Source organism: Mesorhizobium sp. M1273 (assembly GCF_040318195.1).
GTDB lineage: Bacteria > Pseudomonadota > Alphaproteobacteria > Rhizobiales > Rhizobiaceae > Mesorhizobium.
Genome location: NZ_JAMYLV010000012.1, coordinates 112740 through 167505 on the forward strand (window position 1 = coordinate 112740; position 54766 = coordinate 167505).

The 54766-nt window shown below is 62.2% G+C and carries 58 protein-coding genes, 1 other RNA gene and 1 pseudogene (2 of these 60 only partly in view); 43 read left to right on the forward strand and 17 right to left on the reverse strand.

Translation table 11 applies throughout. The features are described 5' to 3' along the window. Positions 1–925: the 3' end of an AsmA family protein gene (locus NKH30_RS15345; protein ID WP_352996045.1), read on the forward strand. Its footprint begins 3197 nt before the window's first position; 925 of the gene's 4122 nt are visible here — the last part of the coding sequence; the start codon falls outside the window, past its left edge; its stop codon occupies positions 923–925. Between the two features lie 11 nt (positions 926–936). On the opposite strand, the pseudogene NKH30_RS15350 reads toward NKH30_RS15345, so the two are convergent. After that, positions 937–1241: pseudogene (locus NKH30_RS15350) on the reverse strand (MarR family winged helix-turn-helix transcriptional regulator); the annotation flags it as partial. An 86-nt stretch (positions 1242–1327) separates the two neighbouring features. Here NKH30_RS15350 and NKH30_RS33155 point away from each other — a divergent pair. After that, the gene (locus NKH30_RS33155; RefSeq protein WP_502895654.1) at positions 1328–1651 is read left to right on the forward strand and encodes a hypothetical protein; all 324 of its coding nucleotides are present in this window, start codon (positions 1328–1330) and stop codon (positions 1649–1651) included. Here the strand turns inward: NKH30_RS33155 and NKH30_RS15360 are convergent. From NKH30_RS15360 to NKH30_RS15375, 4 genes are all read right to left on the reverse strand, one after another. After that, positions 1615–1836 carry a ribbon-helix-helix domain-containing protein gene (locus NKH30_RS15360; RefSeq protein WP_352450079.1) on the reverse strand — a complete coding sequence of 74 codons (222 nt, stop codon included), beginning with the start codon at positions 1834–1836 and terminating at the stop codon, positions 1615–1617. The genes NKH30_RS33155 and NKH30_RS15360 overlap by 37 nt on opposite strands. A gap of 20 nt (positions 1837–1856) precedes the next feature. Then, complete coding sequence (locus tag NKH30_RS15365) at positions 1857–2060, reverse strand: DUF4169 family protein (protein ID WP_023676708.1); 204 nt, start codon at positions 2058–2060, stop codon at positions 1857–1859. Between the two features lie 18 nt (positions 2061–2078). After that, positions 2079–2615 carry an SspB family protein gene (locus NKH30_RS15370; protein ID WP_352450077.1) on the reverse strand — a complete coding sequence of 179 codons (537 nt, stop codon included), beginning with the start codon at positions 2613–2615 and terminating at the stop codon, positions 2079–2081. 134 nt (positions 2616–2749) lie between these two features. Beyond that, the gene (locus tag NKH30_RS15375) at positions 2750–3439 is read right to left on the reverse strand and encodes a TetR/AcrR family transcriptional regulator (protein ID WP_352456524.1); all 690 of its coding nucleotides are present in this window, start codon (positions 3437–3439) and stop codon (positions 2750–2752) included. A 168-nt stretch (positions 3440–3607) separates the two neighbouring features. Between NKH30_RS15375 and NKH30_RS15380 the strand changes: the two genes are divergently transcribed. Together NKH30_RS15380 and NKH30_RS15385 are read left to right on the forward strand one after the other, a co-directional pair. Further along, on the forward strand, positions 3608–4813 hold the full coding sequence (locus tag NKH30_RS15380) for a multidrug effflux MFS transporter (protein WP_023676705.1): 1206 nt from the start codon (positions 3608–3610) through the stop codon (positions 4811–4813). A 101-nt stretch (positions 4814–4914) separates the two neighbouring features. Then, positions 4915–5850 carry a LysR family transcriptional regulator gene (locus NKH30_RS15385; RefSeq protein WP_352996047.1) on the forward strand — a complete coding sequence of 312 codons (936 nt, stop codon included), beginning with the start codon at positions 4915–4917 and terminating at the stop codon, positions 5848–5850. Here the strand turns inward: NKH30_RS15385 and NKH30_RS15390 are convergent. Next, positions 5804–6544 carry an SDR family oxidoreductase gene (locus NKH30_RS15390; RefSeq protein WP_352501027.1) on the reverse strand — a complete coding sequence of 247 codons (741 nt, stop codon included), beginning with the start codon at positions 6542–6544 and terminating at the stop codon, positions 5804–5806. The genes NKH30_RS15385 and NKH30_RS15390 overlap by 47 nt on opposite strands. 405 nt (positions 6545–6949) lie before the next feature. Here NKH30_RS15390 and NKH30_RS15395 point away from each other — a divergent pair, with 405 nt between their 5' ends. Next, positions 6950–8740, forward strand: coding sequence for an acetolactate synthase 3 large subunit (locus tag NKH30_RS15395; protein ID WP_352996049.1), 1791 nt, complete (start codon positions 6950–6952; stop codon positions 8738–8740). 98 nt (positions 8741–8838) lie between these two features. Here NKH30_RS15395 and ssrA read toward each other — a convergent pair. Then, positions 8839–9194, reverse strand: a transfer-messenger RNA (tmRNA) gene (gene ssrA, locus NKH30_RS15400). 161 nt (positions 9195–9355) lie between these two features. Here ssrA and NKH30_RS15405 point away from each other — a divergent pair. The 6 genes from NKH30_RS15405 to NKH30_RS15430 all read left to right on the forward strand — a co-directional run bounded on the left by NKH30_RS15405 (position 9356) and on the right by NKH30_RS15430 (position 13905). Next, positions 9356–9667, forward strand: a complete 312-nt coding sequence (locus NKH30_RS15405) for a DUF2853 family protein (protein ID WP_023676702.1) — start codon at positions 9356–9358, stop codon at positions 9665–9667. Positions 9668–9780: 113 nt separating this feature from the next. Then, a complete protein-coding gene (locus NKH30_RS15410; protein WP_352996051.1) occupies positions 9781–10575 on the forward strand; it encodes a thymidylate synthase in 795 nt (264 codons plus the stop codon). A 286-nt stretch (positions 10576–10861) separates the two neighbouring features. Beyond that, a complete protein-coding gene (gene modA / locus NKH30_RS15415) occupies positions 10862–11653 on the forward strand; it encodes a molybdate ABC transporter substrate-binding protein (RefSeq protein ID WP_352996053.1) in 792 nt (263 codons plus the stop codon). A gap of 15 nt (positions 11654–11668) precedes the next feature. Further along, a complete protein-coding gene (gene modB / locus NKH30_RS15420; RefSeq protein WP_352996055.1) occupies positions 11669–12373 on the forward strand; it encodes a molybdate ABC transporter permease subunit in 705 nt (234 codons plus the stop codon). Beyond that, positions 12370–13482, forward strand: a complete 1113-nt coding sequence (gene modC, locus NKH30_RS15425; protein WP_352996057.1) for a molybdenum ABC transporter ATP-binding protein — start codon at positions 12370–12372, stop codon at positions 13480–13482. Before modB ends, modC begins: the two co-directional genes overlap by 4 nt. Positions 13483–13563: 81 nt before the next feature. Then, a complete protein-coding gene (locus tag NKH30_RS15430; RefSeq protein WP_023676697.1) occupies positions 13564–13905 on the forward strand; it encodes a winged helix-turn-helix domain-containing protein in 342 nt (113 codons plus the stop codon). Between the two features lie 33 nt (positions 13906–13938). Here the strand turns inward: NKH30_RS15430 and cobF are convergent, their stop codons facing one another. After that, positions 13939–14712, reverse strand: a complete 774-nt coding sequence (cobF, locus tag NKH30_RS15435; RefSeq protein ID WP_352539563.1) for a precorrin-6A synthase (deacetylating) — start codon at positions 14710–14712, stop codon at positions 13939–13941. Positions 14713–14853: 141 nt separating this feature from the next. Between cobF and NKH30_RS15440 the strand changes: the two genes are divergently transcribed. The 5 genes from NKH30_RS15440 to NKH30_RS15460 all read left to right on the forward strand — a co-directional run bounded on the left by NKH30_RS15440 (position 14854) and on the right by NKH30_RS15460 (position 20263). Continuing rightward, positions 14854–15864 (forward strand): DUF4424 domain-containing protein, encoded by a 1011-nt coding sequence (locus NKH30_RS15440; RefSeq protein WP_352471617.1) that lies wholly within the window; start codon positions 14854–14856, stop codon positions 15862–15864. Then, on the forward strand, positions 15864–16382 hold the full coding sequence (locus NKH30_RS15445) for a dihydrofolate reductase (RefSeq protein ID WP_352471618.1): 519 nt from the start codon (positions 15864–15866) through the stop codon (positions 16380–16382). Before NKH30_RS15440 ends, NKH30_RS15445 begins: the two co-directional genes overlap by 1 nt. Positions 16383–16543: 161 nt before the next feature. Then, on the forward strand, positions 16544–17638 hold the full coding sequence (gene hflK / locus NKH30_RS15450; RefSeq protein WP_352471619.1) for an FtsH protease activity modulator HflK: 1095 nt from the start codon (positions 16544–16546) through the stop codon (positions 17636–17638). Beyond that, complete coding sequence (hflC, locus tag NKH30_RS15455; protein WP_352539565.1) at positions 17638–18600, forward strand: protease modulator HflC; 963 nt, start codon at positions 17638–17640, stop codon at positions 18598–18600. Before hflK ends, hflC begins: the two co-directional genes overlap by 1 nt. A 145-nt stretch (positions 18601–18745) precedes the next feature. Beyond that, on the forward strand, positions 18746–20263 hold the full coding sequence (locus tag NKH30_RS15460) for a DegQ family serine endoprotease (protein WP_352539566.1): 1518 nt from the start codon (positions 18746–18748) through the stop codon (positions 20261–20263). A 47-nt stretch (positions 20264–20310) separates the two neighbouring features. Here the strand turns inward: NKH30_RS15460 and NKH30_RS15465 are convergent, their stop codons facing one another. Both NKH30_RS15465 and serB read right to left on the reverse strand, forming a co-directional pair. Beyond that, on the reverse strand, positions 20311–20883 hold the full coding sequence (locus tag NKH30_RS15465) for a GNAT family N-acetyltransferase (protein WP_352614328.1): 573 nt from the start codon (positions 20881–20883) through the stop codon (positions 20311–20313). Then, on the reverse strand, positions 20880–21767 hold the full coding sequence (serB, locus tag NKH30_RS15470; protein WP_352996059.1) for a phosphoserine phosphatase SerB: 888 nt from the start codon (positions 21765–21767) through the stop codon (positions 20880–20882). Before serB ends, NKH30_RS15465 begins: the two co-directional genes overlap by 4 nt. Here serB and miaA point away from each other — a divergent pair. The 3 genes from miaA to NKH30_RS15485 all read left to right on the forward strand — a co-directional run bounded on the left by miaA (position 21757) and on the right by NKH30_RS15485 (position 24143). Next, on the forward strand, positions 21757–22725 hold the full coding sequence (miaA, locus tag NKH30_RS15475; protein WP_352539757.1) for a tRNA (adenosine(37)-N6)-dimethylallyltransferase MiaA: 969 nt from the start codon (positions 21757–21759) through the stop codon (positions 22723–22725). The genes serB and miaA overlap by 11 nt on opposite strands. Positions 22726–22829: 104 nt before the next feature. Further along, positions 22830–23624: a GGDEF domain-containing protein gene (locus NKH30_RS15480; protein WP_352501016.1), complete on the forward strand. Its 795-nt coding sequence runs from the start codon at positions 22830–22832 to the stop codon at positions 23622–23624. A gap of 132 nt (positions 23625–23756) precedes the next feature. Further along, complete coding sequence (locus tag NKH30_RS15485) at positions 23757–24143, forward strand: ester cyclase (protein ID WP_352767806.1); 387 nt, start codon at positions 23757–23759, stop codon at positions 24141–24143. A 36-nt stretch (positions 24144–24179) separates the two neighbouring features. Here the strand turns inward: NKH30_RS15485 and NKH30_RS15490 are convergent, their stop codons facing one another. Further along, on the reverse strand, positions 24180–26006 hold the full coding sequence (locus tag NKH30_RS15490) for an ATP-binding protein (protein WP_352820447.1): 1827 nt from the start codon (positions 26004–26006) through the stop codon (positions 24180–24182). 151 nt (positions 26007–26157) lie between these two features. On the opposite strand from NKH30_RS15490, the gene NKH30_RS15495 reads away from it, so the two are divergent. From NKH30_RS15495 to NKH30_RS15525, 7 genes are all read left to right on the forward strand, one after another. After that, positions 26158–26724 carry a helix-turn-helix domain-containing protein gene (locus NKH30_RS15495; RefSeq protein WP_352539571.1) on the forward strand — a complete coding sequence of 189 codons (567 nt, stop codon included), beginning with the start codon at positions 26158–26160 and terminating at the stop codon, positions 26722–26724. Between the two features lies 1 nt (position 26725). Further along, a complete protein-coding gene (locus NKH30_RS15500; RefSeq protein WP_352767809.1) occupies positions 26726–27037 on the forward strand; it encodes a hypothetical protein in 312 nt (103 codons plus the stop codon). Between the two features lie 22 nt (positions 27038–27059). Continuing rightward, positions 27060–27587 carry a GNAT family N-acetyltransferase gene (locus NKH30_RS15505; RefSeq protein WP_352926746.1) on the forward strand — a complete coding sequence of 176 codons (528 nt, stop codon included), beginning with the start codon at positions 27060–27062 and terminating at the stop codon, positions 27585–27587. A gap of 219 nt (positions 27588–27806) precedes the next feature. Further along, complete coding sequence (locus NKH30_RS15510; protein WP_352996061.1) at positions 27807–28967, forward strand: PcfJ domain-containing protein; 1161 nt, start codon at positions 27807–27809, stop codon at positions 28965–28967. A gap of 352 nt (positions 28968–29319) precedes the next feature. After that, positions 29320–31071, forward strand: coding sequence for an acetolactate synthase 3 large subunit (locus NKH30_RS15515; RefSeq protein WP_352471629.1), 1752 nt, complete (start codon positions 29320–29322; stop codon positions 31069–31071). Between the two features lie 66 nt (positions 31072–31137). Then, positions 31138–31710: an acetolactate synthase small subunit gene (gene ilvN, locus NKH30_RS15520; protein WP_023676680.1), complete on the forward strand. Its 573-nt coding sequence runs from the start codon at positions 31138–31140 to the stop codon at positions 31708–31710. Between the two features lie 91 nt (positions 31711–31801). Further along, positions 31802–32392: an SEL1-like repeat protein gene (locus NKH30_RS15525; RefSeq protein WP_352996063.1), complete on the forward strand. Its 591-nt coding sequence runs from the start codon at positions 31802–31804 to the stop codon at positions 32390–32392. Here NKH30_RS15525 and NKH30_RS15530 read toward each other — a convergent pair. After that, entirely contained in the window at positions 32389–32793 is a 405-nt protein-coding gene (locus NKH30_RS15530) for a metalloregulator ArsR/SmtB family transcription factor (protein WP_352996065.1), read from the reverse strand. The genes NKH30_RS15525 and NKH30_RS15530 overlap by 4 nt on opposite strands. Positions 32794–32979: 186 nt before the next feature. Here NKH30_RS15530 and NKH30_RS15535 point away from each other — a divergent pair, with 186 nt between their 5' ends. The 8 genes from NKH30_RS15535 to NKH30_RS15570 all read left to right on the forward strand — a co-directional run bounded on the left by NKH30_RS15535 (position 32980) and on the right by NKH30_RS15570 (position 42181). Beyond that, a complete protein-coding gene (locus NKH30_RS15535) occupies positions 32980–33936 on the forward strand; it encodes an acyl-CoA desaturase (protein ID WP_352996067.1) in 957 nt (318 codons plus the stop codon). Between the two features lie 131 nt (positions 33937–34067). Further along, the gene (locus NKH30_RS15540; protein ID WP_352996069.1) at positions 34068–34664 is read left to right on the forward strand and encodes a LysE family translocator; all 597 of its coding nucleotides are present in this window, start codon (positions 34068–34070) and stop codon (positions 34662–34664) included. Positions 34665–34832: 168 nt separating this feature from the next. Then, positions 34833–36080, forward strand: coding sequence for an efflux RND transporter periplasmic adaptor subunit (locus NKH30_RS15545; protein WP_352926752.1), 1248 nt, complete (start codon positions 34833–34835; stop codon positions 36078–36080). Continuing rightward, complete coding sequence (locus NKH30_RS15550; RefSeq protein ID WP_352996071.1) at positions 36077–39235, forward strand: efflux RND transporter permease subunit; 3159 nt, start codon at positions 36077–36079, stop codon at positions 39233–39235. Before NKH30_RS15545 ends, NKH30_RS15550 begins: the two co-directional genes overlap by 4 nt. A 56-nt stretch (positions 39236–39291) precedes the next feature. Beyond that, the gene (gene nthA, locus NKH30_RS15555; protein WP_352501008.1) at positions 39292–39897 is read left to right on the forward strand and encodes a nitrile hydratase subunit alpha; all 606 of its coding nucleotides are present in this window, start codon (positions 39292–39294) and stop codon (positions 39895–39897) included. Next, positions 39894–40553, forward strand: a complete 660-nt coding sequence (nthB, locus tag NKH30_RS15560) for a nitrile hydratase subunit beta (protein ID WP_352767821.1) — start codon at positions 39894–39896, stop codon at positions 40551–40553. Before nthA ends, nthB begins: the two co-directional genes overlap by 4 nt. A gap of 19 nt (positions 40554–40572) precedes the next feature. Next, the gene (locus NKH30_RS15565; protein ID WP_156937343.1) at positions 40573–40905 is read left to right on the forward strand and encodes a nitrile hydratase accessory protein; all 333 of its coding nucleotides are present in this window, start codon (positions 40573–40575) and stop codon (positions 40903–40905) included. Positions 40906–41053: 148 nt separating this feature from the next. Next, on the forward strand, positions 41054–42181 hold the full coding sequence (locus tag NKH30_RS15570; protein WP_352996073.1) for an ATP-dependent DNA helicase: 1128 nt from the start codon (positions 41054–41056) through the stop codon (positions 42179–42181). A gap of 19 nt (positions 42182–42200) precedes the next feature. Here NKH30_RS15570 and NKH30_RS15575 read toward each other — a convergent pair whose 3' ends face one another. Next, positions 42201–42605, reverse strand: a complete 405-nt coding sequence (locus NKH30_RS15575) for a SpoIIAA family protein (protein WP_352450052.1) — start codon at positions 42603–42605, stop codon at positions 42201–42203. Between the two features lie 115 nt (positions 42606–42720). Between NKH30_RS15575 and NKH30_RS15580 the strand changes: the two genes are divergently transcribed. From NKH30_RS15580 to NKH30_RS15590, 3 genes are all read left to right on the forward strand, one after another. After that, a complete protein-coding gene (locus NKH30_RS15580; RefSeq protein ID WP_352471639.1) occupies positions 42721–43461 on the forward strand; it encodes a pyridoxine 5'-phosphate synthase in 741 nt (246 codons plus the stop codon). Between the two features lie 96 nt (positions 43462–43557). Next, positions 43558–45471 (forward strand): potassium transporter Kup, encoded by a 1914-nt coding sequence (locus tag NKH30_RS15585; protein WP_352539580.1) that lies wholly within the window; start codon positions 43558–43560, stop codon positions 45469–45471. A 158-nt stretch (positions 45472–45629) separates the two neighbouring features. Then, on the forward strand, positions 45630–47549 hold the full coding sequence (locus NKH30_RS15590; protein ID WP_352450049.1) for a potassium transporter Kup: 1920 nt from the start codon (positions 45630–45632) through the stop codon (positions 47547–47549). 43 nt (positions 47550–47592) lie between these two features. Here NKH30_RS15590 and NKH30_RS15595 read toward each other — a convergent pair whose 3' ends face one another. Next, positions 47593–48483 carry an SDR family oxidoreductase gene (locus tag NKH30_RS15595; protein WP_352996075.1) on the reverse strand — a complete coding sequence of 297 codons (891 nt, stop codon included), beginning with the start codon at positions 48481–48483 and terminating at the stop codon, positions 47593–47595. Positions 48484–48619: 136 nt separating this feature from the next. Here NKH30_RS15595 and NKH30_RS15600 point away from each other — a divergent pair, with 136 nt between their 5' ends. Together NKH30_RS15600 and NKH30_RS15605 are read left to right on the forward strand one after the other, a co-directional pair. Beyond that, positions 48620–49030 (forward strand): winged helix-turn-helix transcriptional regulator, encoded by a 411-nt coding sequence (locus NKH30_RS15600; RefSeq protein WP_352466906.1) that lies wholly within the window; start codon positions 48620–48622, stop codon positions 49028–49030. A 74-nt stretch (positions 49031–49104) separates the two neighbouring features. Beyond that, positions 49105–50343, forward strand: a complete 1239-nt coding sequence (locus NKH30_RS15605) for an FAD-dependent oxidoreductase (RefSeq protein WP_352996077.1) — start codon at positions 49105–49107, stop codon at positions 50341–50343. Here the strand turns inward: NKH30_RS15605 and NKH30_RS15610 are convergent. Both NKH30_RS15610 and NKH30_RS15615 read right to left on the reverse strand, forming a co-directional pair. Next, on the reverse strand, positions 50291–51016 hold the full coding sequence (locus tag NKH30_RS15610) for a glutathione S-transferase family protein (RefSeq protein ID WP_352768912.1): 726 nt from the start codon (positions 51014–51016) through the stop codon (positions 50291–50293). The genes NKH30_RS15605 and NKH30_RS15610 overlap by 53 nt on opposite strands. Position 51017: 1 nt before the next feature. After that, positions 51018–51323, reverse strand: a complete 306-nt coding sequence (locus tag NKH30_RS15615) for a Rieske (2Fe-2S) protein (protein WP_352470198.1) — start codon at positions 51321–51323, stop codon at positions 51018–51020. A 100-nt stretch (positions 51324–51423) separates the two neighbouring features. Here NKH30_RS15615 and NKH30_RS15620 point away from each other — a divergent pair, with 100 nt between their 5' ends. After that, the gene (locus NKH30_RS15620; protein ID WP_352539585.1) at positions 51424–51876 is read left to right on the forward strand and encodes a MarR family winged helix-turn-helix transcriptional regulator; all 453 of its coding nucleotides are present in this window, start codon (positions 51424–51426) and stop codon (positions 51874–51876) included. A 38-nt stretch (positions 51877–51914) separates the two neighbouring features. On the opposite strand, the gene NKH30_RS15625 is transcribed toward NKH30_RS15620, so the two are convergent. Continuing rightward, a complete protein-coding gene (locus tag NKH30_RS15625; protein ID WP_352768909.1) occupies positions 51915–52343 on the reverse strand; it encodes an anthrone oxygenase family protein in 429 nt (142 codons plus the stop codon). Between the two features lie 155 nt (positions 52344–52498). Between NKH30_RS15625 and NKH30_RS15630 the strand changes: the two genes are divergently transcribed. The 3 genes from NKH30_RS15630 to NKH30_RS15640 form a co-directional block, all read left to right on the forward strand. Then, complete coding sequence (locus NKH30_RS15630) at positions 52499–53152, forward strand: TetR/AcrR family transcriptional regulator (protein WP_352539587.1); 654 nt, start codon at positions 52499–52501, stop codon at positions 53150–53152. Between the two features lie 23 nt (positions 53153–53175). Further along, the gene (ilvC, locus tag NKH30_RS15635) at positions 53176–54195 is read left to right on the forward strand and encodes a ketol-acid reductoisomerase (RefSeq protein ID WP_023676662.1); all 1020 of its coding nucleotides are present in this window, start codon (positions 53176–53178) and stop codon (positions 54193–54195) included. A gap of 159 nt (positions 54196–54354) precedes the next feature. Continuing rightward, positions 54355–54766, forward strand: the 5' portion of a protein-coding gene (locus NKH30_RS15640) for a DUF3592 domain-containing protein (protein ID WP_352996079.1). It continues 566 nt past the right edge of the window; 412 of the gene's 978 nt are visible here — the first part of the coding sequence; it begins with the start codon at positions 54355–54357; the stop codon falls past the right edge of the window.

The window sequence follows — 54766 nt, forward strand, 5'->3', positions numbered from 1 at the left end:
CGACATCACCGCCGATCTGAACACCAGCACCGTCGATGCCAAGGGCGAGATCGCCTACCGGCCCGGCGATGAGGCGCTGGTCGGCTCCGAACCGATTTTGAATTTCAGCGTCGACGGGCCGTTTGGCGCCACCAAACGGCAGTTCGACAGCGAGCCGCTGGCACAGTTCCTGACCCAGCGTGCGCTGGAAAAGGAGCAGCAGCGGGTCGAAGCCATGCAAGCCGCACTGCTCGAGAAACAAAGGCTGCGGCGTGAGGTGCGCTACTACGCTGCGCTGCAAACCGAGCGTGAAAGAGCGGCGGAGGAACTGCGCAGGCAACAGGAAGCAGCGCGGCTGAAGGCCGAGGCCGACGCCAAGGCAAAGGCCGAAGCCGAGGCTCAGGCCCAGGCCGAAGCCGAGGCGAGGGCGCAGGCTGAAGCCAAGGCGAAGGCTGAAGCGGACGCCAAGGCACAGGCGGATGCGGAGGCGAGGGCGCAGGCTGAGGCCAAAGCGAAAGCTGAAGCGGACGCCAAGGCAAAGGCCGAAGCTGAGGCGCAGGCCCAAGCCGAAGCGGAGGCCAGGGCGCAGGCTGAAGCCAAGGCAAAGGCGGATGCAGCGGCGAAAGCCGAAGCCGAGGCCAGGGCGAAAGCCGAGGCGGCTGCAAAGGCCGCAGCGGATGCCGAAGCCAAAGCCAAGGCGGCGCAACAGGCTGCCGAGGAAGCAGCGCAGGCCGAAGAACAGCAACGCCAGAGGGCGGAAGAGGCGTTGCGGATCGCCTCGGAAGAGAAGGCAAGGCTCGACGCCGAACGCAAGGCCGCGGCGGAGCGCGCGGAACGGGAGCCACCGGCCGCAAACAACGTGCCACCGCCAGTGCAGCCCCCGCCAAAGCTCAAGCTCGATCCCTCGTCGATCGACGATCTGCTGAAATCGCTGAATGGCGGGTGACGGCGCATCCCTTATGTGTCGCCTCCAGCAAGCAAGCGCTTCAGCATCGGCTCGATCCGCCCGAGTTCGTCGAGATGAGCTGCTGACAGATCGGCGAGACTGTCGTCGGCGCGCTCGGTCAGCCGCAGCAGCACGCGGCGGTGGTCCTCCTCGTCGTGGTCCCTCGCGACCAGCCCGGCTTCGCAAAGACGGTTGACCAATTCCACTGCGCTGTGATGGCGGATGCGCAGGCGCTCCGCGAGGTCGCCAATGGTCACTGGCCCTCCGCCGGGGAACCCTTTGATTGCAAGCAGGCCTGATGCTGGCGTGGTGTCACCAACATCGCTCGTGCCCGCCATCCTCGGTGGCACGGCCGGCGACCCATCCGCAAGTCGGCACGCCGCCAGAAAGCAAGGTCTGCAAATGAAGTCCGATCACGCCAACCCCAGCCATCTGCGCGATTTTACCACCGATGCCCGGGTGCTGCTCATTGCCGGCATAGCGGTGGTGGTTGCGACGGCGGGGTTGTTTGCCGGCATTGCCCTCTTGAAGCTGATCCGGCTTGCCACGAACATCGCCTATTTTGGCCAGTTCACGCTCGCCGACCTGAAACTGCAGGATACGCCGCTTGGCAGGCCGAAGAACGCGACCGTTCGGCTTTGCTGGGCTTCCGTATCCGGCGCAGGAAACAGGATAGCGTTGCCTGAAGGCTACAACTTGCCGCGCTTGGCCCAATCCAGCACATAGAGCCGGAGCGCCGAGGAGAGATTGGCATCCCGCGGGCGGCTCTCGTCGATTTCGGCGACAAGGGCGGCGAGCGTCAGTTTTCGCACGGCCGCGATGGCGACCAGGTCGTCGTAAAAAGGCTTTTCGAGCGAATAGCTGGTGCGGTGGCCGCGAATGGTGACCGAGCGTTTTTCCACCGGGCTCACGAGACGATCCTACTCACACTTCAAGCATCGGATTTGTCCGAATCGCCCGAATTTTCGCGGCGATGGCCGGCGACGAATTTATCGGCCTTGTCGGCGATCAGGCGGTCGCGATCCCGGCTGGGTTTGGAACGGCCATGCAGCGCCCGGTTCTGTTCGGCCAGGCGCTCCTTCTCGGCTCGCGCCTTCTGCTTGCGTGCCTGACGGAGATTGACGATCTCGGCCATGTCACGCCGCCCGTCGGGTCACTTCTTGCGGAAGGCGTCAAGCGACACCACGTCGGCGCCCTTGGCGACGGCGTCGGCCGCGGCAGGCTTCTTTTCCGCCTCGGCGGTTTTCTTCTTCGTCTCGGGCTTTTTCTCGGCGACGATGGCCAGCGGTTCGGGAGCAGGCTTGGCCTTTGTCTCCTGTTCCGCCGGGGTATCGGTCTTGACGTCGAATTCGAGCTCGAAGTTGACGGACGGGTCGTAAAAGCCGCGTACGGCCGAGAACGGGATTTCCAGTTTCTCCGGCACGTCGGAAAACGACAGCCCGACCTCAAAGCCGGTGTCGCTCACCTTCAGGTCCCAATACTGGAACTGGATGACGATGGTCATCTGTTCGGGATAGCGCTCGCGTAGCCGCGACGACACGCGCACGCCCGGCGCGCCGGTGAGAAAGGTGATGAAGAAATGATGGTTGCCCGGGAGACCGGTGCGCGCGACTTCGGCCAGGACCTTGCGCATGACGCCGCGCAACGCCTCCTGGGCCAGAATGTCGTAGCGGATGTGGTCGTCGGCCATGTGGCTGTCGGGTTCCGTTGAATCGTCCTGATAGCTGTAATCAAGCTTGAGCGCGGCGTAAACCGGATATAGATCGCCGGCGTGCGGAAGCGAAGCCCATTGGCGACGATTTGATCGTCAAACGGCTTTGATCGTCAAGCGCTGGCGAGCGCGCCCTGTTTGCTCGCCCGGGCCATAGGCTGCCGCTTGCCGAAGGCGCGCAGGAAGGTGCGCACGCCATTTGTCGCCGATTGCACCACCTCGTCCTCAGTCGGTGTACCGCCGAGCATGAACGTCGTCTGCAACTCGGCATTGGCAAGCGCCATGAACTGGCGCGCTGCGACATCGGGATCGTCGATATCAAGGAAGCCCGCATGAGCGAGGCGGGCGAAGCGGGCGGCGATCGCCGGCCATGTCCTGCCCGGTCCCTCTTCGCGCCATTCGGCGAACAACTCGGGATAGCGCCCGCCCTCGGTCTGGATCAGCTTGCGCAGGAATTTGCCGTCGCGGTTGCAGATGCAGTTGTGGTTCATCCGCACAGCAAAGGCGATGAGGTCGGCCTCGAGATCCTTCGGCTGATCGGGAAAAGTGGAGATCGTGGCAAAGATGCCGGCATTGCAACGTTCGGTGAGGTCGCGGACGATGGCAACGAACAGTTTTTCCTTGTCGCCGTGATGATTGTAGATGGTCTGGCGGGAGACGCCGGCCTCGGCGGCAATCATGTCGATATTGGCACCGGCAAAGCTTTCGCGGCAGAAGACCGAGGCGGCGGCATCGACAATCGACATGCGCTTGGCCTCGTGGCCTCGCGGCGGGAAAATGTCAGGAGAGACGTTGGCCTTCATGCAAAACTATATAGAGGTGGTTGACGAATTAGACAAGCCTGTCTAAATTTGTGGACTTGCACGAAGGGGGTTTCGTTCCGCAGAAGAGTCGGAACTCCACGGGATGGAACGTCCTAGGGTTACACGCCGGTCCTCGGCGGCAACCAGAATTCGAAAGAGCCTGCTATCATGAACGCCAAATTCCTCCGCATTGCGGTCGTGCTCGGCCTATTGTCCGCGATCGGCCCGTTTGCCATCGACATGTATCTTCCGGCCCTGCCTTCAATCGGAGAGGATCTGCATGCCGGCACTGCTGCGGTGCAGATGAGCCTGCTGATCTTCTTTCTTTCCATGGGCTTCGGCCAGATCGTCGTCGGACCGATCTCCGACATGGTCGGCCGCAAGCTGCCACTCTACGGCGGCCTGGCGCTGTTCATGGTCGGCGGCGTCGGCTCGGCGCTGGCTCCCTCGATCGAATGGCTGATCGCCTTCCGCTTCCTGCAAGGGCTCGGCGCCAGCGCCGGCATGGCCGTGCCGCGCGCGATCGTGCGCGATCTGCATACCGGCACCGAGGCCGCCAAGCTGATGTCGCTGCTGATGCTTGTGTTTTCGGTGTCGCCGATCCTGGCACCGCTGACCGGTAGCCAGATCATCGAGAATTTCGGCTGGCGCGCCGTGTTCTGGACGGTGACGGGCGCGGCCGTGCTCGCCACCATCCTGCTGGCGACCTCGCTCAAGGAGACACGGCCGGTCGAGGAGCGCGCCGGGTCGTCCTTCGGGACGGCACTTTCCGGCTACCGCTTCCTGATGGGCGACCGCAACTTCCTTGGCCTGACGGCCATCGCCGGCTTCGGCATTGCGAGCTTCTTCGTCTATCTGTCGAGCTCGTCCTTCATCCTGATCGACCATTATGGCCTGTCGCCTTCGGTCTACAGCGTGTTCTTCTCGATCAATGCGGTTGCCTTTATCGGCATGTCGCAGCTGACCGGGTTGCTGTCGGAGCGGTTCGGGCTGCAGCGCGTGGTGCGTGTCGCGGTGACCGGCTATGCGACGACGATGGTGGTGCTGTTCGCGGTGATGGCATCGGGTGTCGACCGGCTCGACGTGATGGCGGCGCTGCTGTTCATCGGCTACGGCTTTCTCGGCCTGGTCATCCCGACGACGTCGGTGCTGGCCATGGAAGAGCATGGCGAGATCGCGGGTACCGCGTCGGCGCTGATGGGCACGCTGCACTTCGCCATCGGCGCGGTCGCCATGGGCGTCGCCGGCGTGTTTTTCGACGGCACGCCGCTGCCGATGGTGGCGGGCATCACGCTCTGCGCGGCGATCTCCTTCACACTGGCCAAAATAACGCTCGGCCGCAGCCGGGACGTCGCGGAAGCGCCGGCGGAGTAAACTTCGCCTATCGAGACAAAAAGGCCGGGCGATGTTCCCGGCCTTTTCACGTTTGCGGTCCCGGTTCAAAGCAGCCTATGCCTATATGACGGGTTCAGGACATGCAGCTTCGACATCTCAAAACCTTCGTGGCGGTCGCCACCACCTTGAACATCACACGCGCCTCCGAGCGGGTTCATCTTGCCCAATCCAGCGTGACCGAACAGATCCAGGCGCTGGAAAGCGATCTAGGCACGTCGCTGTTCGACAGGTCACGGCGTGGCTTGAAGCTGACGGCGGCGGGACAACGCCTGCTGGACTATGCAAACGATCTCCTCGACCTCGCGGACGAAGCCCGTTCCGCTGTCGCCGACGCGAGCGGCACGGTTGCCGGTCGCCTGACTGTCGGCGGCCTGGAGACGCTTTGCTCGACACGCTTGCCAGCTCTGCTGGCGGAATTCCGTCGGCGCCATCCCGATGTGGAACTGAACCTCAGGGCGGACGATAGCAGTGGGTTGCGTGCCGGCGTGACAAGCGGGGCGCTGGACGTATCTTTCCATTTCGGAGCCGTCCCGGCGGCGGCGCCGGAGCTGCGAAGCGAGCAAGTGGCATTAGAAGAGCTCGTCACCATAATGCCGGCAAATCACCGGTTGGCTGGATATTCTGCCATAACGCCCGACGATCTGGCCGACGAGGCCTTCCTCGTCACCCAGCCCGGTTGCGTCTATAGGCGGATGTTCGACGAAACGTTTGCCGCAACATTGCCTGACCGTCCAAAACTCGTCGGCGAGTTCGCCAGCATGGGCGCGATACGGAGCCTTGTTGAAGGCGGTCTTGGATGCGCGCTGGTCCCGCGTCTCGTGGCTTCCGCGGCTGACGCCAATATCGTCGTGCTGCCCTGGGTCGGAAGCAGCCCGGTGACGCCGGTCACCATGGTATGGCGCCACCGGCGCATTCAAGCGCCGGTGCTGCGGCTGTTCCTTGCAATGGTCCGCGAAATTTTGGCCATCGCTAGACCAGTCGCTGGCCACCATCGACATGAAGCACGGTTCCGGTGATGAAGCCGTTGTGCATGAGGGACGTGATGGCTTGGGCAATGTCGGCTGCCTGGCCGATCCGGCCGACGAGCAGACGCTTTGCCATGGCGTCCAGCGCGGCTGTCTTTCCGCTGCCGACGACGGCATCCCAAATCGGCGTGTCGACCCAGCCGGGCGAAACGACGTTGACGCGGATCGGCGCCAGTTCGACGGCAAGCGCGTAGGCGAGTGAGCCAAGTGCCCCATTAACGGCTGCCACCACCGAGCCTTTCGCCGCCGGACGATAGGCGGCGATGCCCGAGGTCAGCGTGATCGATCCCCCGGGCGTCAGACGAGGCGCGCCATGTTTGGCAAGAAGAAGCGGTCCGACGACTTTGGAATCCATCACTTTGCGCGCCACCGAGATATCCATCTCGGGAAGCAACACATAGACGCCGGTAACGTCGGCGGCGGTCGAGACGATGTGGTCGAGCGTGCCGACATCCTGGAACAGGCGCTGGACCTCGTCCTCGCTTGTGACGTCGGCTGCGATCGTCCTCAGCCTTTCCGGGTGAGGCAAGCGCTGCCGTGCGGCCGACAACCGGTCCTCGGAGCGGCCGACGATCGTAACCTCGGCGCCGGCGGCAAGCTGCTGTTCGGCCAGCGACAGCCCCATGCCGGAACTGCCGCCAACGATCAGGATGCGTTCGTGTTTTGGTGTGGTTTCCTGGTTCATCTTATCTCTCCATGAGGCAGCTCGCCGGGCATGACCACACGCGGCGAGAAACTGAGGCCTTGTCCCGCAAAGGCGTAGAAGAAGGGAAACGGGAAGAAACGAATGCTGCCATCGGAGGTTCCGATGATGGGAGGCCCTTGGGCTTTCGCCTCAGCCTGAGACGCCTCAGCCTGAGACGTTGACGATGCGCGATTTTCTGTGTAGCAGCGATCATCATGAAGATCGCAATCGTTCTTGCAGTGGTAGGAAAGCGCACGGGCAGGATGGTGTAACCATCCGGCGACAGCCACCCGTGCGCGACAAACAGGCTCCCGACGGGGCCTTTTTTTATGCCCGAAATTCTTCTTACGCCCGATTTCGGCGACGCCCCGTCAACCCATCCTCATCACGCTACGGGACAGAACCATGACAAGCGATAATTCCATTCAGCATACGAGCAACCGCATGACAGGAGCGGAGATCGTTCTCCGCGCACTCAAAGACAATGGTGTGGAGCATATTTTCGGCTATCCCGGCGCGGCCATATTGCCGATCTACGACGAGATATTCCAGCAGGACGACATCAAGCATATCCTCGTGCGCCACGAACAGGGCGCCGGCCATGCCGCGGAGGGTTATGCCCGGTCCACGGGCAAGGTCGGCGTGATGCTGGTCACATCAGGCCCAGGCACGACGAATGCCGTGACGCCCCTGCAGGACGCGTTGATGGATTCAGTACCGATCGTCTGTCTGTCCGGACAAGTGCCGACAACATTGATCGGCTCCGATGCCTTTCAGGAATGTGACACGATTGGCATCACGCGATCCTGCACCAAGCACAACTCTTTGGTCAAAGACGTCAATGACCTGGCGTCAGCAATCCATAGGGCGTTCCACATCGCCCGGTCGGGGCGACCGGGGCCTGTTCTCGTCGACATGCCAAAGGATGTTCTGTTTGCGTCCGGCGTGTATACGCCGCCATCGGGTGTTGCTGCGCTGAAAAATTATCAACCGAAGCTTCAGGGTGATATCGGCAAGATCGGCCAGGCGATAGCACTGATGGCCAATGCCAGCCGTCCCGTTATCTATGCCGGCGGCGGCATCGTCAATTCCGGCCCGGAAGCATCGAGATTGCTCAGGGAGCTGGTTCAACTGACCGACTTTCCGATCACCTCGACGCTTATGGGCCTTGGAGCTTACCCCGCCTCCGGCAAAAACTGGCTCAAGATGGTCGGCCTGCATGGTTCCTATGAGGCGAACATGGCGATGCACGATTGCGACGTCATGATCTGTATCGGCGCGCGCTTCGATGACCGCGTGACCTCGCGTGTGGACGCTTTTTCGCCGAACTCCAGCAAGATCCATATCGATATAGATCCGTCCTCGATCAACAAGAACGTCCACGTCGATATCGGCATACAAGGCGATGTCGGCAATGTTCTGGATGACATGGTTCGTCTATGGCGCGCATTGTCTCAGAAACCGGATGGAGGCCGCCTCCAGGACTGGTGGAGAAGGATCGCCGGCTGGCGCGCACGCAATTCATTCTCATATGAGATGAACAAGGATGTGATCATGCCGCAATACGCGGTGGAGCGTCTCTACGCGCTGACGAAGGATCGCGACACATACATCACCACTGAAGTGGGCCAGCATCAGATGTGGGCGGCCCAATTCTACGGCTTGGAAAAGCCGAACCGCTGGATGAGTTCGGGCGGCCTCGGGACTATGGGCTACGGCCTGCCGGCGGCGCTGGGCGTGCAGATCGCACATCCGGACAGCCTCGTCATCGATATCGCCGGCGACGCATCGGTTCAGATGACCATGAAAGAGATGTCGACGGCAGTCCAGTACGACGCGCCGATCAAGGTCTTCATCCTGAACAACGGATATATGGGCATGGTTCGCCAGTGGCAGCAAATTCTTCACGGCAACCGCCTCGCGCATTCCTATTCCGAGGCCTTGCCCGATTTTGTCAAATTGGCCGAGGCGTTCGGAGCGGTCGGCCTGCGCTGCGACAAACCAGCCGACCTTGATGATGCGATCCAGGAAATGATCGATGTGGACCGGCCGGTGCTCCTTGACTGTCGTGTTGCCAAGCTCGCCAATTGTTTTCCGATGATCAGGACGGGCAGGGCGCACAACGAGATGTCACATGAGGCTGCCGACGAAACCTTTGGCAGCGCGATCGAAACGATCAGCCAGGGACTGGTATGAACGCAGCGGCGCCAGGGCGTATCAGGGCGTAAAAAGCCCAGGCCCGCAGCTGCACATATCGGGCGAGCCTGCGGCTGCGCATATCAAAAAGGGGGAGAAATGGAGGTTTCTGTTGCCAGGTACCTCCGAACCCCGCCTAGAAGTGCGAACCACTAGGGCTTGAATTGAAGCTATCGCACCGCTTACGCGGCGAGACGTGCTTCCGCATAGTTGTCGTTGGCAACTATAAGTTTAGCCCGATAACGGTGGTACAATGCCGGGCAAAAATACGATCTTTACACCTTCGTCGATCCTATTTCGCCCCCAGCAAAAGCCGCTCCTGAGCAGCGGTTTTTGGTGGAGGCGCCGGGTACCGCCCCCGGGTCCGAACGGCTTATTTCATCGCCTGTTTATCGCCATAGTCGGTCGAGCCGACGAAGCGAATATAGGGACTGGCGGTGGAAAATGAAAGGCCGGAATGCCACTTTCGTCCGTGCCAAAGTGGATCATGAAGGGTTGACTTGCAGCCGGTCTCAACCGAAGCTTTGTGGCGGTGAGGAGACCTAGCGCATACTTGCGGCAGCGCGCCACAATCCTCATCGACCGGATCCCGTGGCGCCGACGAGGGGAAATTCGATGGCCGATTATCTCGCAGACGTAAAGAAGTATGATGCGGCGGCGGATGCCGACGCGGTCGCCAAGATCGTCAAGCATCTGGGCATCGCGCTCAGGAACCGCGATTCCTCGCTGGTGTCCTGCACCGACCCGGAGGAACTGAAGCGCGTCAGGAACAGCTGGGTCGCCGGCAAGCTCGGCGTCACCGACGGTGCCAAGGCGGATGCGGCTATCGAAAAGACCTGCAAGGCTATGGCGGCCGACAACAGCAAGAGCCGGGTGACATTCTATTACCTCGTCGCCAAGGATCTGGGCATGCTCGGCTCGCTCTGAGCAACCTCGCCGCCGGTGCTGGTGAGACTTCTGCTGGAATCGTCTCGCTTTGCTGTGTTCGGCCGACGGTCATTCGGCTATGATGGCTGACAACCCGAATCGGACCGGAGCCGATGCGCCAGTATCTCGACCTTCTGAAGCATGTGCTGGAAAACGGCGCTGATCGCGGCGACCGCACGGGCACCGGAACGCGCTCGGTATTCGGCTACCAGATGCGCTTCGACCTGGCCCGCGGCTTTCCGGTCACCACCACCAAGAAGCTGCACCTGAAGTCGATCATCCACGAACTTTTGTGGTTCCTGGCCGGCGACACCAACATCAAATATCTCAACGATCACGGCGTCTCGATCTGGGATGAGTGGGCCGACGAGAACGGCGATCTCGGCCCGGTCTATGGCAAACAATGGCGGTCGTGGCCGGACGGCCATGGCGGCGCTATCGACCAGATTGCGAATCTTCTGAAGGAGATACGCCAAAATCCTAATTCGCGGCGGCTGATCGTTTCGGCGTGGAACCCGGCCGAGGTGGAGGGCATGGCCTTGCCGCCCTGCCACTGCCTGTTCCAGTTCTATGTTTCGGAAGGCAAGCTTTCCTGCCAGCTCTACCAGCGTTCGGGCGATATCTTTCTCGGTGTGCCGTTCAACATCGCTTCCTATGCGTTGCTGACGCTGATGGTGGCGCAGGTGACCGGATTGAAACCCGGCGATTTCATCCACACGCTCGGCGACGCGCATCTTTACTCGAACCATTTCGAGCAGGCGCGCGAACAATTGCGGCGCACGCCCAAGGCGTTGCCGACGCTGTGGATCAATCCCGAGGTGAAGGATCTCTTTGCCTTCCGCTTCGAGGATTTCCGGCTCGAGAACTATTTCGCCGACGCGACGATCAAGGCACCGATCGCGGTCTAGCACCATAGCCGACTGTGCATGTCGACATTGCCTACTGCGGCTACGCCCTCGGGCGTTGTCAGCATCCATCTTTATTGGCCGACGTCGACTTGACGCGCAATCCCTGGTCGCTGATTTTCATGTGAATATTTCCTTCGGCCTCGGTGCCGCTGTATCCAACGAAGATTATCGCAGGCCGGGAAAACCTCAGCTCAGAATGCCGTAGGCGGTAAAGAGCCTTTCCTTGTTATGTTCACATGGATATATCGATGGACGGCTTCGGGCGTTCCGAGACGAGGAGAGTTTCATGCTGGCGCGCAAAGGTTCGACGACGATTGCCATCGCGGGTCTCGCCGCCATCCTGATGGCCGCGGCGCCGGCGGCCCATGCCGATGACAAGGTGGTCGTGTTTGCCGCGGCGAGCCTGAAGGATGGGCTCGATGCCGTCAACAAGGCCTGCGAGGCCGATGTCGGCGAGGCGGCGACCATTTCCTACGCGGCGAGCTCGGCGCTGGCCAGGCAGATTGAAAGCGGCGCGCCAGCAGACCTGTTCATCTCGGCCGATCTCGACTGGATGAAATATCTTGCCGACAGGAAGCTGACCAAGCCCGAAACCGAAGTGAAACTGCTCGGTAACCAGATCGTTCTGGTTGCGCCACGGGATTCCAAGGTTGAAACCAGGATCGAAAAGGGTTTCGATCTTGCCAAGCTCGTCGGTGACGGCAAACTTGCCATGGGCGATGTCAAAGCTGTGCCGGCAGGCAAATACGGCAAGGCAGCCCTCGAATCGCTCGGTGCCTGGTCTTCGGTCGAAGGCAAGGTGGCGCAGGCCGAGAATGTCCGCGCCGCCCTAAAGCTGGTGTCGACCGGCGAGGCAGCACTCGGCATCGTCTACGCCACGGATGCGCATGCGGAGCCTGGCGTGAAGGTGGTCGGCACTTTCCCCGCGGGTACCCATCCGCCGATCATCTATCCAGTCGCCCAGCTTGCGGATTCGAAGAGCAGGGATACCCCTGCATTCCTGAAATGCCTGCAATCCGCCAAGGCTGGCGAACTCTTCAAGGCGCAAGGTTTTACAATCCTCGCGCCGAGCAACTGACGTACGGCACCGCACATGAACTGGCTGCTGGATCTCGCTCCCGACGAATGGAATGCGGTCCAGCTGTCGATCAAGGTGGCGACCGTGGCGATGATTGCCAGCCTGCCGCCAGGCGTCCTGATCGCTCTTGTGCTTGCCCGCGGCCAGTTCTGGGGCAAGACGCTGCTCAATGGTCTGGTGCATCTGCCGCTGATCGTGCCGCCGGTGGTGACCGGCTATTTGCTGCTGTTGACTTTCGGCAAGCGTGGTCCGGCCGGCGCTTTCCTGGCCGAACATTTCGGGATCGTTTTTTCCTTCCGCTGGACTGGCGCCGCGCTCGCCTGCGGCGTGATGGGCTTTCCGCTGATGGTGCGGGCCATCCGGCTGTCGATCGAGGCCGTCGACCGCAAAATCGAGGCGGCCGCCGGCACGCTCGGCGCCAATCCGCTATGGGTATTCGGCACGATCACGCTGCCGCTGATCCTGCCCGGGCTGATCGCCGGTGCGATCCTCTCCTTCGCCAAGGCGATGGGCGAATTCGGCGCGACGATCACCTTTGTCTCCAACATCCCGAACGAGACGCAGACGCTACCGTCGGCGATCTACACTTTCACGCAGGTTCCCGGCGGCGACGCCGGCGCGCTCAGGCTGACGCTGATCTCGATCGTCATCTCGATGGCGGCACTTGTTGCCTCGGAAGTGCTGGCGCGGCGTGTCGGCCGGCGGATGGACATCGAATGACGGTTCAGGTCGACATCAGCCACCGGCTTGGCGATTTCATCGTCAATGCCCGCTTCGAAAGCGCCGGGCGGCTGACTGCGCTGTTCGGGCCTTCCGGCTCCGGAAAGACGACACTGATCAATTTGATTGCCGGGCTGATCCGCCCCGACAAAGGTCGCATCGCGGCCGAGGGCCGCGTGCTGGTCGATAGCGATGCCGGTCTGTTCGTGCCGAAGCACAAACGGCGGATCGGCATGGTGTTCCAGGATGCGCGGCTGTTTCCGCATATGAGCGTGGCGAGCAATCTGCGCTATGGCCGCTGGTTCACGCCGGCTGCTGAGCGTTACGCCGATATCAATGGCGTGGTCGAACTGCTCGGGATCGGCCATTTGCTCGACCGGCGGCCGGCAAAACTCTCCGGTGGCGAGAAGCAGCGTGTGGCAATCGGCAGGGCGCTGCTTGCCAGTCCGAAATTGCTGCTGATGGACGAGCCGCTGGCTTCGCTCGATGAGCGGCGCAAGGCCGAGATCTTGCCTTATATCGAGCGGCTGCGCGACGAGACGAAAATCCCGATCGTCTATGTCAGCCACTCGATCGCCGAAGTGGCGCGGCTGGCGAGCGACGTCGTGGTGCTGATGCAAGGAAAGGTCGCCGCTTCCGGTCCGACCGGAGCGATCATGCAGCGTCTGGATCTATTGCCGGCCGAAGAGCGCGGCGAGGGCGGCGCCGTGCTGGATACCGCGGTTCTGCGCCACGACGAAGCCTTCGGCATGACGGTGCTAGGCTCATTGGCGGGCGAGATCCGGGTGCCGCTTCTGGCAACGCCAGTCGGTGCGCCGGTGCGCGTCCGCATCCGTGCCCGCGACGTGATGATCGCCACCGAGCAGCCGGTTGGCCTCAGCGCGCTCAACATATTGCCGGGCACGATCGTGGCGATAGAGCCGGGCGAAGGGCCTACCGTCGAGATCGGCCTCGACTGCAATGGCGCAACCGTGCTTGCCCGCATCACAGAACAGTCGCGGCAGACACTGGGGCTTCGGCTTGGCCGACAGGCCTTCGCCGTGGTCAAGACGGTCAGCTTCGACCGGGCGAATACCGGCGCCGGCCTGCCCGCCAAGGCGGATGAGTGAACGGCCGATGATTCGCTATATCGTTTTGGAATAGCGGTATCGCCGCGGAACTTGTAGAATAGCGTGACCGCGGAGGAGCAAATGCCGTCGCTGAGTTTGCGGATAAATCTCGATCCAGATGGCCGCATCGGACCGGGCAAGATCGAGCTTCTGGAACAGATCGCCGCCTTCGGCTCGATTTCGGCCGCGGCACGCGGCATGGAGATGTCCTACAAGCACGCCTGGGATCTGGTCGAAGACATGAACCGCGTGTTCGGCAAGCCGCTGGTTGCGGCACAGACGGGCGGCAAAAAAGGCGGTGGCGCCCAGTTGACGTCGGTCGGGCTTGCTGTGGTCAGCCGCTTCCGCGCGATCGAGCGGGCTGCGTCTTCAGCAGCGGCGGCGCATATGGAGGCGCTGCAGGCCGAGATCGACGCAGCGTGACGCCGGCGGAATTCATGCCGCGTGTGATCCCTGTTACTTCTTAGGCTCGCCCGGCTTGCGCAGCAGATAGGTGTCCATGATCCAGCCTTTTTTCCGGCGGGCCTGCTCACGGGTGGTCACGATCTTGTCGCCGACGTCGCCAATCCGGCCCGAGATGACGATCTCGTCAGGCGTCCCGAGATAGGCGCCCCAGTGAACGGTGACGTCGTTGTCGTCCAGCGTGTTGAAGGCGCATTTGCCGTCCAGCATGACGATGGTGCTGCCGGCGTTTTCGGGCAGACCTTCCTCGGCGAGCCGGCGGCCGGTGGTGATCAAAATGGCGTCGCCGATCCGGTTCAATGCCATTTTGTGGCTGGCTGCGAGTGCCTGGATGGCGGTGATGCCAGGGACGACCTCCAGCTCGAACGCTACATTGCCTCTGAGGCGCACGCGCTCAAGGATGCGCAGCGCACTGTCGTAGAGCGACGGATCGCCCCAGATCAGGAAGGCGCCGCAGCCATCTTCAGGGAGTTCGTCGCGGATCAGGCCTTCGTAGATCGCGGCGATCGCCTCGTGCCAGTCGTCGACGGTCGAGCGGTAGGAAGGCGCCGGCTCGGCGCGCACCGGTACATCGAATTCGACCCGGCGCGAGTTCGGATTGATGACGAAGCGGTCGCAGATCTGGCGGCGCAATTCGGCGAGATCGTTCTTCTTCGCGCCCTTGTCGGGAATGAACAGCACGTCGGCCCGGTTGAGGCCATTAATGGCCTGGACCGTCATGTGCTCCGGATTGCCGGCGCCGATGCCGATGACGAGAAGCTTGCGCATGGGCGAACTCCTGCCCGATCGGGACCGGCGTGTCTAGACCGACACGACATGCCGGCAGGCGCCGGCGCATTTGCCGAAAGGCTTTGAAACGCCACATTGAACAGCTAGAGTCATGCTGGCATTCTCGCCGGGGGAGTTTCCATGTTCCGTTACGTCCTGACCGCAGCCTTGGCGCTCTCGGCTACGCCTGCGCTCGCCAATGATTCGGTCGCAGAACTCGGCACCGGTGGGCTGATCCTTTCGCGCAGCGATGCGGTGGCGATGGAAAGCGAGGATCTCTACATCTCGCCGGAAAAAGTGATGGTCGATTACGTCTTCCGCAACAACACCGACAAGGATGTCGATGCGATCGTCGCCTTTCCGATGCCCGACATCGAAGGCGACCCCGAAGAAATACCAGCGATTCCGGAGGCGCAGAGCGACAATTTCCTCGGCTTCGAAGTGACGATCGACGGGGAGCCGGCAAAGCCGCAGCTCGAGCAGAAGGTGTTCGCGCTCGGCATCGATATCGGCGCTGACCTGAAGGCGCAGGGCGTGCCGTTCTATCCGTTCGGCGATGCGGCCAAGGCAGCGCTGGCAAAGCTGCCGCAAGCGGTCGCCGACGACTGGGTCAACCGCGGCATCATCATCGAGGACACTGCTGACGACGGTTCGGGCATGAAGACCGTCTATACGCCGTTCTGGCAATTGCGCTCGACCTATTGGTGGCGCTCGACGTTTCCGGCCAACAAGGCGGTCCATGTCTCGCATCGCTACAAGCCGAGCGTCGGCGGCACCTCCTCGGTCAGCTTCTTCTATGACGGCCAGTTCCAGGGTCAGTATGCCGCCTACAAGACACGCTACTGCATGGACGATGCCTTCGAGAATGCCGTGCGCAAGGCAGCCAAGGACGATCCCGACGGCTATCCCAAATATTTCGAGAACCGCATCGCCTATATCCTGACCACGGGCGGCAACTGGGCGTCGGGAAACATCGGCAGTTTCAAGCTGACCGTCGACAAGGGCGATGCGAAGAACCTGGTCTCGTTTTGCGGCGAAAACGTCAGGAAGATCGGACCGACGACGTTCGAGATGAAGGCGCAGAACTTCTACCCCGAGCACGACATCGACATATTGCTGCTCGAGCCATCGGATGGCGGAAACGGCGGCTGATGGACCTCGCGCTTTATGTCGCCATCGCCGAGAACGGCGTGATCGGGCGCGAGGGTGGATTGCCGTGGCGGCTGTCCACCGATCTCAAGCGGTTCAAAGCCGATACGATGGGCAAGCCCATCATCATGGGCCGCAAGACCTATGAAGGCATCGGCCGCCCATTGCCGGGCAGGCTCAACATCGTGGTGACACGAGACAAGGCATGGCGCGCCGAGGGCGTCGAAGTCGCGCACTCGATCGAGGACGCAATCGCGCTGGCGACGGTGCGCGGGCGCTGCATGGCCGGCGCCGACGAGATCTGCGTCATCGGCGGCGGCGAAATCTACGCTCAGGCGCTGCCGTTGGCCGATCGGCTGCACGTGACCCATGTTCTGGCCGCGGTCGACGGCGATGCCCATTTCCCGCCGATCGATCCGGCGCTGTGGCGGATCGTCCGCTCGCAGGAGGTGGAGGCTGGCGAAAAGGACAGCCATGCGACACGCTATTCGGTTTACGAGCGGCGCCGCGACGTGCATTGAAGGCGACAAAGGGGTCGCGACAGGTCTAGATGGACCCAAAGGCGGACAGTGGCGGCAGCCGATCGCGTTGAAAGCGTGCCGTCGCATCCCTATAGAAGAATAATATTGGATTTTGCGCCGGTGAGCCGGCGCTTGAGGGAATTCCAAGCGAAAGGACATTCATGCCCTGGAACGACAAGAGCGGCGGCGGCGGCCCGTGGGGCGGCGGCAACAATCAGGGGCCTTGGGGTCAGGGACCAAAAGGACCCAGCGGCCCGCAGGGCTCGCCTCCCGATCTCGAGGATATCATCCGGCGCGGGCAGGACCGGTTGCGGCGCGCGCTGCCGGGCGGCGGTGGCGCGAGCCCTGCCGTGTTCGGGCTGATTGCCGCGGCGCTGGTGGTGCTATGGGCGTTCAAGGCAGTGTACACCGTCCAGCCAGATGAAGTTGCGGTGGAGCTCAGGTTCGGCAAGCCGAAGGCGGAGCTGTCGCAGCCGGGCCTGCATTTCCATTGGTGGCCCATCGAAACGGTCGAGACCGCTAACATCGCCGAGCAGCTTGTCAGCATCGGCGGCGGCAGCACCAGCGGCGATGGCCTGATGCTTTCCGGCGACCAGAACATCGTCAACGTGCAATTCTCGGTGGCCTATCAGGTTTCCGACCCGAAGGCCTATCTGTTCGACGTGTCCGACCCGGGCGGCATGCTGCAGCAGGTCGCCGAAAGCGCGATGCGCGAAGCGGTCGGCCGGCGCCCGGCGCAGGACATTTTCCGCGACGACCGGCAAGGCATTGCGGCGTCGGTGCGTGAGATCATCCAGACGACGCTGGACGGCTACAAGGCCGGCCTCAACGTCAACGCAATTTCCATCGAGGACGCCGCGCCGCCGCGCGAGGTGGCAGACGCGTTCGACGAGGTGCAGCGGGCCGAACAGGACGAGGACAAGTTCGTCGAGCAGGCCAATCAGTATTCCAATCAGAAGCTCGGCCAGGCGCGCGGTGCGGCCGCACAGATCCGCGAAGACGCGGCCGCCTACAAGAACCGGGTCGTGCAGGAGGCCGAAGGCGAGGCGCAGCGCTTCATCTCGGTCTATGACGAATATGCAAAGGCGCCGGAAGTGACGCGCAAGCGGCTCTACCTGGAGACGATGGAGAGGGTGCTGAAGGATTCGAGCAAGGTCATCGTCGAGCAAGGCAACGGGCAAGGGGTGGTTCCCTACCTGCCGCTGCCGGCATTGCAGCAGAAGGCGCCGGCACCGGCCACCGGAGGAAACCAGTGATGGCCAACCGTCTTCCCGTCATTGCGGTCATCGCCGCGGTCATCCTGTTCCTGCTCTATTCGTCGGTCTTCGTCGTCAATGCGCGCCAGCAGGCGCTGGTGCTCAGGTTCGGCGAAATCGTCGACGTCAAGAACCAGCCGGGCATCTATTTCAAGGCGCCATTCTCCTTCTTCGATGCCGACACCGTCCAGCTGATCGAAAACAGGGTCCTGCGCTTCGACCTCGACAACATCCGTGTCCAGGTTTCGGGCGGCAAATTCTATGAGGTCGATGCCTTTATCGCCTATCGTATCTCGGACCCGCGTGTGTTCCGCGCCGCGGTTTCCGGCCAGATCGAACTGGCCGAGGCCCGGCTGAGGACGCGTCTCGACGCTGCCTTGCGCCGCGTCTACGGCCTGCGCGACTTCGAGGCGGCACTCTCGGAAGAGCGCGCCGTGATGATGCGCGAGGTGCGCGATCAGCTGAGGCCTGATGCCACCTCGCTTGGCCTGCAGATCGAGGATGTCCGCATCCGCCGCACCGATCTCACGGCCGAAGTCTCGCAGCAGACCTTCGACCGCATGAAGGCCGAACGTCTCGCCGAAGCCGAGCGGCTGAGGGCGCGCGGCAACGAGGCAGCGCAGCGGATCAGGGCTCGCGCCGACCGCGAAGTGGTCGAAATCGTCGCCGAAGCGCAGAAAGAGTCTGAAATCCTGCGCGGTGAAGGTGAAGCCCAGCGCAGCGCGACGTTTGCCGGGGCCTATCAGCGCGATCCGGCCTTCTTCGATTTCTACCGGTCGATGAATGCCTATGGCACGGCGCTGAACAGCGCAGGAACGACGATGGTGCTGTCGCCGAATTCCGAGTTCTTCCGCTTCTTCCGCGACCCGGACAGCAAGGAAACGCCTGCGGCACCGGCGGCAGCACCGCCAGCACCTGCCGCTCCCGCGCCACCGGCGGCTCAGCCAAGCACCGGCCAGTAGGGCCGGTGCAGGGATAGCCGGCGTAACAGAGGATTTATTCTCTGGCGGTAGCCATAGCCGCAAACGTGCCTTATTTCTTGCCAACATGACGCGACGCGGCGTTTTTTGCCGAAGCGCTTTTTTCAGAACACCCGGAGGCCTTTCGATGACATCCACCACCCTTCTGCGTGCAGCGAGGCGGACGTTCATCGCCGGGGCCGCTGCGCTTCTGGTCGGCGCCATTGCCGTTCCGTCGTTCGTGGCGCCGACGATGGCAGCCGACGGGCCGCCCTCGGTTGCCGATCTCGCCGCCGGCCTGCTTGGCGCCGTGGTCAACATCTCGACGTCGCAGACTGTTAAAGGCACTGAAGGGCCGGGCGCAGTGCCGATGCCGCAGCTGCCGGAGGGCTCGCCCTTCCAGGACTTCTTCGACGATTTCTTCAAGAACCGTGGCGGCGACAAGGGCGGCGGCGGGCAAAAGGTGCAGTCGCTGGGCTCCGGCTTCGTGGTCGACGCCGAGCAGGGCATCGTGGTGACCAACAACCACGTCATTGCCGATGCCGACGACATCGAGGTGAATTTCTCCGATGGGGTGACGCTCAAGGCGACGCTGGTCGGCACCGACACCAAGACCGATGTCGCGGTGCTGAAGGTCGATCCGAAAGGGCACAAGCTGACGGCGGTGAAGTTCGGCGATTCCAACACGATGCGTGTCGGCGACTGGGTGATGGCGATCGGCAATCCGTTCGGTCTCGGCGGCACGGTGACGGTCGGCATCGTCTCGGCACGCAATCGCGACATCAATTCCGGCCCGTATGACGACTTCATCCAGACCGATGCCGCGATCAACCGCGGCAATTCCGGCGGACCGCTGTTCAACAGCAGCGGCGAGGTCATCGGCATCAACACGGCAATCATCTCGCCATCGGGCGGCTCGATCGGCATCGGCTTCTCGATCCCGTCGCAGCTTGCCTCGGGCGTCGTCGACCAGCTTCGCCAGTTCGGCGAGACGCGGCGCGGCTGGCTCGGCGTGCGCATCCAGCCGGTGACCGACGACATTGCCGAAAGCCTGGGCATGGCGACCGCCAAGGGCGCGCTGGTCGCCGGCGTTATCAAGGGCGGGCCGGTCGACAACGGCACCATCCAGGCCGGCGACGTCATCATCAAGTTCGACGGCAAGGACATCCATGAAATGCGCGACCTGCCACGCGTCGTGGCGGAGAGCCCGGTCGGCAAGGCGGTCGACGTGATCATCGTGCGCAAAGGGGTCGAGCAGACCGTCAAGGTGACGCTCGGCCGGCTCGAGGACGGCGAAAAGCTTGCCAGCGGCGGTGAAAACGGCAACGCCGACCAGGACGATGCCGACAAGGCGCCTGCGGTTTCGACGGCTGCCGTGCTCGGCATGACGATCGGCGAGCTCAATGAGGAGACGCGCACGAAATTCGGCATCGCCGCCGACGTCTCCGGCGTCGTCGTGACCGACGTCTCCAAGGATTCGGCGGCTGCCGAACGCGGCATCCAGCCGGGCGAGGTGATCACCGAGATCGCGCAGGAATCGGTCGCAACGCCCAAGGACGTCATGGACCGGATCGGCGCGCTGAAGGAGCAGGGGCGCAAGAACGCGCTGTTGATGCTGGCGTCGAAGACCGGCGAGCTGAGGTTTGTGACAATCCGGATGGATTGAGTCCGGAAGAGCCTGCAATGCTCTGATCTTGAAACGAAAAAGGGCGGCTAGCGGGCCGCTCTTTTTCTTGCCTGCCAGTCTGTGCGTGACAGCCTGTAGAAGACATGTCGCCTGAGTGCGGTGTGGCTGTCCGGAACACCGGGATGGTCGAAATCGGAGGCGGGGTCGGCGATCATGCCCAGGCGCTCCATAACGGCAGTGGACCGGCTGTTATCCTTGACTGCGAAGGACACGATTTCGTCGAGGCCAAGTCTTTCAAAGCCATAGGTGAGCCAGGCTTCGGCTGCTTCGGTGACATAGCCGCGGCCCCAGAATTCGGGTGCCAGCCGCCAGCCGATCTCGATCGTGCCGGGCGGCAGGAATGGCAAATGATCAGTTCGGGTTATGCCGACGAAGCCGATGCATTCGCCTGTGGCTGCGATCTCAGCGGCCGCGAAGCCGAAGCCGTCGCGATCGATAGCCGCGCGCAACTCCTCCATCTTGGTGTCCGACTGGGCACGGTCGCGGCGAAACGGAAAGAATTCCATGACCAACTCGTCGGAATTGATGCGATGGAAGAGCTCGCGGTCACGATCTTCCCAGTTGCGCAGGATCAGGCGCTCGGTGCGGATCGGCGTCATTCGACAAATTCCTCCCGGCGATAACCCTGCAGATAAAGCAAGGCGGTGAGGTCGCCGTGGTCGATGCGGATCTTTGCCTCGGCTGCGACGGCCGGCTTGGCATGCAAGGCGACGCCGATGCCGGCAAGACGGATCATGTCGAGATCGTTGGCGCCGTCGCCGACGGCAATGGCATCGGCAGGCGTCAGGCCGAGGCCGGCGGAAATCTCGATAAGGGCTTCGGCCTTGGCGGCGCGGCCGAGGATCGGTTCGGCGACCAGGCCGGTGAAGCGGCGATCCTGCTCGATCAGGCGGTTGGCGCGATTTTCGTGAAAGCCGAGCAATGCTGCGATGCGGGTGGTGAAGATGTCGAAACCACCGGAGATCAGCGCCGTCCAGGCGCCATTGGCCGCCATTGTCTGGACGAGCGTGCGGCCGCCGGAGGCTAGCGTCAGGCGATTGTCGATGATGCGGTCGATGATTGCGGCATCGAGACCCTTGAGCAGCGCCACGCGCTCGCGCAAGGCCGGCTCGAATGCGATCTCGCCGTTCATCGATCGCGCCGTGATGGCGGCGACGCGATCCTTGACGCCGATCTCGTCGGCAAGCTCGTCGATGCATTCCTGGTCGATCATCGTCGAATCCATGTCGGCGATCAGGATCTTCTTGCGCCTGTTCTCGGCCGGCTGGACGGCCACGTCGATCGGTTCGGAAGCCAGCGCGGCACGCAGGCGCGCCGTTATTTCGGAAGCGTCGGCGGTCTCCGGCAAGTCGAGCTCGCAGGCGATGCCTTCGGCCAGCCAGCGAACAGCGCTTGCGCCGACCGACCGCGAGGCCATATTCGCTAGCGTCGACGTCAATGCGCGGCCGGCGGGATGGGATAGAAGCGTGGCGATCAGCGGCATCGAAAATTCCAGCGGACGGGCGGGCGAAGGCCGCCTGAAGAACGCGATCCTGATAGCCGGGCCGACCGCCAGCGGCAAGTCGGCGCTCGCACTCGACCTCGCCGAGCGCAATGGCGGTGTCATCGTCAACACCGATTCCATGCAAGGCTATTCGGTGCTCGACGTGCTGACGGCGCGGCCTGGTCCTGCCGAACTCGCCCGCGTCCCCCACTTTCTTTATGGACACGTCGATCCGTCCACCGCCTATTCAACCGGCGCCTGGTTGCGTGATGTCATAAAGCTGATCGACGACGGCACGCTTTCGGAGCGGCCAGTGATTTTCGTCGGCGGAACCGGGCTTTATTTCCGGGCGCTCACGGAAGGTATCTCGGAGATGCCCGACATTCCGAAGTCGATCCGCGATCGCTGGCGCTACGAGCTCCAGGAACAGGGCGCAGTGAGATTGCACCGCATCCTGTTGCGCGAGGATTCTGCGGCCGGCATGATGCTGAAGCCGACGGATGGGCAGCGCATCGTGCGGGCGCTGGAGGTGCTCGACGCGTCGGGCCGTTCCATCCTGGACTGGCAGGCCGCGCGTGGCCGGCCGTTGATCGACGGGAGCAGCGCGCGCTTTTTCGTCATCGAGCCGGAGCGAGCGGCTCTGGTGGAGCGGATCGATGCCCGCTTCGACCGCATGCTGGATGAGGGGGCACTGGACGAGGTGAAACAGCTTTCAGCGCTCGGCCTCGATCCCGACCTGCCGGCGATGAAAGCAATCGGTGTTCGCGAGCTTCAGGCCGCGCTGGCCGGCGCCTTCAGTTTTCCCGAGGCCATCGAGCGCGCGAAAATCGCGACGCGGCAATATGCCAAACGGCAGGCGACCTGGTTCAGGCACCAATTAGGCCCGGAATGGCAGAGATTGCGTCCTGATGGGGGGATCGACTCGATGCTCTCACTCCCTCCTTCGAGCGCAACCTGAAAAGTCGACACCGAGGGGACATTTCGCGTTGAAGTTGTCCAGGTTAACTGTCCGTAAGTTCCCGCATGCCATAAGATCGCTACGAACTTTCCAACGGGGAGCAGATGCGTTTCCACAAGGCGGAATCAGCCTTCTTCGTCTTTATTTTTGTGATCCTGGCCGCCGGCCTGGTGACGCTTTACGCCTATGGGCTCCTGCAAACCCTGGCCGCCGACATTAGCAATACGCCTTCAAAACTCGATGAAATCGTCTATCTCAACAAGCTGCTGTTTGCGACGGGCGTGCTGTTGGCGACTGCGCTGTTCTTCGGCATTTTCTTCATCTACCCTCTGATCCGAAAGCAGGCGACGGAAGAAGGCAAGCTGCGCGCCATGACCGTTTCGCTCAGCGCGCGTTCGGAGACGCTGGAGCATGCGGCGCTCACCGACAGCCTCACCGGCATGCAGAACCGGCGTTATTTCGACGATGCGCTGAAGGAATATCTCGAAGAGTTCCGCCGCATCGAGAAACCAGTAGGGCTGATGATCCTCGACCTCGACCATTTCAAGCAGGTCAACGACAGCCACGGCCACGATGTCGGCGACGAGGTGTTGCGGGCGGTCGCCAACTGTCTCAAGGACATGACACGCTATCACGACGTGGTGGCGCGCCTGGGCGGCGAGGAGTTCGCGGTGGTCACGCCCAATATGGACGCCGAGCTGCTATCCAAATTCGCCGAGCGCATCCGCAAGGCGATCGCCAACATGTCGGTGCTGACGGGTAACGTCCGACTGAAAATCACCACCAGCGTCGGGCTTGCCGTCTGGGATCGCAAGGAAACCGCCGAGGAGTTCTATCGACGTGCCGATCGCCAGCTCTATGAGGCGAAGAGGCAAGGGCGCAACCGCGTCTGTGCCTGAAATTCCGTCATTGAATTCGTGATGCCGGCCGTCTGGTATCGTTTTCTTCGTTTCCGGTGCACGCAGACCGACATCACCCCGTCAAGCTGAGATGCTGCCTTTGCGGGGCTTGCCGGAAATAGAGGTGTTGCCGTGACTAAATCCGATCTCTCCGGTCTTTACCGAGGCTATATTGCATGCCTGAACAAGCAGGATTGGCCAAATCTGGGGCGGTTTGTTCATGATGAAGTGACCCACAACGGTCGCAAGCTCGGATTGTCCGGCTATCTCGAGATGTTGGTGAGAGACTTCGACGAAATTCCGGACCTTTACTTCAACATTCAGCTATTGGTTGCCGATCCGCCTTATGTAGCGAGCCGGCTAAGCTTCGACTGCGCGCCAAGGGGAACGTTCCTTGGGCTCGATGTAAGCGGGAAGAGAATTTCGTTTGCCGAGAACGTATTTTATGAGTTTCAGAGAGGGAAAATTCGCCAGGTGTGGTCAGTTATAGACAAGACAGCCATCGAAACTCAGCTTTGATATCTGCGAGCGCTGCCTAGAAGTCGCTCGGCTGAATCATTCTGGGGGACGCAGGCCGAAGGTCGCCGGCTTGAGGCCGTAGCGCAAGTCGAAATCGTCGTTTCGCTGGGTGCGTGCGGCCGACGGCTTGCGATAGTCCGAATCGCCGGCCTGCCGGCCCGGATCGACGACTTCCGCGAAAGGCATTGCCTGTTGTGATTTCGGCACGTTGCGCAGCCGTTCGACGATCGCCACGAGGTCGACCTCGTCGCCGGTTTCGGACGGCAAGGCATTCTCGCGTCTGGCGGTGCCGGGGATCAAATCCTCGGAGAGCTTTTCGAACTTCATCCGCATCGTCGTCGCCACGCCTTCCCCGAAGGCGATAGCCTCGCGCTGGCCCATGGAAGACAGGAACGCGAGCGTCGAAGCCGAGGAATCGGCGATCGCCGAGCGGATGATCGCCTGGTCCTGCTCGTTGGCGAGCCGCATGGCAAAGAACGTCGAGCACTGCGACAGGATGGTCGGGTCGAGTTCGCCCGGGCGCTGGGTGACGACGCCGAGATAACAGCCATATTTGCGGCCTTCCTTGGCGATGCGCGACAGCGCGTGCCGCGTCGGCGCGAAACCGAGGCGCGGATCGGCCGGCATATAGCGATGCGCTTCCTCGCACAGGAAGAGCAGCCGCAGGCGGCCTTCGCTCCACAACGCCAGGTCGAAGGCCAGCCGCGCCAGGACCGAGCAAACGGAATTGACCACCTCGGACGGCATGCCGGCCATTTCGAAGCAGGTCACCGGGCGGCCGTGATGCGGCACGCGGAAGATGTTGCCGATCGTCTCGTGGATGGTGTCCTCGATCAGGCGCGAGTTGAACATGAAACGGTAGCGCGGATCGGATGCCGCCGATTCGATACGTGTCTTCAGTGACCTGAGGGTCGGGCGATCGTTCTTGCTTTCCAGCAGCCCCATGCGCTCGTCGACCAGCTTGATGAGGTCGGCAATGCGATAGGGCACCGGCGCGTCTGCGGTCAGCGCATCGGTGCTGCGCCGTAGATAGTTGCCGGAGTTCGGATTGCGGTAGAGGTTCTTGGCCGCGGGGATGAGATCGCGCAAGGCGTCGACCTCTTCCGGGACCGTCTCGCGGCCGCGAAACAGCACCTCGGCAAATTCCTCTAGCTTGAACATCCAGAAGGGCAGGTCGAGCGTCGTCGAATCGACCCTGACGCAATATTCGGGCAACGACGCGGCGAACTCGTTGTGTGGATCGAGGATGAGCACGCGCAGGTCGGGCCGGGCGGCGATCGACTTGCGCAAGAGCAGCGACACGGCGGTCGATTTGCCGACCCCGGTGGTGCCGACAATGGCGAAATGCCGCGCCAGCGTATCGTCGATGGCGATATTGGCGTCGATCGCCTCGTCCTGCGACAGCGTGCCGATGGTGATCGAATGACGACCTGCGAGATCGTAGACGGCCTGCAGGTCGCGGCTGCGGATACGATGGGCAATGGCGCCGATATGCGGGTAGGTTGTGATGCCACGGTCGAAGATCGGCTTCGCGCCGGGTTCGGCCCCGTCGCGCACCTCGCCGATCAATTCGATGCTGACCTCGATCGGATTCTGGCCCTCGCTGCTCCACGCACGATCCGACTTGCCGATTTCATAGACCAGGCCGACGGTTCGTGATGTACCGAGATTGATCGAGATCATCTTGCCGACGCTCCACAGGCCGGTGACCGTGCCTTCGATATCGTCGGCATAGGCGCTGATGGTGGCGCGCGCGCCGTCGCATTGCACGACATTGCCCAGAATGCGCTTGTCGTTCTGCTCCGCCCTGCGGCGCTCCAGCAAAGTCGGTTCCCCAATGGAGGCTTCGCGTTCAACGAGCATGGATACGCCGGTCCCCTTTTCCCAAGCGATGAGCCTAGGCGAACGGGGTTAAGGTGGGATGAGGCCGGATGGTTTAGCGGACATTAAGGAGTTTGCGAAAACTGGATGAAACGGCCGTTGCTCTGTAGAAGAATTTCGATATATTGGATTAATGGATGATATAGCGAACGACATCTCCTCGACCATCGGCAGAAGAATACATACCGAAAGAGTGGCTCGAGGCTGGTCCCTGGCAGAGCTGGCGGAGCGGTCCAATGTTTCGAAAGCCATGCTGAGCACGGTAGAACGCGGCATGACCAGCCCGACGGCGGCACTCCTTGTGCGTATTGCGGCCGCCTTCGGCATGACGCTGTCCACATTGATCGCAAGGGCGGAATTGCAGGGCGGTGGCCTGCTTCGCGAACGTGACCAGCCGCTCTGGCGCGATCCGGCTACGGGTTATGTGCGGCGGCATCTTTCGCCGGTCTCCGACATACCCCTCGAACTGATCCGGATCCAGTTGCCGGCCGGCGCCAAGGTAAGTTTCCCGGCGGCGTCTTACGCCTTCATCAGGCAACAGATATGGCTGATCTCCGGGCGGCTGGAATTCACCGAGGGGGACATCGTTCACCGGCTCGAACCGGGCGACTGCCTGGCGCTCGGCGCGCCATCCGATTGCGTCTTTCACGCTCCGGGGCCGGACGCCGCCGACTATCTGGTTGCGTTGGCCAGGAGCTGAGGTGAAGGCGCGCCGTCCAAAACGCTGCGACAATGGCGGTCCGCCGCTCGACGACTATGACGGTCCGCCCTGGGGCAAGGGCGACCCCTATGTCTTTCTTGCCTGGCGGACCGCCCATGCCCAGGCATGGAAAGTGCCGAGCCGCGAGATCATGCTGATGCGGCTGCACAAGGCCGAGCGGCTGGGCCTGACCTATGAGGAATACACGCTCGAACTGCTGGAACGCGGGCGACATCTGCAAGAGGAAGACGCCGATCGCATCGCGGAAATCCGGCGGGCCAGGAAGCGGAAGCGGACCAGTCGTTTCGACTGACGGACGGCGACAGGGGAACGACATGAGTTCGATCGAAATCAGGCCACTCAGCAATGCTGACGGAACGCAAAAAATGCTGACGGAACTGCTGATCGGGACAGTCGCTGCGGGCGGCTCGGTCAGCTTCATGCATCCGTTGGCGCCGGAGATGGCCGCGGCCTTCTGGAACAGGTCGCTTCAGGCGGCCGCCAGAGGCGAAAGGGCGGTGCTTGGGGCCTGGAACGGCGAGGCTCTGGTCGGCACCGTCACCTTGCTGCTCGACTGCCCGCCCAACCAGCCGCACCGGGCCGAGATCGCCAAGCTGATGACCCGCCTCGATTATCGCGGCAAGGGCATCGCAACCCGCCTGATGGAGGCGGCGGAAGCCGTTGCCGTGGAGAAAGGCCGCACGCTGTTGGTCCTCGACACGGCAAAAGAGGAGGGGGCTTCCGGCCTCTATGAAAAGCTCGGCTTCACGCTGGCCGGCGAAATACCGGATTATGCGCTGAAGCCGCATGGCGGGCTCACAGGCACCCTCATCTACTGGAAACGCGTCGGCCGGACACGCTGATGGCGACAACGATGCACCTTTGCAACACCCGTCAGACCATCGCGGGCATGGAAAGAATAGCTCTTGCGTCAAATTGGCGGCGAGCTTAGAGAAGCCGCCCATTCTGATCCGTCGTCCTGAAAGGAGACCTGTCAATGACCCGGCGATCCAGATCGACACATTCCGTGCCGACGCTGGAATTGCGTGCGGCTGACAGGGTTCCAATCAGGAAGAACGGCCATGGCAAAGTCCATGATCCAGCGCAGGCAGGATGCCGAGCGCGAACGCATTGAAGCATATGCCGTAACGCTGCGGCGGGTTTTTCCCGTCCCGCGTCCCGCTCCGGATTTCGAGCGGGCGCTCGACGAGGCACGTCGGGGCTTTGCCGGCATGGCGATCCGCGACGGCGCGCTGTGGCGTCCAAAGCTGAAGACGCGCGACCCCGAGCGGCTGCGGCTGGCCGCGGCGCGCCATCTCTATGCGCGCTACCCGGTTACAGCCGCGCTCGAGGGGATCTGGCTGGACAGCTCGGGGTTGAATGTCGGCGAGATTGCGCTTCGCAAGGCTTGGTATATCGCAGTGGCGCGTGGTGACTCGCTTTACAAGGCGGGCGCCTGTGCGTGGCTGTCTCGCAAGGAGGTGCATTGCTTCTTGAACTTGCCCGGCGATTTCACGTTCGACGAGGCATTTTGGGTGGCGATCGTCCGGTCCTACACGGATGATTCCGGGTTGGCGGCCCGACTTGCCAAGTCGAAAATCGCGCGCACGCCACGTAACGATCTGGCCTTCTGGCGCGAGGTGACACGGTTCTTCTGCGGGCAACCCGCGTCGAAGGAGGAGATCGACGATCTTTGCGACTATATCGGCGCCGTGCACCAGCGCGATGCGGCGTACAGCCTGAAGGGTCGCACGCTTGCCTCGCTGCGTCGGCAGATGCTGGAATGGCATCGAGACATTGCCGCGATCGAACGCATCGAGGCAATGCGCCGCCGCGCTGCCGGGCGGACCACGCGTACTGCCGGGACGCAGTCGCAGGGTCGCGCCTGGGACGGCTCGTGCCTGGACGACTGGGACTGGCAGCCGTCGACCAAGGAGGCAAAGGCGCATGGCGAGCGTTTCTTCGTCCGTCAGTTGAAGACAGCTGAGGATCTGGTCGCCGAGAGCCGGGCGATGCATCATTGCGTCTCGATATACGCGGCCAAATGCATCGCCGGCAATGCCTCGATCTGGGTGCTGCGGCGCTCGGCGCTGGGCAAGATCGAGCGGTTGCTGACGATCGAACTCGACCCGCAAAACCGTGCGGTGCAGGTGCGCGGTTTCGGCAATCGTCTCGCCTCGCTCGAGGAGCGCAAGATCATCGAGCGCTGGGCCAAGGCGAGGGGTGTGGTGCTCTGCGCCTGAAACGGAAGACCCGCGCGGCGGAAAGGCGGCGCGGGTGCATAATGGGCGGATGTGCCGACGTCAGGCCAAGTGCACATTCGCCGTTGACAGCGGCGTCAAACCAATTCTATTGTCCGCCACCATGAAAAAGGCACTCATTCTCGTAGGAAAGCGCGTGGGCAAGGCGGTGTAACCGCCGGGCGGTGACCTCCCATGCGCAAGACACAGGCTCCCTCGGGGGCCTTTTTTATTGCCCGAAACACGACTAAACGACGAGCAATCGCCAGATGGCGAACAGTACGGGACCAGAACGATGAGCAGTGGACAGAATGAGCGGCGCGAAATGCCAAGAACTGAAATGCCAAGGAGCGAAATGACGGGTGCCGAAATGGTGGTGCAGGCGCTGAAGGACAATGGCGTCAAGCATGTTTTCGGCTATCCGGGCGGCGCGGTTCTGCCAATCTACGATGAAATCTTCCAGCAGGACGAGGTCGAGCACATCCTCGTCCGCCACGAGCAGGGCGCGGGCCACGCGGCGGAAGGCTATGCGCGCTCGACTGGCAAGGCCGGCGTCATGCTGGTGACCTCAGGGCCGGGCGCCACCAATGCGGTGACGCCATTGCAGGACGCGCTGATGGACTCGATCCCGCTGGTCTGCCTGACCGGCCAGGTGCCGACTTCGCTGATCGGCTCGGATGCGTTCCAGGAGTGCGACACGGTCGGCATCACGCGGCCCTGCACCAAGCACAACTGGCTGGTGAAGGACGTCAACGAGCTCGCGGCAACGATCCACGAGGCCTTCCATGTGGCAACGACAGGGCGCCCCGGTCCGGTCGTCGTCGACATCCCGAAGGACGTGCAGTTCGCCAGGGGTATCTATGTCCCGCCGCAGACGGCGCCGCGCACCAGCTACCAGCCGAAGGTCCAGGGCGACCTGGAAAAGATCAAGGCGGCGGTCGAGCTGATGGGGGCTGCCCGAAAGCCGATCATCTATTCGGGCGGCGGCGTCATCAATTCCGGCCCGGAGGCGAGCCATCTACTGCGCGAGCTGGTCGACCTGACCGGCTTTCCCATCACCTCGACGCTGATGGGCCTCGGCGCCTATCCGGCGTCGGGCAAGAACTGGATGGGCATGCTCGGCATGCACGGCACGTATGAAGCGAACATGGCGATGCACGATTGCGACGTCATGCTCTGCATCGGCGCGCGCTTCGACGACCGCATCACCGGGCGGCTGACGGCGTTTTCGCCGAATTCGAAGAAGATCCACATCGACATCGACCCGTCGTCGATCAACAAGAACGTCCACACCGACGTGCCGATCATTGGCGATGTCGGGCGTGTGCTGGAGGATCTGGTGCGGCTGTGGCGGGCAACCGCCAAGGCCGACAAGAAAGCGCTTCACCCGTGGTGGGAGCAGATTGCCAAATGGCGCGCGCGCGATTCGCTCGCCTACAAGATGAACCACGAGGTGATCATGCCGCAATACGCCGTCCAGCGGCTCTATGCGCTGACCAAGGACCTCGACACCTACATCACCACCGAGGTCGGCCAGCATCAGATGTGGGCGGCGCAGCACTATCATTTCGAGAAGCCGAACCGCTGGATGACCTCTGGCGGACTGGGCACGATGGGCTACGGCCTGCCGGCGGCACTCGGCGTGCAGATCGCGCACCCGGATGCGCTGGTCATCGATATCGCCGGCGACGCTTCGGTGCAGATGACGATGCAGGAGATGAGCGCGGCGGTGCAGCACGAGGCGCCGATCAAGATCTTCATCCTCAACAACCAGTATATGGGCATGGTGCGGCAGTGGCAGCAGCTGCTACACGGCAACCGGCTGTCGCACTCCTACACCGAGGCGATGCCGGATTTCGTCAAGCTCGCCGAAGCCTATGGCGGCCACGGCATTCGCTGCGACAAGCCGGACGAACTCGATGATGCCATCAAGGAGATGATCGCGGTCAAGAAGCCTGTCCTGTTCGACTGCCGCGTGGCGACGCTCGCCAACTGCTTCCCGATGATCCCGTCCGGCAAGGCGCATAACGAGATGCTGTTGCCGGACGAGGCGACGGACGAAGCTGTGGCCAACGCTATCGACGCCAAGGGCAGGGAACTGGTGTAGCCTGGTTCGAGGAAGCTGTGCGGAAACAGCAGATTAGCGCAAAAGTTTGAAATCGAGATTCATATCATGAACGCACAGTTGCAACCGACCGGCTCCGCCTATTTCATCGCCAAGGAGACGGAAAAACCAGAGAACCACACGCTTTCGGTCCTGGTCGACAACGAGCCGGGCGTGCTTGCGCGGGTCATCGGCCTGTTTTCCGGACGTGGCTACAACATCGAGAGCCTGACGGTCTCGGAAACCGAGCACGAAAAGCACCTGTCGCGCATCACCATCGTGACGCGCGGCACGCCGCACGTGCTGGAGCAGATCAAGCACCAGCTCGAGCGCATCGTGCCGGTGCACCGCGTCGTCGATCTCACCGTGCGGTCGCAGGAATTCGGACAGGAGCGGCCATTGGAGCGGGAACTCGCGCTGGTCAAGGTCGCCGGCACCGGCGAAGCCCGCGTCGAGGCGCTCCGGCTCGCCGATGCATTCCGCGCCAGCGTCATCGATGCCAACACCGAGCATTTCATCTTCGAGATCACCGGCAAGGGCTCCAAGCTCGATCAGTTCATCGCCATCATGAAACCGCTCGGGCTGGTCGAGATCTGCCGTACCGGAGTGGCGGCGATGAACCGCGGCCCGCAAGGGATGTGATCATGATGCTCGCGGCGGCAATTCTAGCAGGCGCCGGCGCAATCGTTCTTGCGGTCACGACGGCGGCGGCCAGCCAGGAGCCGACAAGTCAGTGCTGCCGAAATTGTTTGAAGAAATCGACCGCAGGGGCACACCGAGCTATTATTTCCAACAATGCCCGGCCGATATTTGGCGCAGGGCGTCGGGCGTCGATGACGCGCTCTTTTCCACGCCGGGAATAGATTACCAAAGTTGTGAGAAAGACGTCTTGGCCTGTGCCAGGCGGTGTTTCGACGGACGCAGGGGCGAAGCCTGTTTCGAGACGGCCAGGGTCATCCAGGAGCACTCGCCAGAAGACAAGCAATGGACCGAGGAGATGTTCGCCCAGGCCTGCGCTACTGGCAGTATCGGCGGCTGCACAAATCGCGGCGCGGGAATTCTCTTGGGTCGGCTTGGGCTAAACAAACTGCTTGCCGCCGGTAGTGCAAACGAATCTTGCCCTTATCGCACATTCAAGCTGAGCTGCAATGAGGGCGATGCCTGGGGTTGCACCATGTATGGCAGCGCCCTTCAGCATGGTGAAGGCGTCTCTGCGGACGAAGCCGAGGCGATGGCCGCTTACAAAAAGTCTTGCGAGATCGCTGTGGAATTTGACGCCTGCCGATACGCCAAGGCGCTCATGAAAACGATGCAAAGCCGCTAGGGCTTTTCAGATTTGCGCAAGTGCGATCTTTGCGCTGCCTCGCCTCGACCAAGTTCTTTGCTTTCTCTCTTGATAGGGCGCGATACCGGGCAGACATCCTGAACAAATCCATTCAGCGTGTTCACAAGATTGTTCTGGACCAGAGAATAGTGGATGAACTGTCCGTGCCGCTCCTTGGCGATGAGCCCGGCCGTCTCCAGAATGCTCAAATGCTGCGAGATCGACGGCTTCGACATCTCGAAGCGCGCCGCGATCTCGCCCGCCGTTAGGGAAGAGTGCGCAAGATAGGCGAGGATCTTGCGCCGGGGCGCTGAAGATAGCGCTTCAAACACGCGCTGTATCGCGCCATTTGCGTGAGCAACCGTTTCGGCATCCGCTGCGTGCTCTGCATCTTCGATCACTGTCTGCCACCTTGTGATGCCGAGGCGTTGGCTGCGCCTCGGTCCGCTTTTCTTATTTTCATTTAGACTATTGCCTAAATACCTAATTCGCAGTAGTAGACGATTAGCTTACTGCCTAAGTAACGGACGACGCGCCAGAAGGCAAGGCTGTGGTCCGGAAATGTTCATGCAGGAGGAGGGGTACCGATGAAAACCATATCCACGGGCAGAATGATTTCCCAACAGGACAGTGACGCCGAAGACGGCAAAGTCGTGTGGGTGCCGGCAAAGTCGATCTGGGTCGGGGCGATGACGATCGTCGCCATTGTGTTGGGACCGATGACATTTAGCTGGAGTGCCTTCGCCTTATTCGTTGCGACAACGGCGGCGACAATCTGCGCCGGACACTCGGTGGGGATGCACCGTCTGCTCATCCACCGGTCGTTCAAGGTTCATATCTGGGTCGAGCATGCGCTGGTCTACCTTGGCGTGCTCGTCGGCATGGCCGGTCCTTTTGGGATGATCTATGCTCACGATATTCGTGACTGGGCTCAGCGCCAGACCGCATGTCACGATCTCCATGCCCATCGTCGGCCATTTTTCACCGATGCCTTCTGGCAGATGCATTGCGCGGTCGCTTTGCGCAATCCACCCACCTTCGTCATCGAACCCTCGATTAGGAATGACCGGTTCTACAAGTTCGTCGAACGCACCTGGATGCTGCAACAACTGCCCTGGGCGATCCTCTTTTTCGCGCTTGGCGGCTGGGATTGGGTGGTATGGGGAATCGCGGTGCGCGTTTCAGTGTCGCTTACCGGACATTGGTTGGTTGGGCATTTTGCGCACCGAGATGGGGAGCAAGGATGGCGCGTCGACGACGTTGCCGTGCAAGGATACAATTTGCCGCGTTTCGGGCTGGTAACGTTCGGCGAGAGTTTCCACGGCAACCATCACGCGTTTCCCGAGTCTGCACGGCTTGGTCTGGAACACGGACAGATCGATCTCGGCTGGCTATTCATTCAGGTTCTGGCGATCCTGGGTCTGGCGCACAGCGTCAAGATTCCGGAGAATACGCCGAGACGCAAAGGGCTGCGACGCGTGCGCCGTCAGCGCGAAACTGCCCCGGATTCAGATCTATGGTCGGTGCAGTCCTACCGCAGATAGATGTTCTCAGCGGATATTGGCCTAAGATATGAAGGAACGCTTGGGGCGCGTGGACCAACGAATTGCATTTGCACTCAGCACCTCATCGATTTAAGTCAGTATTTCAGTATTATTGATCTTTGCGATCCTCCATGACCTTCGATGCATTCCTTGCTCTGCTGGTTTATGCCTTCGTGACCTCGATCACGCCGGGTCCGAACAATTTCATGCTTTTGGCCTCGGGCGTGAATTTCGGCTTGGTCAAAACCGTGCCACACATGCTCGGCATCGGCTTCGGCTTCCTCGTGCTGTTGCTGGCCGTCGGCCTCGGGCTTGGCGCCGTGTTGACGGCCTTTCCGGTGCTGCATACCGGGTTGAAGATCGCTGGCGGCCTCTACCTGCTTTATCTCGCCTGGAAGATCGCCATGTCGCGCTCGCTCGGCGGCGAAGGCGAGGCGAAGGGCCAGCCAATGCGCTTCATCGAGGCTGCGGCATTCCAGTGGGTTAATCCCAAGGCCTGGGTGATGGCGATTACAGCCATGGCCGTCTATACCAATCCGGAACGCCCGTTTATGTCGGTGGTGCTGATCGCAGCCGCTTTCGCCGTCGTCATGCTGCCGAGCATTTCGACCTGGGCCGGTTTCGGCATGGCGCTGCGCGGCTTTCTGGCGGATGCGGTGCGGCTCAAATGGTTCAACATCGCCATGGGTGTGATGCTTGCGGCGACGCTGTGGCCGATGCTGCGTTAGCTGCCGTTCTATTGTGCACTGCACATTAAATCTTCGTAATGACGGGTTTTGGCCCTTTTTCGCCTTCGGCATCCTCTATTATCTGGCAAAAGCGCGGCAAGAGGCTGCGAGTTGAGCTAGACTACGGCCACCGGATAGCGGCGTGTCGGATCGAGAGGTCTTTTGTCGATGCGCGGAAAGATCGTATTAGCGGTGATCGCTGCAGCCTGCGTTGCCGCGGCGTGGCTCTATCTTTCGCCCAGCGCAATGAGCGGTCTTCAGCAGATGCTATCGGCGAAGCAGACGGCGACGGCGGACAAGCCCGCTGCAGCGGCAAATGCCGCGCGTACGACTTCGGTGGTTGCCGCCACCGCTGCGACGGCCGATTTTCCGGTCCGGCGCTATGCCATCGGCTTTGTGTCCTCTCCTGCCGTGGTCAGCATCAACGCGCGGGTCTCGAGCCAGATCGTCGCAATCGCGGTCAAGGACGGACAGATGGTGAAGGCCGGCGACCTTCTTTTCTCGCTGGACGATCGCTCGTTGAAGGCGCAACTGGCACGCGATCAGGCGACGCTCGCAAAAGACCAGGCGCTGCTTGCCAGCGCCACGGCCGATCTTCAGCGCGCCAAAAATCTCGTCGCCAGGCAGGCCGGAACACAGCAGACCTACGATCAGGCCGTCGCGGCACAGAAATCCGCCGCGGCCACCGTCGACGCCGACAAGGCAACGATCGATGCGGACCAAATCCAGCTTGGCTTCGCCACGATCAGGGCGCCGATCTCCGGCAGGCTTGGCGCAGTCAACGTCGCCGTCGGCGATCTCGTCACCACCAGCAACGGCAGCAGCACGTCGACTCCACTGGTGACGATCACGCAGGTCGACCCGCTGCAGGTGAACTTCAATCTCCCCGAAAGCGATCTTGCCTTGCTGCACAAGGCGCTGGCAGCGCCGCAGCAAGGTGCGGTGACGCTGACCAAGGACGGCGACCCGAAGCCGATCGGCAAGGGAACGCTGGATTTCGTCGATTCCAGCGTAGACACGGCGTCCGGCACGATCGCAACGCGGGCCAGTGTGCCCAACGCCGATCTTTCGCTATGGCCGGGCCAATACGTCAACGTCGTGCTCGATGCCGGGATCATGCCACAAATGACGTCCGTTCCGACGGTCGCCGTCCAGCCCAGCCAGAAGGGCCCGTTCGTCTATGTAATCAAGCCGGACAACACCGTTGAAATGCGGCCCGTGCAGGTCGCGCTGACAGAAGGCACCAACACCGCGATCAGCCAAGGATTGAAAAGCGGCGAGCGTGTCGTCGTCGAGGGTCAGACCAAACTGAAGAACGGCGCGGCGGTGCGCGAAGGCAAGGCTTCGACCGGCACCGGCGATCAGGCGGCTCCGAAGGTTGCCGAGGCTGACCGGACGGGCGGAACACAGCCATGATTTCCGAATTCTGCATCCGCAGGCCCGTCGCCACGCTGCTCATGTCGTTCGCCCTGGTTCTGGGCGGACTATTTGCTTACAAATTCCTGCCGGTCGCGGCGCTGCCAAGCGCCGAATTTCCGGTTGTCAACGTCTCGGCCTCGCTGCCCGGGGCTTCGCCGGAAACCATGGCGACCTCGGTGGCAACGCCTCTGATCAAGCAGTTTGCCACTATCGCAGGCATCGATTCGATCTCGACGACCAACTCGCTCGGCTCGACCTCGATCGCCATTCAGTTCGTGCTCAACCGCGACATCGATGCAGCCGCCGCTGACGTCCAGGCAGCGATCGCACGCACGCAACGACAATTGCCGCCGGAGATGACCAGCCCGCCGAGCTACCGCAAGGTCAATCCAGCCGACGCGCCGATCCTGCTGATGTCGCTGGTCAGCGACACAATTCCGCTGACCGATCTCGACGCGTTTGCCGAGAATGTGATTTCGCCGTCGCTGTCGACGATCGACGGCGTTGCGCAGGTTTCGATCTACGGCCAGCAGAAATATGCCGTACGCGTCCAGATCGATCCCACGGCGCTCGCCGCACGCGGCATCTCGATCGACCAGCTGCAGACGGCCATTGCCTCGGCCAACAGCAACACGCCGCTCGGCGTGCTCAAGAACAACAAACAGCAGCTGACGATCACCGCGAACACGCAGCTGACCGATGCGGCGGGATTCTCGAACATCATCATCGCCACCAAGAACGGCCATCCGGTGCGGCTCGGCGAGGTGACCCGCGTCATCGATTCGGTCGAGACCACGACAACGGCAAGCTGGTATGACGGCACCCGCGCCATCATTATGGCGGTGCAGCGCCAGCCGGATGCCAATACCGTCGACGTCGTCGACCGCGTCAAGGCGATGCTGCCTTCCTTCGACGATCAGATGCCGGCAGCGGCGAGCATCCAGTTGCTAAACGACCGCTCGACATCGGTCCGCGAGGCGGTCGATGACGTGCAGTTCACGCTCCTGCTCACCATCGCGCTGGTGGTGATGGTGATCTTCCTGTTCCTGCGCCGGGTGTCGGCGACGATCATCCCGGCGGTGGCGGTACCGATTTCGCTCATCGCCACGCTGGGCGTGATGTACCTGTTCGGCTTTTCCATCGACAACGTCTCATTGATGGGGCTGACATTGGCGGTCGGCCTTGTCGTCGACGATGCCATCGTCATGCTGGAAAATATTTTCCGCCATATGGAGGAGGACGGGCTCTCGGCCCTCGAGGCGTCACTCAAGGGCGCGCGCGAGATCGGCTTCACCATCATCTCGATCTCGATCTCGCTGGTCGCCGTGTTCATTCCGGTGCTTTTGATGGGCGGCGTGATCGGGCGCATCTTCAACGAATTCGCGGTGGTGGTGACGGTCGCCATCCTGGCGTCGATGTTCGTCTCGCTGACGCTGACGCCGATGCTGTGCTCGCGGCTGTTGTCATTATCGAAAGCCGAGCAGAAAGCAGCGCACGGTGAAGGCCATAGACAAAACGTCTTCATGCGGGGCTATGACAGGCTGCTGACATTCTGCCTGCGCCACAATTTCCTTGTCTTCCTTGTCTTCCTCGTGACCGCCGGGCTGTCGGTGTGGCTGATCCAGATTTCGCCGAAGGGCTTCTTCCCGCAGGAGGATATCGGCCAGGTCTCGGTGACGACCATCGCGCGCCAGGACATTTCGTTTGACGCGATGGTGAAGCTGCAGGGGCAAGTGGCGGATGTCTTCACCCATTCGCCCTACGTCGCGCATGTCGGTTGGTCGGCGGGCAGTGGAAACAATGCGCTCAACCAGGGCCAGCTGTTTGTGCAGCTGAAAGACAAGGACCACCGACCGAACATCGACAAGGTGCTTACGGACCTGCGGCGCCAGCTGGCCAATGTGCCCGGCATCGAAACCTACATGCAGCCGGTGCAGAACCTGCGGCTCGGCGCGCGTTCTTCGGCGAGTGCCTACCAGCTTGCCGTTCAGGGCCTCGATACTGGCCTGACGAACGTCTGGGCGCAGAGGCTGACGGACGCGATGGCTGCCGATCATGCCGCCTTCACCGACGTCACCAATGACCTGCAGAACAACGCGCTACAGGCGACGCTGGTGATCGACCGCGACAAGGCGGCGAACCTCGGCGTCGATACCGACACGCTGCGCTCCAGTCTCTACGGCGGTTTCGGCACCCAGCAGGTGTCGACCATCTTCGGTTCGGCCGACAGCTACGACGTGATCATGGAGCTCGATCCGAAGATCGAGTGGTCGCCCGAGCGGATGCTGGCCATCAAGGTGAGAACGGCGAGCGGCAGCCTAGTGCCGCTCGGTGCGTTCGCCCGCGTCGATCGGACCGCCGGTGCTTTGACCGTCAACCAGCTCGGCCAACTTCCGGCAGTGACCATCTCCTACAATCTGCCGCAAGGCGTGGCCCTCGGCGACAGCGTGAGCCACATCAACGCGCTGAAGGACAAGATCGGCATGCCGCCGACGATCTCGACCGCCTTCTCGGGCACGGCCAAGACATTCCAGGATTCGCTTTCCAACCAGGGGCTGCTGATCGGCGGCGCGATCCTGACCATCTATATCGTTCTCGGCATGCTCTATGAGAGCTTCATCCACCCGCTCACCATCCTGACCGGGCTTCCATCGGCGGTGCTCGGCGCGCTGGTGGCACTGCGGCTGGCGGGGATGGATCTGTCGGTGATCGCGGTGATCGGCATCCTGATGCTGATCGGCATCGTCAAGAAGAACGGCATCATGATGATCGACGTGGCGCTGGACCTCAGGCGCGAGGGGATGTCGCCCGTCGAATCCATCCACAAGGCCTGCCTGATGCGCTTCCGGCCGATCATGATGACCACGCTTGCCGCGCTGATGGGTACCATCCCGATCGCGCTCGGCACCGGTGCCAGCGCGGAACTGCGCCAGCCTCTCGGCGTGGCCGTGGTCGGCGGTCTTGTCGCCTCGCAGGCACTGACGCTGTTCGTCACACCCGTCATTTACGTCTACATGGAGCATTTTTCCGGCTGGCTGGTCAGGCTGTGGGCGCGGCGCCGGGGCGAGCCGAGCCCGGTCGAAGCGGTCGACCAGCCGTCACTGTTCGACGAGGAGGAAGAACCGGTGCCGCAAAAGGCGGCAGCCGAATAGCGCTGGCCCAAGCCGTGGTGCTTGCGGCCGGGGGTCCGCGATCGTAATTTGACGCCATGCCGCACAATCACGACCACGACAACGAGCTTGATCCCTTTGCGGCGCGGGTGCGCGCGCTGGAGACGATTCTCACCCGCAAAGGCCTGATCGATCCGGCGGCGATCGATGTTATCGTCGACACCTATGAGACTAAGATCGGGCCGCGCAACGGCGCAAAGGTGGTGGCGAAGGCCTGGGTTGATCCCGGGTTTGCCGCATGGCTGAAGCGTGATGCGACGGCGGCAATCGAATCGCTCGGCTACACCGGCCGGCAAGGCGAGCACATGCAGGCGGTGTTCAACACGGCCGACACGCACAACCTCGTCGTCTGCACGCTATGCTCCTGCTATCCGTGGTCGGTGCTCGGCCTGCCGCCGGTCTGGTACAAGGCGCCGCCCTACCGTTCGCGCGCAGTGATCGATCCGCGCGGCGTGCTCGAGGAATTCGGTCTGACCTTGCCGGCGAGGACGACAATCCGGGTGTGGGATTCGACCGCCGAGCTGCGCTATCTGGTGGTGCCGATGCGCCCCCGGGGTACGGAGGGCTGGGATGAGGCAAGGCTCGCCGATCTGGTGACGCGCGATGCCATGATCGGCACGGCGTTGGTGCGGGAACCGGCATGAACGGGCCGCAAGATCTCGGCGGCCAGATGGGTTTCGGGCCGGTCGCGCCCGAACCTGACGAACCCTATTTCCATGCCGATTGGGAAAGGCGGGCGCTGGGCGTGACGTTGTGCGCCGGCGCCATGGGCGCCTGGACCATCGACGAGAGCCGGCACGCGCGGGAATCGCTGCATCCAGCGGATTATTATGCCTCCAGCTACTACCAGATATGGATCAAGGCGCTGGAGGTGCTGCTCAAACGCCATGGTTTCGTCAGCGACCGGGACCTGACTACGGGCGACGCAGTCGACCCGGCAGCGACACCCAAACGGGTGCTGAAGGCTAAGGACGTTCCGGCGGTGCTGGCCAAGGGCGGGCACTGCGACCGGCCTGTCGCCGCGCCTGCGCGGTTCAAGGCGGGCGACCCCGTGCGAACCAAGAACTTTCATCCGACCGGCCACACCAGACTGCCGCGCTATGCACGCGGCAAGCGAGGCGTCGTCGAGGCTGTGCGCGACGGCTTTGTCTTTCCCGACACCAATGCGCACGGCCAGGGCGAAAACCCGCAATGGGTCTATACGGTGGCCTTCACCGGCGGCGAAATCTGGGGCGAGGGCGCCGATCCGACACTTGTCGTGTCGATCGACGCCTGGGAGAGCTACCTTGAGCCGGCGTGAGACGGGCTCAGTTGCCGCCATGCTGCCCGCCGGTGTCGAGGCGCCTGTGTTTGCCGAGCCGTGGCAAGCAGAGGCCTTTGCCATGACGGTAGCACTGCACGACAACGGGCTGTTTTCGTGGAGCGAATGGGCGGATGCTTTGTCGGCAGAGGTGAAGCGGCCGGGCGCCGCGCGCGACGGTCACGATTACTACGAGCACTGGCTGGCAGCGCTGGAAAAGCTGCTTTTGGCCAAGGGCGTTGCCGGAAAGCGCGACGTCGATGCGCTCGCCGCTGCCTGGGAACGCGCCGCGCACGCAACGCCGCATGGCAAGCCGATCCAGCTGGAGAACGATCCACAGCGGGCCGGGTAAGCTGCGGCCGCCCGGCCTTGTTCTCTTTACGTTCCTGTTCGTCACTGATAGCCAGACCCTGTCGCAGCGGCGTGATTGCCGGCGATGAAAATTTGCCGGTGACGGCAGTCACCTTGTCTTTCCCTCGCGAATCCGGTCTGTCGCGCTGATGGAATTCTCTCCTCAACAAGACGAGGCGCTGAAGGCGGTGGCCGGCTGGCTGAAAGCAGGCAAGCCGCAGCTGTTCCGGCTGTTCGGCTATGCCGGCACCGGTAAGACGACGCTGGCGCGCTATTTCGCCGAGCATGTCGACGGCCAGGTGCAGTTCGCCGCGTTTACCGGTAAGGCGGCGCAGGTGCTGCGTTCCAAGGGGGCGGTCAATGCCCGCACCATCCATTCGCTGATCTACCGGCCGAAGGGCGAGGAATCGGTAGCGGACGAGGTGACCGGCAAGACATCGATGTCGCCGACATTTTCGCTCAACCGGCAGAGCCCGATCTCGCGCGCCAAGCTCGTCGTCATCGACGAATGCTCGATGGTCGACGAGCAGCTTGGCCGTGACCTGATGAGCTTCGGCACGCCGATCCTGGTGCTCGGCGATCCCGGCCAGTTGCCGCCGATCTCCGGCGGCGGCTTCTTCACCGACCACGAGCCGGACATTCTGCTCACCGAAATCCATCGCCAGGCGCGAGACAACCCGATCATCCGGCTTGCGCTCGACGTGCGCGAGGGCCGCGAATTCATGCGTGGCGACTATGGCGCGGCGCAAGTGATCGGCAAGGAAGACGTCACCCAGGAATTGGTGCTGAAGGCGGATCAGGTGCTGGTCGGTACCAACCGTACGCGCCGCCGTTATAACCAGCGGCTGCGCGAGCTGAAGGGGTTCAACTCCGATTATCCGCAGGCCGGCGACAAGCTGGTCTGCCTGCGCAACGATCCGGCCAAGGGGCTGCTCAATGGCTCGCTGTGGAAGGTGATGACCTCGTCGCGCGAGACGGTCAAGCCCGGCATCAATCTGCTGGTTTCGCCGGAGGAAGATGACCCGGATCGCGGCGTCGCCAAGATCAAGCTGCTCAAAGCCGCATTCGAGGATCCCGACGCCGACATTCCCTGGCAGCAGAAGAAGCGCTTCGACGATTTCGATTACGGTTACGCGCTGACCGTGCACAAGGCGCAAGGGTCGCAATGGAACGAGATCGTGCTTTTCGACGAAAGCTGGGCATTCAAGGAAACTCGCCAGCGTTGGCTCTACACCGCGATCACGCGCGCGGCCGAACGGCTGACGATCGTCCGATAGGGCTGTCAGGTCCGTCGTATCAGCGCTGGGCGATCGGTCTGGCGTCAAGCCATTCCCAGGCGGCGGCTTCGTCCTTGGCCTCGAAATGCCGGAGTTCGATAGGCAAAGAGGCAGGCAAAAAGGCTCTTGCCTCCGGTATCCAGTTCGGCTCACCGATCGCCGCGCAGCGGCCGATATGCTCCACGGCATGAGCTATGCCCTGTTCGATCGTCTCGTCCGATACGTCGGCCCAGTCGACACCCTCATGGTCGATCAGGCGCACCAGCACGTCGATCTTCGGATGCAGCGCATAGGCCGCCTCCAGCAATCCGAACAGGTTTTCGGCGTCAGCCGCTGCGACATGGCCGACGACATCGATGGCGAAGAGGTCTTCGCGATCGGTGTCGATGCGGCGAACCGCCGGCACGGCCTCGAGAAAATTCAACAGGGAACTCCTTGCGCTCGATTTCCTTCGCACACCTTGGAACACCTGAAACCCTCTGTCTGTTCCCATTAAAGGCGGTATAGATGCGCGCCAAGATCAGCCTGGAGCCGTGCAAATGCCTGCAAAGCTTTCCGTCAATCTCAATGCGATCGCCATGCTGCGCAACCGGCGCGACCTGCCGTGGCCAAGCGTGACGGGGCTCGGACGCATCGCCCTTGCCGCCGGCGCGCATGGGCTCACGGTGCACCCGCGACCCGACGAGCGGCACACCAGGCATTCCGATCTGCCTGAGATCAGGGCGCTGATCGACGACGAGTTCCCGAATGCGGAATTCAACATCGAGGGCTATCCGACCGAGGAGTTCCTGGCGCTTGTGGAAAAGCATCAGCCCGAGCAGGTGACGCTGGTGCCCGACGACCCGGCGCAGGCGACTTCCGACCATGGCTGGAACTTCGCCGCCGAGGCTGCGTTCCTGACACCGGTCGTCAAGCGCCTGAAGAAGGGAGGCTTTCGCGTGTCGCTGTTTTCGGATCCGGATCCCGCTGGCGTGAACGCCGCTCGCGACACCGGCGCCGATCGGATCGAACTCTATACTGGTCCATACGGCAGCTATCATTCCGATTCGGCAAAAGCGGCGAAGGAATTGGAGAAATTGGGAAAGACGGCGGATGCCGCATTGGCGGCAGGGCTCCAGGTCAACGCCGGGCACGACCTTGTGGTGAGCAATTTGCCGGCGCTGGCCAGGCGCATCCCGGCATTGGCCGAAGTGTCGATCGGACATGGGTTGACAGCCGATGCGTTGGAGTATGGCATGGCCGCAACGGTCAGGCGGTTTCTGAAGGCTTGTGGCTGGTAGAGAAAGGCGAGCCGATAGGCCATGCGTTCCGGGCACGGCAGCGCGTCCTTTCCATCCCGCAGCGTCGAGCGCCGCACGTCTATGGGAGTGTCGTCCATGGCTCTTGCCCACGCCGGTAGCGAGGCAGAACCCATCGAACAATCCAGCCACTCCAAGGCCGAGCAGCACAGCACCAGAGTTTTGATGCTGGGCGCGTTGGGCGTGGTTTACGGCGATATCGGCACGAGCCCAATCTACGCGTTTCGGGAAGCGCTGCACGCATCGTCGGGACCGGTAGCGCGCAACGACGTCCTTGGCGTGCTGTCGCTTATCGTCTGGGCGCTGACGATCATCGTCACGATAAAGTACGTCGCTTTCGTGCTCAGAGCCGACAACAAGGGTGAGGGCGGCACGCTGTCGCTGATGGCGCTTGCGCGCAACGCTTATCCAAAGGGAGCCCGGTTCATTCTGGGGATCGGACTTTGCGGCGCGGCGCTGTTTTTCGGCGACGCCATCATAACGCCGGCCATCTCCGTGCTTTCGGCGGTCGAGGGCCTGGAAGTGGTGACCCCGACGCTGGAAACTTATGTTGTTCCGATCACGCTGATCATCCTGGCAATGCTTTTTGCCGTGCAACGCTTTGGCACCGGCAGGGTGGCGGCCGTGTTCGGACCGGTGACGGCAGCGTGGTTCCTGGCGATCGGTGCCGCCGGGGTCTACCATCTGCTGGACGACCCGTCGGTCCTGCTGGCGATCAATCCCTATTACGCGGTCGCTTATCTGGCCAATACGCCCACCGGTGCGTTCGTCACGGTCGGGGCGGTGTTCCTGGCGGTCACCGGGGCCGAAGCCCTTTATGTCGATCTCGGCCATTTCGGCCGCAGGCCGATCGTGCTGGCGTGGTTCTCCGTGGTGTTCCCTTGTCTGCTCCTCAACTATTTCGGACAAGGCGCGTTCGTTCTGGCCAACGGCGGCAAACCCACCAATCCATTCTTCCAGATGCTGCCGGATTGGGCGCTAATGCCCATGGTTGGGCTGGCCACGGCAGCGACGGTGATCGCCAGTCAGGCGGTGATCTCCGGCGCTTTCTCGCTGACGCGGCAGGCGGTGCAGCTCAATCTGCTGCCACGTATCGAGGTGCAGCATACTTCCGAGATGCAGTCCGGCCAGATCTACATGCCGCGGGTCAATCTGGTGGTCGCGCTGGGCGTGATGTTGCTGGTGGTCGGCTTTGGCAGCTCGAGTTCGCTGGCTTCCGCATATGGCATTTCGGTGACTGGCGAAATGCTGATGACAACCATCCTGTTGTTTGTGGTGATGCGGTTCCGGTGGAAATGGCAGCTTGCACTGGCAGCCGCGCTCACACTGCTGTTCGGCACGATCGATACCGGATTTTTCCTCGCAAACGTCGTCAAGATCCTCGAAGGCGGGTGGGTGTCGATCACGGTCGCCTGCGGCATGGGGCTGATCATGTCCACATGGATACGCGGCACCCGCTATTTGTTCGACAAGACGCGCCGGAACGAGATCCCGCTGGATTTCCTCGCCGGCAATCTGCTGAAGAAGAAGCCGCATCTGGTGTCGGGTACCGCGGTGTTCCTGACCAGCGACCCGCTGAGCGCGCCGACCGCGCTGATGCACAGCCTGAAGCACTACAAGGTGCTGCACGAGCAGAACGTCATCCTTTCGGTGGTGACGGCACCGCAGCCGGTTGTGCCCGACAGCGAGCGCGTCAAGATGGAAATGGTCAACGAGCTGTTCATGCGGGTGACGCTGACCTTCGGCTACATGGAGCAGCCCAACATCCCGCGTGCGCTGGCGATCTGCCGCAAACAGGGCTGGAAGTTCGACATCATGACGACGTCCTTCTTCCTGTCGCGGCGCTCTCTCAAGGCCTCGCCCAATTCCGGCATGCCGGTCTGGCAGGACAAGCTGTTCATCGGGCTGGCGCGCTCGGCGGCCGATGCAACGGAATATTTCCAGATCCCGACCGGACGGGTGGTCGAGATCGGGACGCAGGTGGCTATTTAAAAACGTGTCCGTTGCGACATTCCAGGTGGTCTGCCGATCGGACTGAGTCTGCCAAGTCGTGGAGGGCTCGCAATATCGGGACGGAGCCATTACGTGACGGCACTTGATATTGCAGCGCAGCAAGCGTAGAGCACCGCCCGCTTACCGGAGTGTCGTCCATGGCCCTTACCAATGCTGGTAACGAGGCAGAACCTGTCGAACAATCCAGCCATTCTGAGGTCGAGCAGCACAGCACCAAGGTGCTGATGCTGGGCGCGCTCGGCGTGGTTTACGGCGATATCGGTACCAGCCCGATCTATGCATTTCGCGAGGCGTTGCACGCATCGGCCGGTGGCAACGTCGCCAACCGTGGCGACATCCTCGGCGTGTTGTCGCTGATCATCTGGTCGCTGACGATCACCGTCACCATCAAATACATCATGTTCGTGCTCCGCGCCGACAATCGAGGCGAGGGCGGGGTGCTGTCGCTGATGGCGCTGGCGCGCAACAGTTTCCCGACGCGCTCGGCGGTGATCCTCGGCATCGGCATCGTCGGCGCGGCGCTTTTTTTCGGCGACGCAGTCATTACGCCGGCGATCTCGGTGCTATCGGCGGTCGAAGGTATGAATGTCGTCACGCCGACATTCCAGCCCTATGTGGTGCCGCTGACACTGGCCATCCTGGCGATCCTGTTTGCGGTGCAGCGATTCGGCACCGGCGGCGTAGGTTTGGTGTTCGGGCCAGTCACGGCGCTGTGGTTCCTGGCCATCGGCCTTTCCGGCATTAACCACATCATCGCCGATCCGGAAATCCTGCTGGCGATCAGCCCGCATTACATCGTGTCGTTCCTGGTCAACTCGCCCGATGTCGCCTTCGTCACGGTTGGTGCGGTCTTCCTCGCCGTCACCGGCGCCGAGGCGCTCTATGCCGACCTCGGCCATTTCGGCCGCAAGCCGATCGTACTCGCCTGGCTGGCAATCGTGTTTCCTTGTCTGTTGCTCAACTATGTCGGGCAAGGCGCCTTCGTGCTGGCAAATGGCGGCGTTGTCGGTCATCCATTCTTCGAGATGAACCAGGGCTGGACGCTTATTCCGATGGTCGTGCTGGCGACGGCGGCGACCGTCATCGCCAGCCAGGCGGTGATCTCCGGCGCTTTTTCGCTGACCAGACAGGCGGTGCAGCTCAATATGCTGCCGCGTTTCGTTATCCAGCATACGTCGGAAAAACAGTCGGGCCAGATCTATCTGCCGCGCATCAACCTGATGCTGGCGCTAGTGGTGATGTTGCTGGTGGTCGGCTTCGGCGAATCCAGCCGCCTGGCCTCGGCCTACGGCATTTCGGTGACCGGCAACATGCTGGTGACGAATGTACTGCTTTTTGTTGTGATGACGCGCATCTGGAAATGGCCGCTCGGCGTCGCGATCGCCTTGATGGCCGTGTTCGCCTTCGTCGATACCGGCTTCTTTGCCGCCAACATAGTCAAGGTGTTTGAAGGTGGCTGGGCATCGCTTGCCATCGCCGCAGTTATCGTGATGACTATGTGGACCTGGATCCGCGGCAGCCGCTATTTGTTCGACAAGACGCGCCGGAACGAGATCCCGCTCGATTTCCTCGCCGGCAATCTGCTGAAGAAGAAGCCGCATCTGGTGTCGGGTACCGCGGTGTTCCTGACCAGCGACCCGCTGAGCGCGCCGACGGCGCTGATGCACAGCCTCAAGCACTACAAGGTGCTGCACGAGCAGAACGTCATCCTTTCGGTGGTGACGGCGCCGCAGCCGGTTGTGCCCGACAGCGAGCGCGTCAAGATGGAAATGGTCAACGAGCTGTTCATGCGGGTGACGCTGACCTTCGGCTATATGGAGCAGCCCAACATCCCGCGTGCGCTGGCGATCTGCCGCAAACAGGGCTGGAAGTTCGACATCATGACGACGTCCTTCTTCCTGTCGCGGCGCTCTCTCAAGGCCTCGCCCAATTCCGGCATGCCGGTCTGGCAGGACAAGCTGTTCATCGGGTTGGCGCGCACGGCGGCCGATGCGACGGAATATTTCCAGATCCCGACCGGACGCGTCGTCGAGATCGGAACGCAGGTGGCTATCTAAATAAATGGCCGTGCCCTTCGAAGGGCACGGCCATTTGTCAGGCTCAGCTCACCAGAGCCGCCTTATTTGCCTCAAGAAATTGCTTCAGCGGCCGCGGCTTCCTGCCGGACAGCGTCTCGACCGCGTCGGTCACCATGCTGATGCGGCCGGAGCGTGTGTTGGTGTCGAACGAAACGATGACCGGGGCGAAACCTTCGGGGACGCCGGCTGCCTTCAATCCCCCGGTCAGCGCTTCGTCCGAAAGCTGGACGACCTCGATCGGCTTGCCGGTAACTTCGGTGACGAGGGCCGCGATTTCAGCTGCCGTATAGGCCTGCGGACCCGTCAGAGTGTATGTCTTGCTTTCGGTTGCCCCCGATGCGAGACAGGCGGCGATCGCCGCGGCCATGTCGTCGCGTGCGCCATGGGCAATGCGGCCGTCTCCAGCGGATGTGTACCAGTGCCCCGAGGCGATGGCGTGCGGCAGCGCCATGAACAGGTTCTCCTGATACCAGCCGTTGCGGAAGATGGTGTAGGGGATACCGCTCGCCTTGATCGCCTGCTCGGTGCCGTGGTGATCGGGCGCAAACAGTACCGGCGATCCTGGCTCCGGACTGGGCATCGACGTGTAGAGCAGATGCGAAACGCCGGCGCTTTTTGCGGCGGCGACCGCGGTCTCATGTTGCTTCAGGCGCTTGCCCGGAACGGCGAGCTCGTTTGTCGAAATGATCAGAACCCTGTCCGCGCCGGTAAATGCACTGGCCAACGACGCGGTGTCGTCGAAGTCGACTGCCCGGATGGTGACGCCTCGGGCTGCCAGATCGGCCAGATTTTCCGGATTACGGGTGGCGGCGATGATGCGCTGAGGGGAGACCTTGAGCGTGTCAAGCAGATGATTGATGACGCCGCGGCCAAGCTGGCCGGAGGCGCCGGTGACGAGAAGGGTGTCGGTCATGAGATGTCCTGACGTTGCGCCGGAGCGGCGGGTGCATATGTTAGTCTCAAAAAGAGACCAGCACTAAAATAGGAATTGACCCATCCTCGTAAAGAAGGCAGTTTTGCGGGAGGTAGGCACACCCAGGGAACCAGCCATGGACGGCAAGATCGTCAATCTGAGATCGAAGCTCGAGATATACAAAGCAGGCAGCGGTGGCGGAAACCTTGCGGATTGCCCGGTTCGCGACGTGATCCAGGGCATAAGCAATAAATGGAGTTCACTGTTGATGGAGGCCTTGGCCGAGAAGCCGTACCGCTTCGGCGAATTGCGGCGGCTGGTGCCCGATATTTCACAGCGCATGCTCACCCAGACGCTGCACGATCTGCAGCGCGACGGCTATGTGCATCGCCAGGTGTTCCCGACCAAACCGCCGAGCGTCGAATACAGCCTCACCGATCTCGGGCGCTCGATGTTTGGACCCTTGCATCAGCTGATCCAATGGGCCGAGCTCAATCACGGCGCTGTACGCGAGGCACGGAAGGTTTTCGATGCTGCCGAAGGCTGAGCCTCCAGGCCGAGACGGCGGCTTGATTTAGCGGCGGTGCTGAAGGATTGTCCGGCCTGGGTTGGGGCGGGCAGATGGGCAATTCTCTGGACATCGCGATTGCCGGCGCCGGGCCGGCTGGACTTGCCGCCGCGCTCTATCTCACGCGCGCCGGACATAGGGTCACCATCTTCGAGCGCTTCGACCAGCCACAACCGGTCGGGTCCGGGCTGATCCTGCAGCCGACCGGGCTGACGGTGCTTGCCGATCTCGGCCTGCTCGATGACATTCTGGCGCTGGGCAGCCGCATAGACCGCCTGCATGGTGCAGATGCCAAGACCGGCCGCACAGTGCTCGACGTCCGCTACGATGCCCGGAGTGGCGGCCGCTTCGGGCTGGCGGTGCACCGCGCGGCTCTGTTCGGCGTGCTTTTCCGCGCCGCCCGGCGCCAGGCGCTCACCATTGAGACAGGTATCGAGCTCGAGACGCTGGAAACCGGCGAGCGGGCAACATTGATCTGCGGCAACGGACAACGGATAGGGTCGTTCGACCTGGTCGTGGATGCCAGCGGTTCGCGCTCCAAACTGCGGCGGTGCGTGAACAATCCGGGCGAACCGCGATCGCTCGCCTATGGCGCGTTCTGGGCATCGCTTGGCTGGCGCGGCGAGGGTTTCGACGAGCACGCGCTGCTGCAGCACTACGACAGCGCGAGCGTGATGATCGGCGTGCTGCCAATCGGCCGGCCCGAGCCGGATGCCCAGAAGATGGCGGCATTCTTCTGGAGCCTCAAGCCGGCGGATGCCGAGCGCGTCTGGGCGGCAGGTCTCGAGGCATGGAAGGCGAGATTGGTCGGGCTGTGGCCTGAATGCGCGGCCTTCATCGACCAGATCGACAGTTTCGAGCAGCTCTCGCTGGCGCGCTATGGCCATCACACGATGAAGACGCCAGCCGGACGGCGATTGGCCGTTATCGGCGACGCGGCCCATTCGACAAGCCCGCAGCTCGGGCAGGGCGCGAACATGGCGCTGCTCGATGCAGCCGCGCTCAACTACGCGCTCATAGGAACGGACCGTATCGATACTGCGCTGGAAGCTTACGTTCGGGCGCGGCGATGGCATGTGCGGGTCTTCCAGACGCTGTCGCTGGTGCTGACGCCGTTTTATCAATCGGATTCGATTGTGATGCCGTTCGTCCGCGACAGGCTGGTGGCGACGCTGGCAAAAGTCCCGCCGGCGCCGCAGTTTCTTGCTTCCATGGTTACAGGAACGGTGCCCAATCCATTCAAGCCGATAGGGCTTGCGGAAGCGCTGTGGCCGGATCGCCTTGGCGGATGATTTCCGAAAGGTGCGAACCCTTAGCCTGCAAGAATGCATGGAGGCGTTGCGGATGATCGGGAGCGACCGCGCCCTTCACGGATGGGCGTTTGCGCAACGCCTCGCGCCACACCTGGACATGCGGCTTTCCGTCCAGGATGCCGAAATCGCCGATCCGGTCGAAGACGTCGAAATAGCGAAAAATCGGGCCGTAGACCGCGTCGACCAGTGAAAAGCGCTCGCCGTCGAAGCATGGCCCAGCCGCGCCGTTCGCCAGTTCCACTCCCAGGCGATCGAACATTGCTGCCAGAGCCCCGCGTTCGGCGATGAAGGCGGCTTCGGTGAGAGCTGAATAGAAGCGGCCGATGGCATTGAGGATTGCCGAGCCGAACTCGATCCAGGCGCGATGCCGGGCACGGGCGTAGGGGTCGGTGGGATGCAGCGGATTGGGCTGGGTTTCCTCGAGGAATTCGAGGATGACGAGCGATTCGAAGATCACCGTTTCCTGGCCGTCATGCTCAACGCGGAGCAGCGGCACCTTGCCGAGCGGCGATATCGCCTTGAACCAGGCAGGCTTGTTGGCGAGATCGACCGTGATGCGCTCGAATGGCACGCCCTTTTCGCGAAGCGAAATCGCCGTGCGCTGCACATAGGGGCAAAGATGATGGCTGACGAGAGTGAGCTTGTCGGTCATCTCACTCCCCCCAGACATAGTTCAAAGCACCGTCCTCGACGCGGGTGGAGAGGAACATCAGGCGGGAGCCCTTCGGCGCCGGGCCTTCGAGGCGATCACCGTTCGCCATGTCGAACGAGGCGCCGTGCCACTGGCAGACGAGCTTCCCGTCCTTGCAGTCGAGCGGGCCACCGAAATGCAGGCAGACGTTGGCGGCGGCGCGGATACGCTCGCCGCTGCGGTAGACATGGACCTCGCGGCCGAAAAACGGAGCGATGAGGCTGCCTGTTTCCGGAATGTCGGCGATCTTGCAGATTTCATGCTTCATCGGAATTGCCTCTCGTGATTGATGCGATTGCATCTATATAGATGCATTTGCATCGATCGTCAAGCTTGATGCAATTGCATCTATCGCCTACGATGCAATCATGACCGGGATTCCTTCACCTCCAGCCATCAAGGCCTGGGCCCGCCTGATGCGGGTTTCGCGCCAGTTGTTGGAAAGAGCCGAGGACGCGCTGAAGGACAGTGGCCTGCCGCCGCTTGCCTGGTACGACATCCTGCACGAGCTTGCCGAGGCGGGCGAGGGCGGATTGCGGCCGTTCCAACTCACCGAGCGCACCCTGTTTGCGCAGTACAACATCTCCCGGCTGCTGGCGCGGCTCGAAGCCGACGGGCAGGTCGAGAAGCTTCCAGTTGCCGATGACGGCCGCGGGCAAACAGTCCGCGTCACAGACAAGGGACGCGAGACGCGCCGCCGCATGTGGGCTGTCTACGGCCGGTCGATCGCGGAGTTGGTCGGCTCCCGGCTTTCCAATGTTGAACTGGACGCGCTGTCAGCTCTGCTTGGGCGCCTGCGAGATCCGCCCGCCCTGGAGTGACACGCCTTCATGACGAAGATGGCGACCGATTGGCGAGGTCAGGCACTGCCCAAGAGGAATGCCAACGTCGCCAGAACGCCAAGCCCGACGCGGACCAGATGCAGATTGCCCCATTTGGCGATCAATGTCCGAGCTTCAGGATTGACGGAGTTCGCGTCCATCGCCTCCAGCAACCTATTTGCCGGCATCATCACCAGCAGCGTCCATGGCCAAGGCAGGATGATCAGCACAGCGCCGGCCAGAAAAGCGAGATTGCCGGTCAGCCACCACGCGACGAGGCCTAGAATACAGGCGATGACGGCGATCGAGGCCTGCATGGCGGCGCCGCGCTTGTAGGAAGGCTGCCATTCCTGCAGCAATGCTTTGTCCTCGAGGCGAAGCCGCGCCGGCTGTTCGGCGACGCTGACGTAGATAGCCGCACCCGCGAACACTGCGGTAACGGTCAACGCAAGCAATCCGGCGAGCATGATCAGTGTCTCCCGTGATGCCCCGCATGGAGCAAGCTACAGAAATAAAGGCTTGCGTCGGGTCGGGCAATACGCCATAAAGCCGAACCGTAACGTACGGTACGCCATCGAGCTCGTATCTGAACTGCGGTGAGTTTGCCTCCTGAGGAAAAACTGTGTTGCACGCTGTGACCGACATCGAAACCAGCGAGGCGCTGACGGAGCGGCAGAAGGACGTGCTCGACGCCGCCCTTCGCCTGCTGGTCGAAGAGGGCGATCAGTTGACCATGACCGCCGTGGCGCGGCGGGCGAGCTGCTCGAAGGAGACGCTCTACAAATGGTTCGGCGATCGCGACGGGCTGTTGACGGCAACGGTACAATGGCAGGCGTCCAAGGTGCGGGTAGTGCCGGTCGACCGCAAGGGGCTCGACCTCCCTTCGCTGACGGCGAGCCTCGAACGCTTCGCTTCGGACTGGCTCAAGGTAATTTCGAGCGACACCTCGATCGCGCTGAACAGGGTGGCGGTCGGCCATGCTAGTTCGGGGAAGGACGATCTCGGCGCCATCGTGCTGGAGAACGGCCGCTTCGCACTGGCCCGGCGCCTTAAACCGGTGCTGGAGGCAGGCAAGGAAGCTGGTTTCCTCGAGTTTTCCGACGCGGAGACGGCGTTCCGCACCTTTTTCGGGCTGGTCGCCCGCGACGTGCAGATCCGCCTGCTGCTTGGCGACCGGCTGGAATTGACTGATGCGGCGATCGGCGGCGATGCCGTCCGGGCGACGCAGCAGTTTCTCGCTCTTTACGGGGCAAAAACCGGGCCGCAAGGCCTCTGAATTCAAAACGGGAAGGAACAAAAATGCGTGTCTATTACGATCGCGATGCCGATCTCAACCTGATCAAGGGCAAGAAGGTCGCCATCATCGGCTATGGCAGCCAGGGCAGGGCGCATGCGCTCAACCTTAAGGATTCCGGCGTCAAGGACATCGCCATCGGCCTCAAGGCCGGCTCGGCGACCGCCAAGAAGGTCGAGGCCGACGGGCTCAAGGTGATGAGCGTAGCCGATGCCGCCAAGTGGGCCGACCTGATGATGATGGCCACGCCGGACGAGCTGCAGGCCGACATCTACAAATCCGAGATCGCGCCGAACATCCGCGATGGCGCAGCGATCGCCTTTGCCCACGGCCTCAACGTGCATTTTGGCCTGATCGAGCCCAAAGCTTCGGTTGACGTCGTGATGATCGCGCCGAAGGGGCCTGGCCATACGGTGCGCGGCGAATACCAGAAGGGCGGTGGCGTGCCGTGCCTGGTCGCGGTCAACCAGGACGCTTCGGGCAATGCGCTCGACCTGGCGCTCTCCTATGCCTGCGGCGTTGGCGGCGGCCGCTCGGGCATTATCGAGACCAATTTCCGCGAGGAGTGCGAGACCGACCTGTTCGGCGAGCAGGTGGTGCTGTGCGGCGGCCTGGTCGAATTGATCCGCGCCGGCTTCGAGACACTGGTGGAAGCCGGCTACGCGCCGGAAATGGCCTATTTCGAGTGCCTGCACGAGGTCAAATTGATCGTCGACCTGATCTATGAAGGCGGCATTGCCAACATGAACTACTCGATCTCGAACACCGCCGAATGGGGCGAATATGTCTCGGGCCCGCGCATCATCACTGCCGAGACCAAGGCCGAGATGAAGCGCGTGCTGAAGGATATCCAGACCGGCAAGTTCACCTCGGAATGGATGCAGGAATACCGCGCCGGCATGTCGCGCTTCAAGGGCATCCGCCGCAACAACGACAGCCACCAGATCGAGGAAGTCGGCGCCAAGCTGCGCGCGATGATGCCGTGGATTTCGAAGAACAAGCTGGTCGACAAGGCCAAGAACTGATCGCAATTTCATTGCCGATCAAGAAAGGCCGGCGGAGCGATCCGCCGGCCTTTTCGCATCAAGATCGTGTGGTTTCCAGGCTTCTGGACAGGCGCATTATCCTCATCACCGTGATATGCCTGTGCGGGGCATGGCACAAAAGTGCCAAGGGGGTGAGAGTTGGAACTCAAATTTCTGTTGATCGGGTTTGCCTGCGCGGTTGCCGGCATGCTCTCCCTCGTCACCTTGCTGAAATGGTGGGAGGTGAGGGCGGTCAGCCGCTGGTCTCCGACGCCGGGAAAAATCATCTCGTCGCGGGTCGAGGCCCGCGAAGTGACCAGTTCGGGATCCGGTTCGGACAGCAGAGGGTCGACCGAAATCCGCAACTTCCCGGCAATCACCTTCGAATACAAGGTGAACGGCAAGACATTTCGCAGTTCGCACTACAGCGTGCAGGAGAACCTTGGAAACTTTGCAGTGGCGGAAACCCTTGCGAAATTTCCAAACGGGGCCGGCGTAACCGTCTTCTACAATCCGGCCGATCCAGCCAAGGCGGTGATCGAACGCACCATGCCCGACGGCTCCTTCAAGT

Bases quoted from the DNA above. Each gene is read 5' to 3' on its own strand.
- NKH30_RS33155 (WP_502895654.1), top strand. From the start codon at position 1,328: ATGAAGTCCGATCACGCCAACCCCAGCCATCTGCGCGATTTTACCACC.
- NKH30_RS15365 (WP_023676708.1), bottom strand. From the start codon at position 2,060: ATGGCCGAGATCGTCAATCTCCGTCAGGCACGCAAGCAGAAGGCGCGA.
- NKH30_RS15370 (WP_352450077.1), bottom strand. From the start codon at position 2,615: ATGGCCGACGACCACATCCGCTACGACATTCTGGCCCAGGAGGCGTTG.
- NKH30_RS15375 (WP_352456524.1), bottom strand. From the start codon at position 3,439: ATGAAGGCCAACGTCTCTCCTGACATTTTCCCGCCGCGAGGCCACGAG.
- NKH30_RS15380 (WP_023676705.1), top strand. From the start codon at position 3,608: ATGAACGCCAAATTCCTCCGCATTGCGGTCGTGCTCGGCCTATTGTCC.
- NKH30_RS15385 (WP_352996047.1), top strand. From the start codon at position 4,915: ATGCAGCTTCGACATCTCAAAACCTTCGTGGCGGTCGCCACCACCTTG.
- NKH30_RS15390 (WP_352501027.1), bottom strand. From the start codon at position 6,544: ATGAACCAGGAAACCACACCAAAACACGAACGCATCCTGATCGTTGGC.
- NKH30_RS15395 (WP_352996049.1), top strand. From the start codon at position 6,950: ATGACAAGCGATAATTCCATTCAGCATACGAGCAACCGCATGACAGGA.
- NKH30_RS15405 (WP_023676702.1), top strand. From the start codon at position 9,356: ATGGCCGATTATCTCGCAGACGTAAAGAAGTATGATGCGGCGGCGGAT.
- NKH30_RS15410 (WP_352996051.1), top strand. From the start codon at position 9,781: ATGCGCCAGTATCTCGACCTTCTGAAGCATGTGCTGGAAAACGGCGCT.
- modA (WP_352996053.1), top strand. From the start codon at position 10,862: ATGCTGGCGCGCAAAGGTTCGACGACGATTGCCATCGCGGGTCTCGCC.
- modB (WP_352996055.1), top strand. From the start codon at position 11,669: ATGAACTGGCTGCTGGATCTCGCTCCCGACGAATGGAATGCGGTCCAG.
- modC (WP_352996057.1), top strand. From the start codon at position 12,370: ATGACGGTTCAGGTCGACATCAGCCACCGGCTTGGCGATTTCATCGTC.
- NKH30_RS15430 (WP_023676697.1), top strand. From the start codon at position 13,564: ATGCCGTCGCTGAGTTTGCGGATAAATCTCGATCCAGATGGCCGCATC.
- cobF (WP_352539563.1), bottom strand. From the start codon at position 14,712: ATGCGCAAGCTTCTCGTCATCGGCATCGGCGCCGGCAATCCGGAGCAC.
- NKH30_RS15440 (WP_352471617.1), top strand. From the start codon at position 14,854: ATGTTCCGTTACGTCCTGACCGCAGCCTTGGCGCTCTCGGCTACGCCT.
- NKH30_RS15445 (WP_352471618.1), top strand. From the start codon at position 15,864: ATGGACCTCGCGCTTTATGTCGCCATCGCCGAGAACGGCGTGATCGGG.
- hflK (WP_352471619.1), top strand. From the start codon at position 16,544: ATGCCCTGGAACGACAAGAGCGGCGGCGGCGGCCCGTGGGGCGGCGGC.
- hflC (WP_352539565.1), top strand. From the start codon at position 17,638: ATGGCCAACCGTCTTCCCGTCATTGCGGTCATCGCCGCGGTCATCCTG.
- NKH30_RS15460 (WP_352539566.1), top strand. From the start codon at position 18,746: ATGACATCCACCACCCTTCTGCGTGCAGCGAGGCGGACGTTCATCGCC.
- NKH30_RS15465 (WP_352614328.1), bottom strand. From the start codon at position 20,883: ATGACGCCGATCCGCACCGAGCGCCTGATCCTGCGCAACTGGGAAGAT.
- serB (WP_352996059.1), bottom strand. From the start codon at position 21,767: ATGCCGCTGATCGCCACGCTTCTATCCCATCCCGCCGGCCGCGCATTG.
- NKH30_RS15480 (WP_352501016.1), top strand. From the start codon at position 22,830: ATGCGTTTCCACAAGGCGGAATCAGCCTTCTTCGTCTTTATTTTTGTG.
- NKH30_RS15490 (WP_352820447.1), bottom strand. From the start codon at position 26,006: ATGCTCGTTGAACGCGAAGCCTCCATTGGGGAACCGACTTTGCTGGAG.
- NKH30_RS15495 (WP_352539571.1), top strand. From the start codon at position 26,158: ATGGATGATATAGCGAACGACATCTCCTCGACCATCGGCAGAAGAATA.
- NKH30_RS15505 (WP_352926746.1), top strand. From the start codon at position 27,060: ATGAGTTCGATCGAAATCAGGCCACTCAGCAATGCTGACGGAACGCAA.
- NKH30_RS15510 (WP_352996061.1), top strand. From the start codon at position 27,807: ATGGCAAAGTCCATGATCCAGCGCAGGCAGGATGCCGAGCGCGAACGC.
- NKH30_RS15515 (WP_352471629.1), top strand. From the start codon at position 29,320: ATGACGGGTGCCGAAATGGTGGTGCAGGCGCTGAAGGACAATGGCGTC.
- ilvN (WP_023676680.1), top strand. From the start codon at position 31,138: ATGAACGCACAGTTGCAACCGACCGGCTCCGCCTATTTCATCGCCAAG.
- NKH30_RS15535 (WP_352996067.1), top strand. From the start codon at position 32,980: ATGAAAACCATATCCACGGGCAGAATGATTTCCCAACAGGACAGTGAC.
- NKH30_RS15540 (WP_352996069.1), top strand. From the start codon at position 34,068: ATGACCTTCGATGCATTCCTTGCTCTGCTGGTTTATGCCTTCGTGACC.
- NKH30_RS15545 (WP_352926752.1), top strand. From the start codon at position 34,833: ATGCGCGGAAAGATCGTATTAGCGGTGATCGCTGCAGCCTGCGTTGCC.
- NKH30_RS15550 (WP_352996071.1), top strand. From the start codon at position 36,077: ATGATTTCCGAATTCTGCATCCGCAGGCCCGTCGCCACGCTGCTCATG.
- nthA (WP_352501008.1), top strand. From the start codon at position 39,292: ATGCCGCACAATCACGACCACGACAACGAGCTTGATCCCTTTGCGGCG.
- nthB (WP_352767821.1), top strand. From the start codon at position 39,894: ATGAACGGGCCGCAAGATCTCGGCGGCCAGATGGGTTTCGGGCCGGTC.
- NKH30_RS15565 (WP_156937343.1), top strand. From the start codon at position 40,573: ATGCTGCCCGCCGGTGTCGAGGCGCCTGTGTTTGCCGAGCCGTGGCAA.
- NKH30_RS15570 (WP_352996073.1), top strand. From the start codon at position 41,054: ATGGAATTCTCTCCTCAACAAGACGAGGCGCTGAAGGCGGTGGCCGGC.
- NKH30_RS15580 (WP_352471639.1), top strand. From the start codon at position 42,721: ATGCCTGCAAAGCTTTCCGTCAATCTCAATGCGATCGCCATGCTGCGC.
- NKH30_RS15585 (WP_352539580.1), top strand. From the start codon at position 43,558: ATGGCTCTTGCCCACGCCGGTAGCGAGGCAGAACCCATCGAACAATCC.
- NKH30_RS15590 (WP_352450049.1), top strand. From the start codon at position 45,630: ATGGCCCTTACCAATGCTGGTAACGAGGCAGAACCTGTCGAACAATCC.
- NKH30_RS15595 (WP_352996075.1), bottom strand. From the start codon at position 48,483: ATGACCGACACCCTTCTCGTCACCGGCGCCTCCGGCCAGCTTGGCCGC.
- NKH30_RS15600 (WP_352466906.1), top strand. From the start codon at position 48,620: ATGGACGGCAAGATCGTCAATCTGAGATCGAAGCTCGAGATATACAAA.
- NKH30_RS15605 (WP_352996077.1), top strand. From the start codon at position 49,105: ATGGGCAATTCTCTGGACATCGCGATTGCCGGCGCCGGGCCGGCTGGA.
- NKH30_RS15610 (WP_352768912.1), bottom strand. From the start codon at position 51,016: ATGACCGACAAGCTCACTCTCGTCAGCCATCATCTTTGCCCCTATGTG.
- NKH30_RS15615 (WP_352470198.1), bottom strand. From the start codon at position 51,323: ATGAAGCATGAAATCTGCAAGATCGCCGACATTCCGGAAACAGGCAGC.
- NKH30_RS15620 (WP_352539585.1), top strand. From the start codon at position 51,424: ATGACCGGGATTCCTTCACCTCCAGCCATCAAGGCCTGGGCCCGCCTG.
- NKH30_RS15625 (WP_352768909.1), bottom strand. From the start codon at position 52,343: ATGCTCGCCGGATTGCTTGCGTTGACCGTTACCGCAGTGTTCGCGGGT.
- ilvC (WP_023676662.1), top strand. From the start codon at position 53,176: ATGCGTGTCTATTACGATCGCGATGCCGATCTCAACCTGATCAAGGGC.